Here is a 56,182-nt window from a genome sequence, read left to right as displayed (position 1 = left end):
GACCCGAATAGCCGTTTTCTGCACCGCACGGATCTTCTGCGTACGCCAGCACGTCGTGCTGATCGCGGCACAGACGCACGGCCTCGGCCAGCGACCATGCGCCATTCGGATCGAGCGTCACGCGTGCCTGCGGGAAGCGCTTTGCAAGGGCGGTGACAGCTTCGATTTCCGCGTCGCCCTCCAGCACGCCGCCTTTGAGCTTGAAGTCCTGAAAGCCGTAACGCGCATGTGCTGCCTCGGCCAGCTTGACGACGGCATCGGGTGTCATGGCGACTTCCGTACGCACGCGCTCCCAGTTGTCGCGTGCGCCGCGATTGTCGGCATAGGCCAGATCGGTGGCATTGCGGTCGCCGATGAAGAACAGATACCCGAGCATCGCGACTTCACTGCGCTGCTGTCCCTCGCCTAGCAGGGCGGCGACGGGCACCTCCAGGTGCTGACCGAGTAAGTCCAGCAGTGCGGCTTCGAGTGCGGTCACGGCGTGGATCGTCGTGCGCAGATCGAAGGTTTGCAGGCCACGTCCACCCGCATCGCGGTCGGCGAAGACACGACGCGTCTGGCCGAGAATTGCCTGAACGTTGGCGACGGATTGTCCGACGACGTAGGGGCGGGCGTCCTCCAGCGTCTTGCGAATCGACTCACCGCCGGGCACTTCGCCAACGCCGGTATGCCCGGCGCTGTCCGTCAGGATGACAAGGTTGCGGGTGAAGAACGGCCCGTGTGCGCCGCTGAGATTCAGCAGCATGCTGTCGCGGCCGGCGACGGGAACAACGCGCAATTCGGTGACGATGGGGGTTCGGCTCATGGCAGGGAACGTTGATCAGACCAAAGGGAACGAAGAGGATGACATATTGTTGTATGTCGTCAGACAACATTCTATGGAAAGTTCCGGAGATTGCCTTTGCGGGTATACCCGTTTTCTTGAAGTATCGGCCGAGTGAAGCTGTCAGTCGACGAAGTTGGGAGGGAGGGGGCGTGCGTGCGTAGTGCTTTTTGTTGTCGTACAACTTGGCCTGAATTCAGTCCGTCGCCGTGCCTTTGACATGCACGACCCAGCGCAGATACATCAGCAATCCGATGGCGGCGACCGCAACGCTCGCGCTGTTGGCGGCCCAGAATCCGGTGGCCCCGTGAAGCCAGGCGGGCGAGAGGCCGCCGACGTCGAAGCCGAGCACGTATCCGCCGCCCAATCCCACGCCCCATAGCGACAGGGCGTAGATGACGGTCGGTACGACCGCAACTTTCCATGCGCGCAAGACGAAGACGGCGTTCACCTGAAGGGCGTCGAAGATGTGATAGAAGGCGACGATGGTCAGCAGCGGCGCGGTGACGGCGGCGACCAGCGGGTCCGATGTGTAGGCGGCGAGCACCAGCGGTCGGCCGAGCCACATCAGCAAGGCCACGAGCAATCCCAACGTCCCGGCCAGCTCGACGCCACGCCGTCCGACCAGTTGCGCCGCCTTGTAGTCGCGTGAGCCGATGGCCTGCGCGGTGAGCGTTGCCGTTGCGATGCCGATCGACATCGGCAGCATGTACATGAGCGCTCCGAGGTTTGCGGCGATCTGATGGCCCGCAAGCGTGACGTCGCCCAGTCGGGCGATGAAGATCGCCATGAACGAGTAGGCCGTAACTTCGATGAGGTAACTCAAGCCCATCGGCACGCCGAGTTTGAGCAGTGCGCGAATCGCTTGCCACTGCGGCCAGCAGAACTTCGTGAAGACGCCGAATTCGCGCAGCTTCGGATGCCGCGCCATCAGCAGCAGTCCGAGGCCGCAGGAGACCCAGTTGATGGCGGTCGTGGCGATGGCGCACCCGGTACTGCCCAGCGCCGGGATGCCCAGTCGATCCACGCCGTAGATCAGCGCGAGATTCAGCGGCACCTTCAGCGCCAGTCCCGTCACCTGAATCATCATGACGATGCGCGGTTGCGCCACGGCGGTCGAGAGCGACGAGTACACGCGAAACAGCATGGCCGCCGGCAAGCCGTAAGCGAGGATATGCAGATAGGCGGTCGCGCGCGCCTCGAGTTCGGGCGTCGCTTCGGAGAGTCGCAGGATGAATTGCGGATGCGATAGCACGAGGAAGCCGGGCACCGCGAGGAACAGGGCGAGCCAGAACGTCTGACGCACTTCCTCGCCGATGGCGATGCGCTCACCCGCGCCGTAAAGCTGCGCGGCGATGGGGGAGAGGGCAACGAGAATGCCCATCAGGCCGACGTACACGGTGATGTAGATCGAGCCGCCGAGTGCGAGCGACGCGAGGTCGAAGGCCGAGGCACGGCCGACCATGGCGGTGTCCATCACCCCGAAGGCGATGACCGCCAACTGGCCGACCAGCACTGGCCATGCCAGCGCGGCAATGCGTTTGATGTCTTGCCACATGGTGTCGGACGATCAGCGCGGACGCGCCGCGCGACGCCACGGGCGCTCTTGCAGGACGTAAAGGCGGAAGCGTTCGTCACGGTCGGCTGCGCGACGGCCTTCCCACAGTTGACGCCACTCATAAGGCGCGAGCGAGAGCGGTTCGCTATAGTCCTGCGAATCCTGGCGCAGCAGCACGTCGCAGTCGTCATCGGCCGAACCGAAGCGCATCTTGCCGAAGTAAGCGAACGACGCGAGCTGGGCATCGCCCACCCGTGCCGTGCGAATGCAGGTGTAGTCCGCAGGCAAATGGGACGCAATCTGCGCGGCCACGTCGCGATACGTTCTGCCGTAGTTGACGACCGGCAGCCAGAGCGTCATGAGCAACACCCACATCAGCGTCGTGCCGCCGGAGGACAGCACCACGCTGCGCCACAGCACCTTCGGGCTACGCGACACGCGCCATGCCACCAGCGCCACCCAGGCGCCCGTGACGATCAGCGCGCTGATCAGCGTGATCCAGCTGAATTCCGGGTTGAAACCGGGCACCAGGCGTCGCAGGTTACGTGCCGTCGATGCAGGAAAGCCCGTAATGCCTGCAAGCCAGACGATCCATACGAAGCCGGCCAGCACGGTAAACGACAGCACGGCGAACCAGTCGATGGCGTTGACGGTGCCGCGCTTGAGCGTCGGCAGACCGAAGGCGGCGATGATCGAGAGTGCAGGCAGGGCCAGCATGAAGAGCTGGTTGCCCTGATGCGCTTGCAGCACGATCAGCACGAGGATCGTGATGGCGAAGACGAGAGAGATCGCAATGTGCGGGGCGCGTCGCATGCCGCGCCAGGAGTACAGCGACCACGCCGCGAGCGGCCACGCAGGCCACGCGAACAGCGCCAGGTTCTTGGCGATGTAGCTCAGCGAGGCGATCGTGGGGCCGCTGAAAGCATCCATCCCGATATCGGCCCACTCGCCGAGCCAGCGGCGCGCACCTTCGGCAAATTTGAGGGCTGCGAGGGGCCACGTGCAGGCGATGAGCAGAGTGATCGGGGTGGAGACGAGCAACAGCATGCGCAGCGGAAGCGCACGACACACCACGGCCGCGATCATGCCTGCGAGCCACAGCGAGAGTGTCATGAGCGGGGACGACGCCAGCGCCATCCCGCCGAGTGCCAGACCAAACCACACGGCACCCTGACGCGGCTTATCCAGACTGCGTACCAGGCCGTAGATCGCCATCGAGATCAGCGTGAGCTGCCCGACGGTGGCGGTCGTTTCATGGCCGCGCTCGGCCAGACCGAAGCACGCCAGCAGAATCAGCAACGCGCCATCGGCGAGGGTGCGACCGTAGTCACGCGGTTCCGGCTCACCGCCGAAAGCGTATTTGAATGGTTGCACTTCCGGGCGGCGGCCCAGCAGATAGGTGCCGTACCAGATGAACGTGCAGGTGACGTAGAAGCAAAGGCCCGTGACGATGCGGGCGGCGTCGGGTGCATCGAGCCACGAGAAGGCGCGGATGGAGAGTGCGCCGAGCCACGAGACGAGCGGGCCGTTGTCGTAAATCGGTTTGCCAGCGATGTTCGGCAACAACCAGTCGGACAGATGGCCGTGCGCCATCGTCCACATGATGCCGAAGCCTGCGGCGTCTTCGTTTTTCCACGGATCGCGACCGAACAACCCCGCCAGCACATAGATGACGCAAATGGCGATCAACAGCGAACGCGGTAGCGCGCTGGTGGCGGAGGCGGTGATGCGAACTCGTTTCATAGGCGATACGACAGGATCGGCAGGGCAGCCGGATCGGAAAGACTGAGGGGCTGAGCCGGAACTGGCTCGGGGGCGATGCTCGGGGTGAAACCGTGACCAACGCTCAGGGCAGACCTAAGGGGAAACGCGTGGCACCCTGAAAAGCCGACAGTATGACAGTAACCGACGACTTGGCGCAGCGCAGGCCCAAGAAAAAAGGGCAGCCTGAGCTGCCCCTTTCCAATGCTTTTCACAACGTCGGGATCTTGTCCCTGATGCGCTGACCGGCAAACGCCTGTCCGGTCCCGCATCGCGTTGTACGGCGCGTAGCCGATGAAGCTTACGCTGCCTTGCCGCCGGCGCGCGTGCCGAACTTCTTGCGGAACTTGTCCACGCGACCTTCAGCATCCATGATGCGCGTTTCGCCGGTGTAGAAGTTGTGCGATGCCGACGAGGTATCCAGCTTCACGAGCGGGTACTCTTTGCCGTTGAACTCGGCCGTTTCCTTCGTGTTGATCGTCGAACGCGAGACGAACTGGAAGTCGACGCCCGGCGTCATGTCGCGAAACAGGACTTCGCGGTAATTCGGGTGAATGCCTTCTTTCATGGTGCACCTTGAGTTAAGTCGGTAGCCAGTCTGCGCGAGCCCCTTGCCCGCTAACGCTATCGCCGTCGCTGTATTGACGGGAAACGCGCCAACCACTTTCCGGATTTGGAAAACGCGCATTATGCCATGAAAACAACAACTTTCGCAAAGTTTTCATGGGGTTGCGGCGGGCCCGTCCGGCGGGGCGGCGGCGGTGTCCGGCGCAGATGCCGCCTGGGCGGCGGGATCTTGCAGAAAATAGCGCGAAAAGAGCATGTACAGGGCCGGATACTCGCGCTGGAAGGCCTCGGGGGCGACGAAGAATGCCTCAGCGCAGACGGCGAAGAATTCTGACTCGTGTTCCGTCGCGTAGGGATCGAGCAGGGACGTCGAGGCGAAGGCGTCCCAATGCTCGTCGGGCACGTTCGCCACATGGTGGCAGAACTCCTCGTACGCCGGGTCGAACACATCGCACCATGCTTCAGACGTCAGGTCGCCATGAAGACGGCGCAGCATGGGCGGCACGCCGTCCGCTTCCCCGCCTTCCATATCGATCTTGTGGACGAACTCGTGGATCACGACGTTGTACGCCAGCACGTCGCTTGCCTGAACGTCCTGCCACGACAGCACCACCGGGCCGCCTTCCCACGCTTCGCCGCTGGCTTCCTGTTCGACGTCGTGCACGATGCCCGCTTCATCCTGAACCGTCTTGCGAATCAGGAATTCGCCGGGATAGAGCACGATGCCGGTCCATCCGCGATACAGCGCTGGTGGCAGATGCAGAATCGGAAGGCAGGCCTGCGCGGCGACCGAGACGCACATGGCTTGCGTCAGCGGCAGGTCGTGAGTCGTCGAGAAATGCTTGCCCGCCAGAAAGTCGGCCGCCAGTGCGCGGAGCTTTTCCAGATCGGCGGTGCTGCGTCGGGAAAGAAACGGCAAGGCGTTGACGACCTCGCGCCAGACGTCGTCTTCAATGGACGTGGCTTGTTGGGAAAGTCCCAGGCGGGCGAACAGAGTCTTGAGCATAACGGGCGTGGCCGGGCGCGGGTGCCGCCGCGACCTCTTCATACGATGGATCGCAGTGTGCAACGCAGCCGCGCGAAGAGCAATGACGTAACGATTCTAATTTAGCTGCTTCTGAATTGCCGCAAAAATCGCACCGCACAACGCCACGATGGCAATGAAATGAAAGCCGTCGATGAACGAGAGAAACGACGCCTGCCGCTCGATCATCCGGGCAATCTGTGCGAGCGCCGCACCCTGCGCCTGCGAAGCGGCAACGCCCGCATGCGTGAGCGCATTCGCGAGCGACTCCAGCGTCTGCGTGAAGATCGGATTGTAAGGATTGGCCACTTCCGTGAGCCGGGTGCGATGCAGGGCTTCCCGGTGCTGCTCGAACGCGACGATGGTGGAGACGGCGAACGAGCCGGAGAGCTGCCGGAGAATGTTCTTGAGGCGATATCCGTGCACGAAACTCTCGTGATCGAAGGTGCGGAACGTGAGGTTCGCCACCGGCAAGACGGTGAAAATGCCGAACACCGCCTTGAGCGCGAGAACGCCGTAAAGCTGCGACTGCCCGGCGTCCGGTGGCATGGCGCCGAGCCACATGCTGGTGGCGATCGTCATCAGAAAACCGCTCACGATCAGCAGCTTCTTGTTCGTGATGAACTTCGCCACACGGAAGTAGGCGAGTAGCAGGATGACGGTGAGTAGCGCGGAGTAGCCAAGCAGTTGTCCGGTGCGCTCGACCGTGAAGCCGAACCCCTGTTCCAGCAACCGCGGCATCAGATAGCTCTGCGTGTTCGCCAGATAGTAGTAAGCCGCGTAGAGCAGGAGTCCGACCTGGAACTCGCGTCGACGTAACGGCTGCAAGCGGATGAACGGCGCAGGATGCTGCCATTGGTGATAGCCGAACCACACCAGCGCGCCCACGCCCACGACGGTGAGCAATGGCAACACGGGCGTTTGCAGCCACAGCGTGTAACGCATCTCCTGGAGCACGACCTGAAATGCACCCATCGCAAGAGCAAAGGCCATGAATGGTGCGAACGGATAACTGCCGCCGGTGGCGCGGTCGCGCAGGCGGCCGACATCCGGTATGGCGAACCATGCAAGGCCTGCGAGCAGCACGGCCGGCGGCGCGGTGCACAGAAAAAGCGTGCGCCAGGTGTATTCGGAGACGAGCAGGCCGCCGATGAGCGGTGCCGCTGCTGAGCCGGTGAATAGCAGCAGGGCGAAGGTCTGGACCGTTTTGCCGCGACGCTCGGCAGGCACGCTCACCTGCGCGAGGATCCGGCACGAGCTCATCCAACTGCCAGCGCAGAAGCCCTGACACGCGCGTGCGATCACGAGTTGCGTCACGCTTTCGCTGGTGCCGGCAAGCACGGCGCCGCACGCGTAAAGCAGCAGCGACGCCGTCAGATAACGGCGGTAGCCGATGCGCTCGACGAACCACTGTTGTTTAAGAATGGCGAGCACCGAGGCGATGCCATACGCCGTGGTCATCCATACGAATTCTTTGGGGGACGCATCGACGCCGCCGGAAACATAGACGGCGAAATACACGAGGAGCGCGTTCTCGAAGAACTCCAGCCCGGGGATCAGGCCGAGGGCGTAACGATAGGCCTCGACGCGCATGGGGCGCAGCGGGTCCGCGCCACCGGTGTTGCCCGGAGACGGCGGGCTTGGCGGCGCTGTGGACGAGGTCGGAGGCACGGCGGGAGGCACGGCGGGAGGCATGATCGGAGTTGGCGTGACTCAGTGCGACGGGGGCGTCTTGCGCGCTGTGGCGGCGCGCTCAGCCAGCAAGTCGTCGGCCGGTACACCCTGAAGGCGCTGTTCGATGTAGCGAAGGTCGTGACGGATCTGGGCTTCCAACGTCTCGGCGTCGCGCAATTCGCGACGCACCTGCGCGGTGCGCTCGCGCAGCGTGTCGAGCTGCGACGTGAGTGCGTCCCGCACGACTTGCAGGTCTTCCTCGTTCATGCGCGATTTGCCCGCTTCGACCATGCGACGCGGACGTTTGAGCATTTCGGTAATCGCGGCAATCGAGAAGCCGAGCGAGCGCATGCGAAGAATGCGCCCGAAGGTTTCGAGATCGGCGGACGTGTACATGCGGTAGCGTCCGCCACTGCGGGCGGGGACGACGAGGTTTAGCTCCTCGTAATACTTCAAGGTGCGCGCCGTGACACCGAGCGCGGCAGCTGCCTGACCGACGGTCAGCAGCGACGCATCGTCCGGTGTGGTGGCGCCGGGGACGGTCGATGAGAGATCTGCGGGCATGAACGTGCCTCCGATCGAATGATGGACGGAATCTTATCACAACCTATACGTGAACGTACAGGTTTGGGTGCGGCGCATCACTGAAGGCATTCGAGCGGAAATGCAATCGGCCCGGAGAGCGTGGACGTCTGAGACGTCGCTGCTCACCGGGCCGATGGGAGGAGGCTGGAGGGTAGGGGAAACTAGCGCGCCGCCAGATTCGGCGCCGTTTCCCAGCGAATCGCGCGGACGCCGGCGGTGTCGCCGAGCGTCGAGACAAGATGTACGAGCGCGGCGCGACCACTGCGGTCGCAGCGCAACACGTAGTCGAGCTCCAGCAGGTAGCCGCCGGAGCGGTCGATGCGGGTCGCCGTTTCCGGCGAAATCCGCTGCGAGCGAAGGGCGTTGCGCACCGTGGCGTCGATGGTGTCTGCCCGGGACGCCAGCGTCAGCACGACGAGGCGGTACTGGGGCGACGAGTGCGACGCAGTGGTGTGGGGCGTCGGCGTGACATTCGATGTGGCAGACGCCGGTGCGAGGCGAGTGCGAGCGCGATCGAACAGCGACGGGATAAGCATTTGCAGCGTCATGGTGTCCTCCTGATTCAAGGGCCTGAGACGGCGGATGCCGGGGCTTGGCGATGCATCGTGTGCAGTCCGCTTCCGGGCCACGGATGGCGCGGGAGGCATACGTATAACGTCACGCGATACATGAATTCGACGCAAGCGTCGGCAGGCTTGATTGCGCCTCGGGCGACCGACGATGTCATGTCGGTTGCGTGGCGGCGCTAAAAAGCGTGCCTTGTTCCGGATGACGCGACGTCATCCGTCAAACAAACGCTGAACTGCGGAGATAGGTGCGGGAAATCTGAATCGCTTGCCGAAGTCTCGGATGACGCTGACGTCATGGGGATTCGGTGCGATCGGTGCACTACCGCTGCGGCATTGAGACCGGCAGCGGCAGTCGGGGACGACTGCGGGTTACCGGGCCAACGCCTCGCCGGTCATTGCCGACGCTTGCGTGCTACTAGAGCAACTGCCCACGGAAAACTCCGTCGTAATTGGAAAGAACCCATTCTAGGGATTTGGTGCGCGTCTGTAAAGAAAATGGCGGGATTTCGCGGCGTTTTGTCGCGAAATTGACGACATTTCTTCAAAAATTGGCGATTTCTTAATGCGTAGCCGTCGAGTGCTTCGATTGCCTGTCGCGGTGTCCTGATCGGCTCAGTCGGGCAGCACTTTGCCGGGATTCATCAGCCCGAGCGGATCGAACGCTGACTTGAGTGCGCGCATCAGCGCGATTTCCACGGGCGATTTGTAATGGGCGGACGCGTCACGCTTGAACTGCCCTAGGCCATGCTCGGCGCTGATCGTGCCGCGATGCGCATGCACGCTGTCGTGGACGGCGGCGGTGACGGGGCTCTGATATTGCTTGAGGAAGGCGGCCGGGTCGATGCCGTCGGGCGCCATCACGTTGTAGTGCAGATTCCCGTCGCCGAGATGGCCGAACGTCACCATTCGCGCACCGGGCGCAATGCGCTGCACGATGGGGTCGGTTGCTGCGATGAACGCGGGCACCTGCGAGACGGGCACAGCGATGTCGTGCTTGATGTTGAGACCCTTAGCCGATTGCGCCAGCGGAATGCTCTCGCGCAGATGCCAGAGCGCATTCGACTGCGTGAGGCTGCTGGCGACAATGGCGTCGCGCACGATGCCCCGCTCGATGGCCGCATTCAGCACCCGTTCCAACAGGTCGCGCGCGTGTGCCTCGCTCTCGTTGTCGGAGAGTTCAAGCAGTACCGATTGCGCATAGGGTTGGGCGAACGGATAGCGCTGCGACGTGAAGACCTGCGCGACCAGTTGCAGACAGAAATCCGACATCAGTTCGAAGCCCGTGAGCAACGGCCCAGCCATACGCTGTGCAAGATTCAGCAAAGCGAGGGCGTCGGCAGGGCTGTCGAGCGCGGCGAGCGCCGTCATGCGCGCGGCGGGTTGCGCGAAGAGCTTGAGCGTCGCCGCAGTGATCAGGCCGAGCGTGCCTTCCGCACCGATGAACAGATCGCGCAGATCGTACCCGGTGTTGTCCTTGCGCAGGCCGCGCAAGCCGTCCCACAACTCGCCCTGCGGCGTGACGACTTCGAGACCCAAACACAACTCACGTGCGTTGCCGTATCGCAGCACCGCCGTGCCGCCTGCGTTCGTCGCCAGATTGCCGCCGATAGTGCAGCTACCTTCTGCCGCGAGGCTCAGCGGAAACAGACGCTCAACTGCGGCCGCAGCGGCCTGCACATTGGCGAGGAGGCACCCGGCTTCGGCAGTGAGCGTCAGGTTATCGGCATCTACCTGACGGATGCGATCGAGGCGTCGCAGACTGATCACGACCTGACGCCCGCTGGTGTCGGGCGTCGCGCCGCCGGCAAGGCCGGTGTTTCCCCCTTGCGGCACCATCGGTACGCCATGTGCGACGCACAGACGCACAAGCGCGGCGGTCTGGGCGGCGTCGGCGGGACGTAGGACTGCGAGCGCGTTGCCAACGTACCGTTTGCGCTGATCGGTGAGGTAAGTGCCGGTGTCGGCGCACTCGGTCAGCACATGATCGCGGCCCAGCAGGTCGCGGCACGCAGTGAGGAATTCGGCTTGATTCATGGGGTGAAGGCGGGCGAAGGCGCGAGGCTGAGACGGGAAGCAGGGAGGGCGTCGCCTGACGGGGAATTGCAGCGCGCTAGCGCGCTGCTGCCGCCCGGGCCTTCGCCGCGCGCTTGAAAGGCCGCAGATAAAAGACGGTCGCGAGGAAAAAGACCAGCGACAGCGCTGTCTCGATCCAGGCAAGCGTGGCAGATGGGCCGGTATCGCTCATGCCACGCACCACGCCTTCTGCGAGGAATAGCAGGATGAACATGCTCGACCACTGGAGCGTATACAGATTGCCGCGCAATACGCCGCGCAGTGGCAGGAGCAAAAGCAACGCCTTGAGCACCAGCCACGAACCGCCCGGACGCAGCGGCGCCAGCCACAGTTCCCAAGCTACCGACAACGCGATCAGCGCCAGCAAGCTGGCAATGCTTACTCGTCGCAACCCCTGAGCGTCGCTCGGCGCGGGTGCCCGACGGGCATCGACATGCGGGTCATCGTCACGCGGGAGGTCGTGTTGACGGTCGGGCGGTGTGGCAGTCATGGGCTTGTCTCGTGGCCTGTACTACTGCGGGAAATGATCATTCTGCCAGCTTGCAGGCTGCGCGTGCGAGTCTTGCGCCGAGTGCCGAAGCCAACTGACGTTCGTCCGCCGAGAGCGGGTTGCCGTCGTGTGCGAAGTGCGTCGCGCCGTAAGGTGAGCCGCCGGTGCGCGTGCTCGAGAGCGCAGGCTCGGTGTACGGGAGCCCCATGAGCAGCATGCCGTGGTGCAGCAGTGGAATCATCATCGACAACAACGTGCTTTCCTGACCGCCGTGAAGGCTCGCGCTGGACGTGAACACGCATGCGGGTTTGCCAGCGAGCGCGCCGGACAACCATTGGGGCGTGGTGCCGTCGAGAAAGTACTTCAGCGCAGCGGCCATGTTGCCGAAGCGGGTCGGCGAGCCGAGCGCGAGACCCGCGCACTCTTCCAGATCGCGCAATTCGACGTACGGCGGGCCGCTGTCCGGGATGTCCGGTGCGCTGGCCTCGCATACCGTCGACACGGCGGGCACGGTGCGCACGCGCGCCTGTGCGCCGGGTACGCTGTCGATCCCGGCAGCAATGCATTGGGCGAGTTGTGCGGTCGTGCCGTGACGGCTGTAGTACAAAACGAGGATTTCAGTCATTGATGCGAGTGAGCGAAGGATCGAATGCGAGCCGGTTGACCGGAGTCGCGGGCTTTCCATCTTCCGGAGCACGCTGGCAACGCTGCCAAAGCCCTGAGTGCAGAGTGAAAAGCCTGCGAAAAGTGCGGGTATTATAGGGCGTTCCTGGTGGCGTGATTGTTGGGGGGAGGGGCGGCGGCGGATGGCGTTCGACCTGCCGCCGTCGCCGGATTTTTGTCACGCTGCCGTACCTGCGTCGTGTGTGTAGTGATTTCGTTGTGCCTGTGGATTACCTCGTAAGGAGCCCGATTTGTTCAAACTGTCCCGCATCAACTGGAATAACGTTCGCCAATTGCTGAGGTACGCGCTTGCGCGGGCACAGGACGACCGGATTCCCCAAGTGGCGGGCAGTCTGACGTTCACCTCGATTCTGTCGATCGTGCCGTTGTTCGCCGTGACCTTCGCCTTGTTCACGGCCTTTCCGATCTTCAATTCGTTTCGCGACGCGCTTCAGGGCTTTCTGCTCGAACACCTGATGCCGGAGAGCGTGAACGCACAGATATTCAATTACCTCAATCAGTTCGCCTCGAAAGCGAAGAGCCTGACGGCGTTCGGTCTGATCGGCTTGCTCTTCACCTCCGTGCTGACGTTGATGACGATCGAGTCGGCGTTCAACGTCATCTGGCGTGTGCCGCGTCCGCGCCCACTGGCCCAGCGTCTGCTCATTTACTGGAGCCTGCTCACGCTCGGGCCGTTGCTGTTCGGTGTGAGTCTGTCGATCAGCTCCTATGTTTTTACGCAATCGATGTCGCTGGTGAGCACTTTGCCACCCGCCGTGGCGTCGCTGCTCAGCCTGATTCCGCTGGCACTCACGAGCGTGGCGTTCATGCTGATGTACGTCTACATGCCGAACTGCAAGGTCGACTGGCGCGACGCGTTGGTGGGTGGCGTGGTGGCGGCGCTGGCGTTCGATCTGACCAAGCGCGGCTTCGGCATGTACATCCGGCAGTTCCCGACCTATACGGCGGTGTACGGTGCCTTCGCGGCCGTGCCGATCTTCCTGCTCTGGATCTACCTGTCGTGGCTCGTCGCACTGGCGGGCGCCACGATCACATCGGTCCTTCCCGCGTTGCGCCTTGGACATTTCCAGTATCCGCGCTTCCCCGGCAGCGATTTGCTCGATGGACTGACACTCATCCATCTGCTCAATCAGGATCGTGAAGCCGGTGGCGGGGGGTACACGACGCAGCAACTGGCGCGCACCATGCGCACGGGTCTTGAACACGCTAACGAGCTGCTGTGCCGCCTCGAACGCATGGGGTGGGTCGGACGCATGACCATGCAACCCCCCGCCGAGCGCTGGCTGCTGCTCGCGAATCCTCGGACGACGACGCTGTCACCACTCGTCGCCCAACTGGCGCTCAATGTTGACGAACTGGCCCGGCAGATGGAGCGTCATGCGCTGGACGGCGCGCACGTGGCCGACATCCTGCGCGAGGGGAAGTGGGACGTGCCGCTTGTCGACGCGCTGCCGCGCGATCCGTCGCTACCCGATGCGAACGCGTCGGACGAGGACATACAGGACGTAGCGGACGTAGAGGACGTAGAGGACGAAGGCGATGCGCATGCCGGCCCCCGCCGTGGGACCGAAGCGTCTTCGACGCAGGATGTCCGGCACTGGACCCCCGCGCCGGGCAAGCGCTAAAGCTTGATACGGCCGACGCAGATGTCGCGAAACATCACCCAGTCGCCCATCAGGCTGTAGACGGGGTGCCGAAACGTGGCGGGCCGGTTCTTCTCGAAGAAGAAATGCCCGACCCACGCGAATGCATAACCGCAAACGACTGCCGCAAGCAGCCACCACGCGTTGCCCGTCGCAGCGAACGTCACCAAAAAAGCGATCACACCCCACGAGCCGACGAAGTGCAGTCGGCGGCACGTGGCATTCCTGTGTTCGCCGAGATAGAACGGGTAAAAGTCCGCGAACCGGTCGAACGTTCGTGATGCCGGTGCGGGGTCATGGCCCTCGGTCATGGCAAGTCTCCTTGTCCTGGATGGCGAAAGCGACGTCTTCGCCTTACATCTTGGTCACACATCCCGATCATGCTGTGTCGAACCTGCATGCCTGCGTGCTGACCGGGTCAATCCCGCAAGAATCGTTTGAGCGCATCGAGCAGCGCATCCGGTTGTTCCGTCATGATGGCATGGCCAGCATTGACGAGTTCCACCTTGACCGGCGCGCCGTTGTCTCGCAAGGCATCGAGCAGGGCGTGCGCGGCGCGCGGTGGTGTCATCTGGTCGCGCTGTCCCAGCACGGCCAGCACCGGACATTTAATTCGGGCGGCGGCGTCCATGCCCTGATCGTAGCCGTTGCAGGCCTCGAAATCCGTAAGAAACACTTTGGCCGGATTCCGTTGCGCGACACGCTCCATCAACCGCTGGTTGCCGCCCCATGTCCAGAACCCGGGGCCCGGCGCGGACGGTTTGGCCGCGAGCGTGCTATGCGACCACGCATTGACCAGTGCGATAGCCTCGGACTCGCGCTCGGCGGCGGCGCTGAGCAATGTGTCTGCGACTTTCATCGGGTAGGCCGTGCCCACCAGCGCGATGCGCGAGACACGTGCCGGATGGCGTGCCGCCGCGTCTAGTGCGATCAGGGACCCCATGCTGTGGCCCACCCATGTTGCGCGCTCGACACCCGCCGCGTCGAGCACTGCGACTACCCAATCCGCCATCGCGCCGATAGTCTTTAACGGTGCACCGGTGCTGCGATGATGCCCCGGCAGATCGAGCGCGAGCACGTTCATGCCGTGATGCGCCAGATATCGACTCTGCAGTCCCCAGACACTGTGATCGTGCTGGGCGCCATGCAGGAAGACTACGGTCGGCTGCGTCGGTTGGATCGGTTTGCCTGCGGTGTAGGCGTAGACGTTATTGTCGGCAATGTCGAAATTCATCGTGCCTGCCCCTTCGAAGACGATTTCACCGCTGCCTTGAGGCCTCGCTTGAGGTCTTGAATCAGATCGTCGGCGTCTTCCAGGCCGATGGACAGGCGTACCGTGCCTTCCCCGATGCCGGCAGCGGCGAGGGCGGCGGCGTCCATACGGAAGTGCGTGGTGGACGCGGGATGAATGACCAGTGAGCGTGCGTCGCCGACGTTCGCGAGGTGCGAGAACAGCTGCAAGGCTTCAATGAATCGCCGACCGGCTTCGCGATCTCCCTTCAGGTTGAAACTGAACACTGCACCGGCCCCGCGCGGGAGTAACCGTTTCGCCAGTGCGTAATCGGGGTGCGATGCCAACTCGGGGTAGGCGACGCTCTCGACCGCTTCGTGACCCGCGAGGAACTCGACAACTTTGCGCGCATTCTCGACGTGGCGCGCCATGCGCAACGGAAGCGTTTCGATCCCCTGAAGCAGTTGCCAGGCGGCCTGTGGGTGAAGGCATGCGCCGAAATCGCGCAACCCTTCGCGCCGTGCACGCAGCAGGAACGGCGCGACCGAGCTTTCTTCCGCGAAGACCATGCCGTGGAAGCCGTCATAGGGCTCGGTGAGCTCGGGAAATTTGCCGCTTTTCTCGAAATCGAACGTGCCGCCGTCGATCAGCACGCCACCGATGGTCGTGCCGTGACCGCCGAGGAATTTGGTCGCCGAGTGATAAACGAGGTCCGCACCGTGCTCGAAGGGCTGGATGAGCCACGGCGTCGTGAACGTGCTGTCGACGAGCAGGGGAACGCCCGCGTCGTGTGCGACGTCCGCGACCTGTGCGATGTCGAGCACATCGAGGCCGGGATTCCCCAGCGTCTCGCCGAAAAACAGGCGCGTCTCGGGGCGAACGGCCGCCCGCCAGCCCGCCAGATCGCCGGGGCGAACGAACGTCGTTTCGATGCCGAACCGGCGCAACGTGTAATGCAGCAGATTGTGCGAACCGCCGTAGAGCGCGCTTGACGCCACGATATGCGAACCCGACCCCATCAGTGTCGCGATGGCCAGATGCAGCGCGGCTTGTCCGCTCGCCGTTGCAATCGCGCCGACGCCGTTCTCCAGCGCTGCCATGCGTTCTTCGAAGACCGCGTTCGTCGGATTCGAAATCCGGGAATACACGTGCCCGGCACGCTCCATATTGAACAGGGCGGCCGCCTGATCGGCATCTGAAAACACAAAGGAGGTGGTCTGGTAGATCGGTGTGGCGCGCGCTCCCGTGGTGGGATCGGGGGCCGCCCCGGCGTGCAGGGCAAGCGTATCGAAGTGCGGGACTGACATGTCGTGGATGGCCTCGCAGGTGGTGTGACGTGAACTTTACGTATACGGCAATCCTAGCACCACCTTCGTGCGCTCCGGCGGGCATTACGGGGGTGATCAGGGAAATTGCGGTGTTGTCTCATGTCAGGGGTAAGGTGTTGTCCGAGAGAGGGGCAGAATCGGCTGAAAACCCGCGTGGTACGGCGATGACGGCGTTCTTCGCCTTTCCTTTTGGGACGCTTTCCGATAGCATCCACCGAACAGGTTCTAATCACTATTTGACACGGAGACAGCGGGCGTACGCGCCGGCCATCCGTCTCGCAAGCCGAGTCCGGCAACGTCGGCGGCAGCGTTCCGCCACGATTGCCGGAGCAACACAATGAGGAGTGTGTGCCATGCGTGTGTCTGACATCCTGAAAGTAAAGGGCAACACCCTTTTCACCGTGACCCCGGAGACGTCGCTGGCGGATGCCGTCGATACGATGGCGGAACACGACATCGGTTCGCTCGTCGTAATGGAGTACGGCGATCTTGTGGGTATGCTCACGTTTCGCGAGATCATCAACACGATCAGCAAGAACGGCGGCACGGTCGGCGGCTCCACGATTCGCAAGATCATGGATGACCATCCGCTGACCTGCACGCCGGAGACAGACGTCAACGAAGTGCGTCGCATGATGCTCGAGCGCCACGCCCGCTATCTGCCGGTCATGGAAAGCCGCACGCTCATGGGCGTAATTTCCTTCTACGATGTGGCCCGTGCGGTCGTCGAGGAGCAATCCTTCGAGAACCGTATGCTCAAGGCCTACATTCGCGACTGGCCGGCCGAGGAAGCGGAAAACGCAAAGTGAGTGAGGCCAGTCAGCGCGAGGCTCGCGGCGACGGCCACCAATCACGACTGCTGAAGGAACGCCGTTTCGCGCCGTTCTTCTGGACGCAGTTCCTCGGCGCGATGAACGACAACGTGTTCAAGATCGCGTTCACGTCGCTCGTCACGTATCACGCATCGCTTTTTCAGGACGTCGATGGCAAGACCGCGGCGTTCCTGATATCGGCCATTTTCATCGCGCCGTTTCTCCTGTTCTCCGCGACCAGCGGGCAGATTGCCGACAAGTGGGACAAGGCCCGGCTGATCCGCTTCGTCAAGACGCTGGAGATCGCCATCATGGTCGTGGGCGCCGCCGGGTTCGTGTGGACGAGCGCGCCGTTGCTGTATGTCTGCACGTTCCTGATGGGCTTGCACTCGACGCTGTTCGGGCCGGTGAAGTACGCCTATCTCCCGCAGCACCTCGCCAATCATGAGTTGGTGGGGGGCAATGGGCTCGTCGAAATGGGCACGTTCGTAGCGATTCTTGTCGGCACGATTATCGGCGGCGAGTTGGCGGGCGCGGGCGCAGGGGCACTGCCGTGGATCGGCGGCGTGTGTATCGGTCTCGCGATGCTGGGGCGTCTGGTCTCCACCTGGGTGCCGCAAACACCTGCTGCACAGCCGGACCTGCGCATCAACTGGAATCCGTTCACTGAGACGTGGCGAAATCTGAGCATCGCGCGCAAGGATCGCGCCGTGTTTCAGAGCCTGCTCGGTATTTCGTGGTTGTGGTTTCTTGGGGCCACTTTCCTCGCATCGTTCTTCAATTTCTCGCGCGACGTGCTGGGGGCGAACCCCGACGTCGTGACATTGCTGCTGGCGATGTTCTCCGTCGGCATCGGCATGGGGTCGCTGCTCTGTGAGCGGCTCTCGGGAGGCAAGGTGGAAATCGGGTTGGTGCCGTTCGGGTCGATCGGCATGACGGTATTCGCTGTCGATTTGTACTTCGCGAGTCGGGGCGGCGCGCCCGGCGGGGCGTTGCAGACGGTCGGACAGTTCGTTTCGCAACCGGCACACTGGCGCATCCTGGCCGATCTGTTCCTGCTGGCGATGTTCGGTGGCTTCTACAGCGTCCCGTTGTATGCCCTCATTCAGAGCCGGAGTGCGCCGTCGCATCGCGCGCGCATCATTGCCGCGAACAACATTCTCAACGCGCTGTTCATGGTCGTGTCTGCGGTGATGGCCATGATGCTCACGAAAGCCGGGCTGACCATCGATCAGTTGTATCTCGTCACCGGCATTCTTAACGCGCTCGTCGCCGTCTATCTCTACTCCTTGCTACCCGAGTTCCTGATTCGTTTCGTGATGTGGTTAATGCTTCACACCATCTATCGGATCGAGGTGAAAGGGGCGGATCAGATTCCGGACGAGGGGCCTTGCGTGCTGGTGTGCAATCACGTGAGCTTTGCCGATGCCGTGGTGATCGGCGCGTCGATCCGTCGCCCGGTGCGTTTCGTGATGGATCATCGAATTTTCAAAATTCCCGTGCTGTCCTGGTTCTTCCGCACCGTGGGCGCCATTCCGATTGCGCCGGCGCACGAAGATGCGGCGGGTCTGGAGCGCGCCTACGCGCAGATTGCCAAGGCGCTCGACGCGGGGGATGTGGTTTGCATCTTCCCGGAGGGCAAGCTCACGGCGTCGGGCGACCTGCAAGTGTTTCGGCAGGGCGTGCAACGCATCATCGAGCGCTCGCCTGTGCCGGTGGTGCCGATGGCGCTGCGCGGACTCTGGGGAAGTTTCTTTTCGCGGCACGGCGGGGCAGCGATGACGCGTCCGTTCAAGCGGGGCATTCTGAACCGGTTGGAACTGGTGGTCGGCGAGCCGGTCGCACCGGCGCAGGCGACGCCCGAATCGTTGCGCGACAAGGTACTCAAGCTTCGCGGCCCCTGGCCGGTATAATAGACAATTCCCGTCACACCCCAATCTGATCCCCGTATGTCTGGCAATACGCTTGGAACCCTGTTTACCGTTACCACTTTCGGCGAATCGCATGGCCCGGCCATCGGCTGTGTGATCGATGGATGTCCGCCGGGAATGGCGCTGACGGAAGCCGACATTCAGGTGGAACTGGATCGTCGCCGTCCGGGTACGTCGCGTCACGTGACGCAGCGTAACGAGCCGGATGCCGTCGAGATTCTCTCGGGCGTATTCGAGGGTGTGACGACGGGCACCCCCATCGCCTTGCTCATCCGCAACACCGATCAGCGCAGCAAGGATTACGGCAACATCGTGCAGACGTTCCGTCCCGGGCACGCCGATTACACCTATTTGCAGAAATACGGCGTGCGCGACTATCGCGGCGGCGGACGTTCGTCGGCGCGTTTGACGGCGCCGGTCGTGGCGGCGGGGGCTGTGGCGAAGAAGTGGCTGGCGGAGCGCTTTGGCGTGCAGGTGCGCGGCTGTATGACGCAGCTCGGCGATATCGAAATTCCGCAGACCGATTGGTCGCAAGTGCCCCAGAATCCGTTTTTCGCAGCAAACGCAGAGGTCGTCCCGCAGCTGGAAGCGTACATGGACGATCTGCGTAAGGCCGGGGATTCGGTCGGCGCGAAGTTGCGTGTGATCGCGACGGGTGTGCCGGTCGGTCTCGGGGAGCCACTGTTCGATCGCCTGGATGCCGATATCGCTCACGCCATGATGGGGTTGAATGCTGTCAAGGGCGTCGAGATCGGTGCGGGGTTCCGCAGTGTGACGCAGAAGGGGTCCGAGCACGGCGACGAACTGACGCCGGAAGGCTTTGTCGGCAACAACGCAGGTGGGATTCTGGGCGGCATTTCGACGGGGCAGGACATCGACGTCTCGATTGCCATCAAGCCGACGTCGAGCATTCGCACGCCGCGCCAGTCGATCGACGTCAATGGACAACCGTCAACGGTAGAGACGTTTGGCCGTCACGATCCCTGCGTTGGCATTCGCGCGACGCCGATTGCCGAAGCGTTGCTGGCGCTCGTGTTGATCGACCATGCGCTGCGTCATCGTGCGCAGTGCGGCGATGTCCACGTGAACACGCCAATCATCCCGGCGCGCGCACCGGAGTGAGCGGAGTAGGGCGAAGTAACGCGGCGCGAGCCGACATGCTGAACCCATAAAAAACGCCAGACGATGAGTCTGGCGTTTTTCACATCTGGGGCCTCATCTTTCCGTTGGCACGATCACTCGCGACATTGCGTGATGGGCTGCTCGCCCTTGGCGGTGTACAGCGTGCCTTCGGGACCCTTGCTCCACCAGATGAGTGTGCGTCCGACGTGCTTTTCCCCACTCGCGGCGCGCGTCGGCTTGAGGACCTCTCGTTTGCCCATCCAGTACAGCGTGACGTCGCCTCCGAGGTTGTGATCGTCGTAGACGAGCACGGCGACGTGCTGGTTGTCGCACAGGTAGCTGACCGTCTTGGCCTGGACGGCGCCGCCGGTCAGTGCGAGGGCGCTTGCCAACATCGCGCCCGACATCCATACGGAAATTCTCGACATCATGCCTCCTGTGTGCAAATAAAAACCGCCGGGCGAACCGGCGGCAATACAACATCACATATTCGGGTAGTTCGGACCACCACCGCCTTCCGGCGTGACCCACACGATGTTCTGCGTGGGGTCCTTGATGTCGCACGTTTTGCAGTGCACGCAGTTCTGGGCGTTGATCTGCAAACGCTCGGAATCGTCGTCGTTCTTCACGAACTCATACACACCGGCCGGGCAGTAGCGTTGTTCCGGTCCGGCGTATTCATTCAGATTGATACCGACCGGCACGCTTGCGTCTTTGAGCGTCAGGTGAGCAGGCTGGTTCTCTTCGTGATTGGTGTTCGAGATGAACACCGACGACAGGCGGTCGAACGTGAGCTTGCCGTCCGGCTTCGGGTAGACGATCGGCTGGCATTGCGCGGCCGGCAGCAGGCATTCGTGGTCGGCCTTCTTGCGATGAATCGTCCAGGGCATTTTGCCGCCGAGCAGCTTTTGCTCGATGCCGGTCATGAGCGTCGCGACCGTCAACCCCTTCTTGAACCACTGCTTGAAGTTGCGCGCCTTGTTCAGTTCCTCGTGCAACCACGATTGCTCGAACGCAGCCGGGTAGGTCGTCAGCTCATCGCGCTGGCGATCTGCTGTGACGGCATCGAACGCAGCATCGGCGGCCATCATGCCGCTCTTGATCGCGGCGTGACTGCCCTTGATGCGGCTGACGTTGAGGAAGCCGGCTTCGCAACCGACCAACGCACCGCCCTTGAACACCAGTTTCGGCAGCGCGAGCAATCCACCTGCCGTGATGGCGCGAGCTCCGTACGAAATGCGCTTGCCGCCTTCGAGGAAGTGACGAATCGACGGATGCGTCTTGTAGCGTTGGAACTCTTCGAACGGCGACAGATACGGATTGCTGTAGTCCAGCCCGACGATGAAGCCGACGGCCACCTGATTGTTCGGCAGATGGTAGAGGAACGAGCCGCCGTAGGTGCTCGAATTGAGCGGCCAGCCCGCCGTGTGAATCACCAGCCCTTCCTTATGCTTGGACGGATCGATTTCCCACAATTCCTTGATGCCCAGACCGTACGCCTGAGGGTCGCGCCCCTCATCGAGGTTGAATTTGCGCATCAGTTGGCGGCCGAGACTGCCGCGCGCACCTTCCGAGAAGATTGTGTACTTGGCGTGCAGCTCCATGCCGAGCTGGAAGTTCTCGGTCGGCTCGCCGTCCTTGCCGACACCCATATTGCCGGTCGCCACGCCCATGACCGCGCCGTTTTCGTCATAAAGCACTTCGGCGGCAGGAAAGCCCGGGAAGATCTCGACGCCCAGCGCTTCGGCCTGCTGACCGAGCCAGCGCACGACATTGCCCAGGCTGATGACGTAATTTCCGTGATTCTGGAAGCAGGCAGGCAGCAGCCACGAAGGCGTGGAGGTTGCGCCGGTTTCGCTCAGGAACAGAAAGCGGTCTTCGACGACGGGGGTGTCGAGCGGTGCGCCGAGTTCCTTCCAGTTGGGGATGAGCTCGGTCAGGGCTTGCGGATCCATGACCGCGCCGGACAGGATGTGGGCCCCGATTTCCGAGCCTTTTTCCAGGACGCAGACGGAAATTTCCTTGCCCGCTTCCTGTGCGCGTTGCTTCAAACGGATAGCCGTGGACAGGCCGGCCGGACCGCCGCCAACAATGACGACGTCATACTCCATCGACTCCCTCGGGCCGTACTGCTCAAGCAGCTTGGGATCCATTGATGCTCCTGTTATAAACGTTAGAATTCGTGGGTGCGGCCATTTTCCGGGAATGGGGAACACCTCGCAACCGCATATTAATAGTACGGTCGTTCGATTTGGTAGGTAGGAAGCTCTAGCGGCGAGCCGGTTGGCGACGCCGTTGCTCAACGGGTGTCGAGGCACGAGGGAGAAGACGATGGGGCGTTCGCTGAATCTGGAAGGCAAAGTCGCAATGGTCACGGGGGCGTCGAGCGGGCTTGGCATGCAGTTCGCCAAAGTGCTCGCGCAGGCGGGGGCGAAGGTTGTGCTGGCCAGCCGTCGCGTGGAGCGACTCAAGGAATTGCGGGCGGAAATCGAGTCTCAGGGCGGCGCCGCGCACGTTGTGCCGCTCGACGTCACCGACTACGACAGTATTCGTGCCGGGGTCGCGCATGCCGAGACCGAAGCGGGTGCTATCGACATTCTGATTAACAACTCAGGGGTGTCGACCCAGCAAAAGCTGGTCGATGTGACGCCGCAAGATTTCGATTACGTCGTCGATACGAACACGCGCGGTGCGTTTTTCGTGGCGCAGGAAGTGGCCAAGCGCATGATCCGTCGCAGCAAGGGCGACCCGCAACGGCAACACCGGATCATCAATGTGGCCTCGGTCGCCGGGCAACGGGCGATTTCCATGCTCGGTGTCTATTGCATGAGCAAGGCCGCCGTGATTCATATGACCCGTTCGATGGCGCTCGAATGGGGACGCTACAACATCAATGTGAATGCGCTCTGTCCGGGATATATCGATACGGAAATCAACCACGATCATTGGCAGACCGAAGCCGGCCGCAAGCTGATCCAGATGTTGCCGCGCCAGCGCGTTGGCGAGCCCGGCGACCTTGATGGGTTGATTCTGCTTCTGGCCTCAGACGATTCCCGTTTCATTAACGGCTCGATCATGACCATCGACGATGGTCTGGCGGTAGGCTAAGCGCGACGGCCGTCCGATGGCCGCCTGGCAAGGCCATCGCAGGCGGTCGGCCGATTGCGCAGGCTCGCTGCAATGCGGCAATCGGGGATTGTCCGAGGCAGTCAGCGCAGTGACGACGGGCGCATAATTTCCCGGCACTCCAGAACGCTTATTGACGTTCATGGACGCGCAGCGGATCACGAAGGGCGTCGTGTTGACGTCGGATCCCGAATCATCTCGAGGACAACATGCGTAATCAAGGCTGGCGGGGGCTCGTCGGAGTCGCGCTTGCCCTCGCCGCAATCGCGCTGCCAGTGGCCGCGCAACCTTACAAGGCCGAATACACGCTGTCGATCGTGCCCGATGGCGGCACACCGTGGGGCAAGGGCACGCAGCTCTGGGCGGACATGGTGCGTGAGCGCACGCAAGGGCGCATCAACATCCGGCTTCACCCCAACGCCACGCTCATGGGCGGAGATCAGACGCGCGAATTCACGGCGCTGCGTCAGGGCGTCATCGACATGGCTGTCGGTTCGACGATCAACTGGTCGTCGGCGATTCCCGAATTCAACGTTTTCTCGCTGCCATTCCTGCTGCGCGGGTATCGCTCGCTCGATGCGCTCACACAGGGTGAGGTCGGCCGTGAACTCTTCCGTCGTGTGGAGGAGCAGGGGGTCGTGCCGCTGGCGTGGGGGGAGAACGGTTTTCGCCAGGTGACCAATTCGCGTCGCGCGATTCGCTCGCCGGAAGACATGAGAGGGCTGCGCTTTCGCGTTGTCGGCTCGCTCTTGTTCAACGATATCTTCACAGCGCTCGGCGCGGTGCCCACTCAGATGACGTGGGGCGAGGCCATTCGCGCGTTGCGAGCCCGCAAGATCGACGGCCAGGAAAATCCGGTCACGATATTCAACAATACGCGGCTCGATACCGTCGGGCAGCGCTACCTGACGGTATGGGACTACGTGGCCGACCCCATCGTCTTCGTCGTCAATCGCCAGGTCTGGGATAGCTGGTCGCCGCAGGATCGCGACATCGTGCGCGACGCTGCGGTGGAGGCGGCTCGCTTCGAAGTCACGCTGGCCCGTGAGGATCTGCTCAGCAGTGGGCAGGGGATGTGGGAAAGCCTGGAGTCCCGGGGGGTGAAGGTCACACGACTGACCCCTGAGCAGCGCCAGCGCTTTGTCGATGCGACGCGGCCGGTCTACGTGAAGTGGAAGGCGCTTGTCGGGCGCGATCTGGTCGAAAAGGCCGAAGCGGCCGTCAGGGATGAGTCGATCAGCAGCAAGTCGCCGTCCCTCGGGACTCGCAAGTAAGACGCGGGTCCGTCGCATTGCCGGGGTGGCGAGGTGCTTCGGGTACTTTGGACGCTTCGGAAACTTCCGATACACGGCCCTCTCGCCACTCCTAAATGACGGCTCGTCGAGGCGAATCTCGGCAGTCTGACGCGCGCCACACCAGCCGAAGCGCTACACTTCATCTCCATGACGCCCTGTCAGTTCAAGGCAGGGCGTCGATTTTCATCATGGGGAATTGCAGTGTCGTCAGAGTACAAAGAAGTCTTTCGTATGAGCATGCCCATTCGCTGGGGCGATATGGACGCCTTCGGGCATGTCAATAACACCGTGTACTTTCGTTACATGGAGCAGGTGCGTATTTCGTGGCTGGAAACGCTGGACATCGCGTCGGAAGAGCGCGATACGGGCGAGGGCCCCGTCATCGTCAATGCCAACATGACGTTCCTGCGTCAATTGCGCTATCCCGGCGATATCGATTGCCGCATGTTTATCGGCGCACCGGGACGCAGTAGCATCGACACGCGCTTCGAACTGCGACGCGCCGATACGCCGGACATTCTCGTGGCCGAAGGCGGCGCGAAAATCGTCTGGGTGAACTATCAGGCTGAGAAGTCGGTGCCGCTACCTGAGGCCGTGCGTACGTTGGTCACCGAGGGCTGAGACGTTCAATTGCCGAGCAGACGTTGCACCAGTTCCGTTGCCGTGCCGGCGCCGTATTTCTGCATGAGACGGGCGCGGTAGATATCGACGGTTCGCGGGCTGATCTCGAGAATCTTGCCGATCTGTTTGCTCGTTTTGCCTTGCACGAGTTGGGCAGCAATTTCGCGTTCACGGGCGGTCAGCGCGACGGCGACGCGGCGTGTGGCGGAGATGTCTTCAAAGGTCCAGAGGCCTGCGGCGTGCGGATCCTTGACGTCGAGCGAACGGCCTGTAACGTGGCACCAGAACAATTCGCCGTTGGCACGTCGCATGATGCGTTCGTCCGAATAGACGCCTTGCGTACTCATGATGGGCGGAATGCGTTCACCGATGCGCTCGAATTCCTTCGGTGACGGATACAGTACCTGGAAAGACTGGCCGATGAGCGTTTCGTGCGCGTAGCCGAAGATCTTGCCGAGTTGGCGGTTGCAGTCCTCGATGATGCGCTGGCGCGAAATGACCAGACCGACGGGGGCGATGTGAAAAGCTGTCTGGTAATCGAACGTCGGCATTGGGGGAGATACGGATCCGGTCGGGTCTCCCGCGTGGGAGCTGCGTGTGGCGGCCCGGTACGCGGGAAGATATGTAATTTCACGTATTGTGCCCCATTTGCGTGCCACCGTAAGCTCTGAGATTGCATGAGGTGCGTAGTCCGCAGCGTTGGCGGGCTGTCGCAAGCCTCGCAACGCGCGGGTGCGCGGCATAATTTCAATTCTCAACCGAGGGAAAGGGACAAACGATGAACAAGGTATACGCCAGCGCCAAGGAGGCGCTCGCCGGTGTCGTCGCAGACGGGCAAACGCTCGCCGTCGGTGGCTTCGGCCTGTGTGGCATTCCGGAGGCCCTGATCGCCGCATTGCGCGACTCGGGCGTCAAGGGGCTCACCTGCATCAGCAACAACGCCGGCGTCGACGGTTTCGGCCTCGGTCTGCTGCTGGAGACGCGTCAGATCAAGAAAATGATCTCGTCGTATGTGGGCGAGAACAAGGAATTCGAGCGTCAGTATCTGGCGGGCGAGCTCGAACTTGAGTTTACGCCGCAAGGCACGCTGGCCGAGAAGCTGCGCGCCGGCGGCGCCGGCATTCCGGCATTCTTTACGAAGACGGGCGTGGGCACTGTGGTTGCCGAAGGTAAGGACACGCGCGAGTTCGACGGCGAGACGTACGTCATGGAGCGCTCGCTGCGCGCCGACGTGGCGCTGGTCAAGGCTGCCAAGGCTGACCGTGCAGGCAACCTCGTCTTCAATCGCACCGCCCGCAACTTCAATCCGATGGCTGCCATGGCCGGTAAGATCACCATCGTCGAAGTCGAAGAACTGGTCGAAACCGGTTCGATCGATCCGGACGACGTGCATCTGCCGGGGATCTTCGTTCAGCGCATTGTGCTGAATGCACATCCGGAGAAACGCATCGAACAACGCACGGTACGTGCCAAGTAAGCGCCGAGATCAAGGAGATAACCATGGCATGGAATCGTGACGAAATGGCTGCGCGCGCGGCGCGAGAGCTCGAAGACGGCTTTTACGTGAACCTCGGCATCGGTTTGCCCACGCTGGTGGCGAACCATGTGCCGGACGGCATGGAAGTTTGGCTGCAATCGGAAAACGGCCTGCTCGGCATCGGTCCGTTCCCGACCGAAGACGAAGTCGACGCCGACATGATCAACGCCGGCAAGCAGACGGTGACGACGCTCCCGGGCTCGTCGATCTTTTCGTCGGCCGATTCGTTCGCGATGATTCGCGGCGGTCACATCAATCTGGCGATTCTCGGGGCGATGCAGGTCAGCGAAAAGGGCGACCTCGCGAACTGGATGATCCCGGGCAAGATGATCAAGGGCATGGGCGGTGCGATGGACCTCGTTGCTGGCGTCGGTCGCGTGGTGGTGCTCATGGAGCATGTGGCCAAGGGCGATGCGCACAAGATCCTCAAGGCCTGCGATCTGCCGCTCACCGGTGTGGGCGTGGTCAATCGCATCATTACCGACCTCGGTGTGATCGACATCACGCCGGATGGACTGAAGGTCATCGAACTGGCGCCGGGCGTGACGAAGGAAGAAATCTCGCAGAAGACCGGGGCACAGCTCGATACGAGCGCCGTCTGAGGTCGATGCGATTGTCGCTGGATTGCCCGGTAGGTTGCCGGGCAATGCGCGGTACCGAATTGCTGAGGATGACTCGGGCCGTTGAACCCGGTCATCGGTGATGTAGGAAGTTGGACTGTGCAAGGCAAAACGGGCGGAGACCTTCTCCGCCCGTTTTGTTTTGATGATCGGCATTGTTGGCCAGCGGATGAAACGCCGCATCAATGCCGTGACTGCCTTTGGTGCTGCCTTCGTTGCTGCCTTTGTCGCTGCCTTTGTAGCCTTACTGCGCCGTCCAGCCACCGTCCATGTTCCATGCAGCCCCGCGGACTTGCGCGGCGGCGTCGCTGCACAGGAAGACGGCGAGCGCACCGAGCTGCTCGGGCGTGACGAACTCTCCGGAAGGTTGCTTCTCGCCGAGCAGCGAACGCTTGGCTTCGTCCCCTGACAGCTTGTCACGGGCTGCTCGGTCGTCTACCTGCTTTTGCACGAGCGGCGTGAGCACGAAACCTGGGCAGATCGCGTTGGCCGTCACCCCGGTCTGCGCATTTTCCAAAGCCGTGACCTTCGTCAGGCCGACGATCCCGTGTTTGGCTGCCACATACGCCGACTTGCCCGCTGAACCGACGAGTCCATGGACCGACGCGATGTTGATGATGCGTCCCCAGTTGCGCGTGCGCATGCCGGGCAAGGCAAGTCGCGTGGTGTGGAAAGCGGACGTCAGGTTGATGGCGATGATCGCGTCCCATTTGTCCGTCGGAAAATCCTGAATTTCCGCGACGTGCTGAATGCCTGCGTTGTTGACCAGAATGTCCACGCCGCCGAACGCCGATTCGGCATATTGCATCATCGCCTCGATCTCGCTTGCGCGGCTCATGTCGGCACCGTGATAGCCGACTTGTGTGCCCGTATGGCCCGCCTTCGCTGCGGCATCGGCAATGGCCTTGCGTGCCGTATCTGCGTCTCCGAAGCCATTCGTGATGAGGGTGGCGCCTTGTGCCGCAAGCGCTTGTGCCATGCCCAGACCGATGCCGCTGGTCGAGCCGGTCACGAGGGCGATTTTTCCTTTCAGCATTGCATCGTCTCCGTGCGGGAGGAAGGTGGGGGAGGAATACGATGTCGACGAGCGTGGACCGCGAACTGCGGTTTGATGCGGCTCATGAGTGACCTCATTCTAGCTTACGGTTTGCGGCAAGCGCGGTAGAATTCGAGTCTGGAAACCGATCCGATGAGTCTGCCATGCCGAGTCACGCGCCGCGTCTGTCGAACGTTCAGTGTCTGAGTCCATCCGGGTTGCATCGAATGGCCTATGCAGAGTGGGGCGATCCCGAGAACCCTCGTGTGCTGGTCTGTGTTCACGGGCTCACGCGCAGCGGTCGCGATTTTGACGCGCTGGCGAACGCGCTCGCAAACGACTACCGTGTGGTGTGCCCCGACGTGGTGGGGCGTGGCCAGTCGTCCTGGCTGTTGAACCCTGCAGGTTACGTTGTGCCGCAGTATGTTGCGGACATGGTGACGCTTATCGCCCGTCTCGGCGTTGCGACCGTCGACTGGTTCGGTACGTCGATGGGGGGACTCATCGGCATGGGACTCGCGGGTTTGCCGGATACGCCGATTCGTAACCTGCTGCTCAACGACGTGGGGCCGCATATCGATGCACCAGCCCTCGCGCGCATCGGGCAGTATGTTGGTATCCCGAAGCGATTTGCATCGATCGACGAAGGCGCAGATTACATCTGGTCGATCTCGTCGGCGTTCGGGCCGCATACCCGTCAGGAGTGGCTTGCGCTGAGCGAGCCGCTGCTCAAGGCGGATGGCGATGGCTATGTGCTGCGTTACGATCCGTCGATCGGAGCGGCCTTCTCGGCGGTGACGCCTGAGGCCATCGCGGCGGGAGAAGCCATGCTCTGGGCGTCGCTTGCCGCGTTCCCGGGGCGAACATTGATCGTGCGGGGCGAGCAGTCGGACCTGCTTTCGCGCACGACGCTCGACCAGATGCTGGCGCACGCGCAACACGCGCGCGCTGTTGAAATTCCCGGCGTGGGACACGCGCCGACCTTTGTGCATGCGGATCAGATCGAGATCGCACGCCGATTTTATGAGGGATATGCCGACTGAGACGCGTCCGTGCGACGCGGGGTGGCGGTAGGTCCAGAGTCAGAAGAACACGAGGAGTTTTACATCATGGCAGTACAACGTTTCTACGTCGAAAAGCGCTGGTCGGATATGGCTGTGCACAATGGCACCGTCTATCTGGCCGGTCAGACCCCCGACGACCGTTCACAGGATATGGCGGGTCAGACGCGTCAGGTGCTCGCTCACATCGACCGCCTGCTCGGCGAAGCGAACAGCGACAAGTCGCTCATTCTGTCCTGTCAGATCTTCATCTCGGACATGAAGTACTTCGGTGAAATGAATCAGGTGTGGGACGAGTGGGTGCCGGCAGGCAATGCGCCCCCGCGTGCTACGGTGCAGGCGTTGCTCGCCGACCCTGCCATGCTTGTTGAAATCGTGGTCGTGGCAGCTCAGCGCGAAAGCTGAGTGCACGACCCGCAACATCCGGGGCGCTGGTCGCCCCGTGTTCCGACATGAACCAACACCAAGCACCGACATCCACTGAGTCGCGTTCGACGCCGGGTGTGGGTGATGCATCATTGCCCGCTACTCTGGACGACGCACTCGCGTTCGCCGCGACACTGTGCGGCGAGCACGTTCTCTCTTCCGGTGAACCGATCATGGCGCACGCGCGCGGCATGATCGCGATTCTCGACACGCTGCGCGTGGACGAGGCGACGCACCAGGCGGCGGCGCTCTTTTCTGCCGTCGAATTCCTCCCCGATCCACAAGCGACGCTGACACAGAAGTTCGGCGCCGAAGTCGCCGCGCTCGTGATTGACGTACGCAAGCTGCAACGGCTCTCGGGCGCTGGCGCGCGTGCCGCGCAAGCGATGCCGGTCGATGGCCGCGATCGCGACGCCATCGCGGAGCGAAAGTCGCAGGTCGAAGGGCTGCGCAAGATGCTGCTCGCATTTGCGCAGGACATTCGCGTCGTGATGATCCGGCTGGCGTCGCGTCTGCAATCGCTGCGCTGGTATGCGGCCGAGAAAAAGGCGCCGCCCGAAGATATGCCGCACGAGGTGCTGGAAATTTATGCGCCGCTGGCCAATCGGCTCGGTATCTGGCAACTGAAGTGGGAGCTTGAAGATCTCGCGTTCCGTTTCCTGGAGCCGGTCACATACAAGCAGATCGCCAAGCTGCTGGAAGAAAAACGCGTCGAGCGTCAGACGTTCATTGAAGGGGCGATCGAGCGGCTTCAGGACGAGCTCTCGCGTGCGGGCGTCAAGGCCGAAGTGTCCGGGCGTCCGAAGCACATCTACAGCATCTGGAAGAAGATGCGCGGCAAGGCGGTCGATTTTGCCGAGCTTTACGATGTGCGGGCGTTTCGCGTGATCGTCGACGACATCAAGGATTGCTACACGGTGCTGGGCATTGTCCATAACCTGTGGCAACCGATTCCGAAAGAATTCGACGACTACATTTCGCGTCCGAAACCGAACGGCTACAAGTCGCTGCATACGGTCGTCATCGGCGACGACGGGCGAGCATTCGAAGTGCAGATTCGTACGAACGAAATGCATCACTTCGCCGAGTACGGCATTGCGGCGCACTGGCGCTACAAGGAGGCCGGACAGCGGGGTTACGGCGGTGCGTTTTCGGCGAACGAAGCTTACGACGAGAAGATCGCGTGGCTGCGTCAGCTTCTCGCGTGGAAGGACGATGTCGCCGATACCGTGGGGGCCGAGGCTGCGGTGCAGCCGTGGGAGCAGCTCAAGCGCGCGACGATCGACGATCACATCTACGTGCTTACGCCGCAGGCGCGTGTGATTGCGCTGCCGCAAGGGGCGACGCCGGTCGACTTTGCTTATCACCTGCATTCGGAGCTGGGGCATCGGTGCCGCGGCGCACGTGTCGATGGTGCGATGGTGCCGCTCAATACGCCGTTGCAGAACGGGCAGACGGTCGAGATCGTCACGGTCAAGCAGGGTGGTCCGTCGCGGGACTGGCTCAATTCGCAACTCGGGTATTTGCAGAGCCATCGGGCGCGTCAGAAGGTGCGTCAGTGGTTCAACACCATCGACCTCGAAGAGACGATTGCGCACGGCCGCACGATCATCGACAAGACGTTGCAACGCGAGGGCAAGACGTCCGTCAACCTTGAGGAGTTGGCGGCGCGTCTGGGTTTTCGCGCGCCGGACGATCTCTACGCGTCGATTGCCAAAGACGAATTTAGCCTGCGGCACGTCGAGCAGACGCTCTCGGGCAATCTGCCGGGGCCCGAGCCGAAGGACGACGACACGGTCGTCGCCAAGAAGAGTCTCGATACGAGTGTTGCGCAGGGGGCGAAGAGCGGTGTGCTGGTGGTGGGCGTCGGCGCCTTGCTGACGCAATTGGCCAAGTGCTGCCGGCCGGCGCCGCCGGATCCGATTGTGGGTTTCGTCACCCGGGGTAAGGGCGTGTCGATCCACCGCCAGGACTGCAGTAGTTTCCAGTCGATGAAGGCGCGCGCGCCCGAGCGGGTGATTCAGACGGCGTGGTCGTCCGACGTGCTCGAAGGGCGTGGCGTTGCGGCTTATCCGGTCAATATCCAGATCGAGGCGACGGATCGTCAGGGTCTGCTGCGCGACATCTCCGAAGTGTTTTCGCGGGAGAAGCTCAATGTAACGGGCGTCAGCACGCAATCGCGCGGTGCACAGGCGTTTATGCAGTTCACGGTCGAGGTGCGCGACGGTGGGCAGTTGCAGCGCGCCCTGGCGCAATTGAATGGCGTGACGGGCGTGGTGTCGTCGCGCAGGCGTTGAAATGGCTGTTGGCGGCGAGCGCTGTCGGGCGAGTTGCCCGGAGCTCGCCGCAGACAGTGCGATGCGGCAATGGACGTCGCGACCCCGCGCGAAAGCCTTGATTGATGCGGTTTTTCGTCGGCAGGCACAATAATCGCTTGGCGATGTGACGAAACCTTGCTAGAATCTCGTTCTCTTGCAGTAGGCTCGTAGCTCAGCTGGTTAGAGCACCACCTTGACATGGTGGGGGTCGTTGGTTCGAGTCCAATCGAGCCTACCAACGAAATTTAATGCATTACAGTCCGCGAAGCCCCGCAGACACAGGCGCTGGAAAACACTCATGTTGAAGACTGCCCGAACTTTCACAGTGGTGAAGGTGCGACGTTAAGTCGAGGGTGTTTTTCGTCTGGATGCAAGGAATGAAGAGACGGCCTCGACGACAGTCGAGGCCGTTTTTTTTCGTGGTTTTCCGCGTGGCGTGGGCCGCGCGTGACGTTTTTGCGCATGGGAGTGCGACATGATTTCGGTACGTTTGCCTGACGGTTCGCAACGCCAGTACGAAGCGCCGCTGACGGTGGCGCAAGTCGCCGGTTCGATCGGTACGGGTCTGGCCAAGGCTGCCCTGGCGGGCCGCGTCGACGGCAAGCTGGTCGATACGTCCTATCTGATCGATCGCGACGTGAGTCTCGCCATCGTCACGGACAAGGACGCCGACGGCCTTGACGTCATTCGTCACTCGACGGCTCACTTGCTGGCCTATGCGGTCAAGGAGCTGTTCCCCGAGGCGCAGGTCACGATCGGCCCTGTCATCGAAAACGGCTTCTACTACGACTTCTCCTTCCATCGCGCTTTCACGCCGGAAGATCTCGAAGCCATCGAGAAGAAGATGCACGAGCTCGCCAAGAAGGACGAGCCGGTGACGCGCGAAGTGCTGTCGCGCGACGACGCCGTGCGTCTGTTCCTGTCGATGGGCGAGAAGTACAAGGCCGAAATCATTGAATCGATCCCGGCCACGGACGAAATCGGTCTGTACCGCGAAGGCAAGTTCGTCGATCTGTGCCGTGGTCCGCACGTCCCCTCGACGGGCAAGCTCAAAGTCTTCAAGCTGATGAAGGTGGCCGGCGCCTATTGGCGCGGCGACGCGAAGAACGAGCAACTTCAGCGCATTTACGGCACGGCCTGGACGAAGAAGGAAGACCAGGACGCGTATCTGCACATGCTCGAAGAGGCCGAAAAGCGCGATCACCGCAAGCTCGGCCGCGCGCTCGACTTCTTCCACATGCAAGAGGAAGCGCCGGGCCTCATCTTCTGGCACCCGAAGGGCTGGACGCTCTGGCAGCAGGTCGAGCAATATATGCGCCGCGTCTACCGTAACAACGGCTACCAGGAAGTGAAGGGTCCGCAGATTCTCGACCGCTCGCTGTGGGAAAAGTCGGGGCACTGGGAGAACTACAAGGACAACATGTTCACGACGGAATCGGAGAACCGCGCCTACGCGCTCAAGCCGATGAACTGTCCGGGACACGTCCTGATTTTCAACTCGGCGCTGCACAGCTACCGCGATCTGCCGCTGCGTTACGGCGAGTTCGGTCAATGCCATCGCAACGAGCCGTCGGGCGGTCTGCACGGCCTGATGCGTGTGCGTGGCTTCACGCAGGACGACGGTCATATCTTCTGTACGGAAGACCAGATCCTCGACGAGTGCGTGAACTACACGGCGCTGCTGCATGCGGTCTATAAGGATTTCGGCTTCACGGACATGATTTACAAGGTCGCAACGCGCCCTGAGCATCGTGTCGGTTCGGACGAAAATTGGGATAAAGCCGAATTCGCGCTGATGGAATCGCTGCGCCGTTCGGGCTGCGAATTCGAGATCGCCGAGGGCGACGGCGCATTCTACGGTCCGAAGATCGAGTACACGCTCAAGGATGCGCTTGGCCGTCAGTGGCAATGTGGCACGATGCAGGTCGATTTCTCGATGCCGGAGCGCCTGGACGCCGAATACGTGGCCGAAGACAACAGCCGCAAGCGTCCGGTCATGCTTCACCGCGCAATCCTTGGCTCGCTTGAGCGTTTCATCGGGATTCTGATCGAGCACCATGCTGGTGCATTGCCTGTCTGGCTGGCGCCGGAGCAGGTGATCGTGATGAATGTCTCGGAAAAAACGGCCGATTACGCCCAGGAAGTGACGAAAAAGTTGAAAGAACAAGGGCTTAGGGCTCGGAGCGATTTGCGCAACGAGAAAATTAGCTATAAAATACGCGAGCACTCTCTGCAGAAAGTTCCCTATCTCGTGGTAGTGGGGGACAAAGAGCAGGAGGGAAATACGGTAGCCGTGCGTGCCCGTGGCGGCGTGGATCTGGGTGTGATGCCCGTTGACGCGCTCATCGAACGTCTTGCGCAAGAATGCGCATCGTTCCAATAACGCCTGTCGGACAGCGCGGCTAAATTTTTGACTTTTTTCGAGGATAAGCAACATCGCTACCGAAAAGTCGCATCGCATAAATGGCGAAATTACTGCGCCTGAAGTGCGTCTAAATGGCGTCGACAACGAGCCGCTTGGTATTGTGAAGCTGGCAGAGGCGTTCCGTCTGTCCGAAGAGGCTGATGTCGATCTGGTGGAAATTGCACCGACCGCGAATCCGCCGGTTTGCAAGTTGATGGACTACGGCAAATTCAAGTATTCGGAACAGAAGAAGGCGCACGAGAACAAGCTGAAGCAGAAGATTGTTCAGATCAAGGAAGTCAAATTCCGACCTGGCACGGACGACGGTGACTACAACGTCAAGTTGCGCAATCTGAAGCGTTTCCTCGAAGACGGCGATAAGACCAAGATCACGCTGCGTTTCCGCGGTCGTGAGATGGCTCACCAGGAAATCGGTGCTCGTATGCTGGAACGTCTGAAGTCCGATCTCGAAGAGGTCGGCCAGCCGGAACAGATGCCGAAGATGGAAGGCCGTCAGATGATCATGGTCATCGCGCCGAAGAAGAAATAATGCCGTGGCGGTGTCGAACGACGCCGCCGGGCAGCAAAGAATTGCCGCCGTTGTCTGTTAAGGGCGCGGCAGCGATGCAGGGTGCAGTCCGGCCCTGAAAATAAGTGGTCTCAGGTTCTAAAAGGGGCGCGATTTTGGCGTCACACCTGTGATCATGTTAAAAACCCTGGAGTTTTTCATGCCTAAGATGAAAACCAAGAGCGGTGCCAAGAAGCGCTTTCGCGTGCGTCCTGGCGGTACCGTCAAGCGTGGTCAGGCCTTCAAGCGTCACATTTTGACGAAGAAGACCACCAAGAATAAGCGTCACCTGCGCGGTGCCGTCGGCGTTCATGAGTCTGATCTGAACTCCGTACGCGCAATGCTGCCCTTCGCTTAAACCCCGACTTAGATAGGAGAGAAACATGCCTCGAGTCAAACGTGGGGTCACCGCACGGGCCCGCCATAAGAAAGTCATCGCAGCAGCCAAGGGTTTCCGCGGCCGCCGCAATAACGTCTTCCGCATCGCTAAGCAAGCGGTCATGCGCGCTGGGCAATACGCCTACCGCGATCGCCGTAACAAGAAGCGCGTGTTCCGCGCCTTGTGGATTGCGCGTATCAATGCAGGTGTGCGTCAGCACGGTATGACCTACAGCGTGTTCATCGCTGGTCTGAAGAAGGCCTCGATCGAACTCGACCGCAAGGTGCTGTCCGACATGGCCATCAACGACAAGCCGGCATTTGCCGCGATTGTCGCTCAGGTGAAAGCCGCCGTCGCAGCCTAAGCTGTAGTTAGCGTATAGCGCGTTTGATAGCGCGCCGTTCGCCAAGAGGGGGCTCTCATCGGAGCCCCCTTTTGTTTTTTGCTTGCCTTTCCGCTTGTTTTCGCTGGTACACGCGGCCATTCCGACCGCCTAACTTGAGTCTGTAGCATATGGATCTGGAACTTATCGTCAGCGAAGCGCAGCGTGCGTTCGCCGCCGCTCCCGACGCCGCCGCGCTGGAAAACGAGAAAGCCCGCTTTCTCGGCAAGACCGGCCAACTGACCGAGTTGCTCAAGGGCCTCGGCAAGCTTGATCCTGAAACGCGCAAGACCGAAGGCGCACGGATCAACGCGGCCAAGCAACAGATCGAAGGCGCCCTGCAGGCGCGCCGCCAGGCCATGGCCGACGCGCTGCTCGATGCGCGCCTGTCCGCTGAGGCTATCGACGTCACGCTGCCCGGCCGAGGCCTGGGCGCTGGCAGTCTGCACCCCGTGCTCACCACCTGGGAGCGCGTTGAACAGATTTTCCGTTCCATCGGATTCGACGTGGCCGACGGCCCCGAGATCGAAACCGACTGGTTCAACTTCACTGCCCTGAACAGCCCCGAGAATCATCCGGCGCGCTCGATGCAGGACACCTTCTACGTCGAAGGCAATGACGATGCGGGCAAGCCGCTGCTGCTGCGCACGCACACGAGCCCGATGCAGGTGCGCTATGCGCGCATGAACAAGCCGCCGATCAAGGTGATCGCGCCGGGACGTACGTATCGTGTCGACTCCGATGCCACGCACTCGCCGATGTTCCATCAGGTCGAAGGTCTGTGGATTGCCGAAGACATCAGCTTCGCCGACCTGAAGGGTGTGTACACCGACTTCTTGCGCAAGTTTTTCGAGCGTGACGACATTCAGGTGCGTTTCCGCCCGTCGTACTTCCCGTTCACGGAGCCGTCCGCCGAAATCGATATGCAGTTCGAGACCGGCAAGAACGCCGGCAAGTGGCTGGAGATTTCGGGATCGGGGCAGGTGCACCCGTCAGTGGTCCGTAATATGGGTCTCGACCCCGAGCGTTACATCGGTTTCGCGTTTGGCTCGGGCCTGGAGCGTCTGACGATGCTGCGCTACGGCGTGCAGGATCTGCGTCTGTTCTATGAGAACGATCTGCGCTTCCTGCGCCAATTCATGTAATCAATGCCGTAGCCCCTGGCTGGCGCGCAAAGCCGCTGCCGCCGGGCTTTCGGAAGTGAAGAATTAACTGCGAGCGAACTGATCCATGCAATTCTCTGAATCGTGGCTGCGTACCCTGGTCGACCCGGATTTGTCGACGGACGCGTTGGCGCATGCCCTGACGATGTCCGGGCTCGAAGTCGAGGAAACCGATCCCGTCGCCCCGCCGTTCACCGGCGTGGTCGTGGCCAAGGTGCTCGAAGTCGCCCGTCACCCGGATGCTGACCGTCTGAACGTGTGTCAGGTCGATGCCGGCACCGGCGAGACGCTCACCATCGTATGTGGCGCACCGAACGTGGCGCCGGGTATCAAGGTGCCGTGCGCTACCGTCGGTGCGGCTTTGCCGCCGTCCGAAGCAGGCGGTGCACCGTTCCTGATCAAGATCGGCAAGCTGCGTGGCGTGCAAAGCTTCGGCATGCTGTGCTCGGCCCGTGAACTGAAGCTCTCGGAAGATCACGCCGGTCTGATGATCCTGCCGGAAGACGCACCGGTCGGCATGAATATCCGCGAGTATCTCGATCTCGACGACACGGTCTTCGTCGTCAAGCTCACCCCGAACAAGGCTGACTGCCTATCGCTGCTCGGCGTTGCCCGCGAAGTCGCGGCGATTACCGGCGCACCGCTCAAGGATCTTCCGGGGCAGGGCGCACAGGCGTCGACCATCGCGGACACGCTGCCGGTGCGCATCAGCTCGCCGGACGGTTGCGGACGCTTCGGCGGCCGCATCATCCGCAACGTGAACGCTGCGGCACCGTCGCCGCGCTGGATGGTGGAACGCCTGGAGCGCGCCGGACAGCGCAGCATCTCGGCGCTCGTCGACATCACCAACTATGTGATGCTCGAACTGGGCCAGCCGCTGCACGTCTACGATCTGAATCGTCTGCAAGGCGGGATCGACGTGCGCTTCGGCCGCGCGGGCGAGACGCTCAAGCTGCTCAACGAGCAGACGGTCGCGCTCGACGAGACGACCCTCGCCATCACCGATGCCAGCGGCCCGATCGGCCTCGCCGGCATCATGGGTGGCGATTCGACGAAGGCAGGTCTCGAGACGCAGAACATCTTCCTGGAAGGCGCGTTCTTCTTCCCGCAAGCCATTCAGGGGCGTGCTCGTAAGTACAACTTCACCAGCGATGCGTCGCACCGCTTCGAGCGTGGTGTCGACTTCGCTGGCAACGTGCGCGCGCTCGAGCGTGCCACGCAACTGGTCCTCGACATCTGTGGTGGTCAGGCCGGTCCGCTGGAAGACCAGGTCGCGAAGCTACCCGAGCGTCAACCGGTGAAGATGCGTGTGGCCCGTGCCGTCAAGATTCTCGGCGTGCCGGTCACCGAGCAGGAAATGAGCGCGATCTTCACGCGTCTCGGCCTGCCGTTCACGCTGACGGACGGTGTGTTCGAGGTCACGCCGCCGTCGTATCGTTTCGACATCGAGATCGAAGAAGATCTGATCGAAGAGATCGCACGCATTTACGGTTTCGACCGCATTCCGGCCAATCCGCCGGTGGCGGCGAGCGAAATGCGTCCGACGCAGGAAGGCCGTCGTTCGCAGCATGCGGTGCGTCACGCCGTGGCCGCGCGCGACTATCACGAGACGGTCGGTTTCAGTTTCGTCGATGTGGAATGGGAAGCCGACTTTGCCGGTAACGATAATCCGATAAAGTTGCTGAACCCGATTGCGAGTCACCTCGCCGTGATGCGCTCGACGCTTATCGGCAGCCTGATCGCGACGGCGCGTTACAACCTGAATCGCAAGGCATCGCGCGTTCGTGTGTTTGAAATCGGTCGCACCTATCACCGTGACAACACGGTGGCGTCCGGTGAACTGAGCGTGGGTGGGTATCGTCAGCCGCTGACCGTCGCGGCGCTGGCTTACGGTCCCGTGTTCGAAGAGCAGTGGGGCGCAGCGGCGCGTCAGGTCGATTTCTTCGACGTGAAGGGCGATCTCGAAGCCTTGCTGGCACCGCGCGCGGCGCGATTTGTAAAGGCTGAGCACCCGGCGTTGCATCCGGGACGCAGTGCTGCGATCGAAGTGGACGGCAAGCGCGTCGGTTTCATCGGCGAGCTGCATCCGCGCTGGCAGCAGAAGTACGACCTGCCGCAGGCGCCGGTGCTGTTCGAGATCGAGGCAGAGGCACTGTTCGGTCGTGACGTCGCGAGCTACGAGGACATCTCGAAGTTCCCGCCGGTCACGCGTGACCTCGCATTGGTGGTCGATCAGGCACAGCCGGTTCAGGTGCTGCTCGATGCGATGCTGGCTGCGCGTCATGACGATCCGGCATGCAGCGTGGTGCAGTCGGTGCGCCTGTTCGACGAGTTCCGGCCCAAGGCGGGCGCGGCTTCGGGCTCTCTGGGAGCCCAGGACAAAAGCGTGGCGTTTCGTGTTACTCTGCAAGACCCCTCGGGTACGTTGCAGGACGAGACGGTCCAGGGCGCCATTAACGCACTGGTACAACGGGTAGAAGGGTTCGGCGCACGTTTGCGCGCTTAAAACTCAGTAAAAGAATCCGGGTGCGAGTGGGTTATCGCACTGTCATCGCCATCGCGTGGGACGTATGAACGAAATGAATCCTGGTGAATTTGAAGCCATGCTCGCGGCGCAGCGCATTGCGCTGGGTCGCGGCGAAGTGAACGAGGTCTCGACCGAGGCGCCGACGCTGACCAAGGCCGAACTGGCCGAGTTGCTGTTCGAGCATGTCGGCCTGAACAAGCGCGAAGCGAAGGATATGGTCGAGGCGTTCTTCGAGTCGATCCGCGACGCGCTCGAATCGGGCGACAGCGTCAAGCTCTCCGGCTTCGGTAACTTCCAGTTGCGCGACAAGCCGCAGCGCCCGGGTCGGAATCCGAAGACGGGCGAAGCGATTCCGATTGCCGCGCGCCGTGTCGTGACTTTCCACGCCAGCCAGAAGCTCAAGACGATGGTCGAGTCCGGCGTACTGAGCAAGTAATTCCCCCGGCCGCCGCGTTCTGTGGCGGCCGTTGGTTTTTCGTCCGCAATTTAACCGTCGTCCCATTCCGCTAACGCTGCGATGGATCACGTTGCCTTGCCGCCGATTCCCGCCAAGCGTTACTTCACCATCGGTGAGGTGAGCGAGCTATGTGGTGTCAAACCGCATGTGCTGCGCTATTGGGAGCAAGAGTTTACGCAACTGCGTCCGGTCAAGCGACGCGGCAACCGGCGATACTACCAACACCACGAAGTCCTGCTGATCCGGCGTATCCGGGAGCTGCTCTATGAGCAGGGCTTCACGATCAACGGTGCACGCAATCGGCTCGAAGCCGACACGCCGCGTGGTGCGCGCGCTTCGGGGGCGGCGGGTGCTCCGGTGGATGCGCCAACCTCTGGCGAGGCGGGCGATGCTACGCTCGATGTCGGCGATCTGCGTCGCCGTCTCGAATCCGTCATCGATCTGCTGAAGTCCTGAGCGGTCCCCGCACTTTCGATCCCCCTCTTCACCACCGCCCGCCCGACTTCGGGATTCTCCTAATACGGCGGTGGCCGAAACTTCCGTAATCCGAGATATGGCACGCTGCAAGGCGGGGGCGCGCTCGTCTGGCCGGATGAGCTCCATACATCCCCGGATTGAGACGATGCGGAACGACTTCCGGGGGCGCTGGGATTGCCTTACACTTGCCGGAAACGATGACGCCCGACAGCGGCGTCCCAGGATCCTCTTGAAAACCGGGCCAACACCGACCTTTTCGCGCGGGGGCGCGAAGGCTGAAAGGATCTCGACCTATGGCGGAACCGAGCATGACGGGAGCGCGACGCGGGCGTTGGGCGACTTCCTATCGCTCTATCGTCGCAATCCTGATTTTCGGTTTTCTGATCCTTGTCCTTCTATGGACAGCGGTGCTCTGGCGCATCTCCATCGAGCACAAAGCCATCCTGCGCGACACGGCGGCTTCCGCCTCGACCGTCTCGACCGCCCTCGAACAGCAGACGCTGCGTGCGATTCGCCAGGTCGACCAGATCACCCGCTTCGTCAAGTACGAGTACGAGCGCCGTCACGGCGACTTCGATTTGAAGCAAACGCTGACAGAAGGGATTGTTGCCGAGCGCTTCATGGTGCTTGTGAGCCTCACGGACGCGAACGGCAACGTGGTCGCTGCCACGATGCCGGGCGGTGCGGGCGTGAGCATCGCAGATCGCGAGCATTTTCGTGTGCACCTAGACGATGAGAGCGACGGCCTCTACATCAGCCATCCGGTATTCGGACGTGTGTCTCGCAAGTGGGTGCTCCAGTTCAGCCGACGCCTGAATCATCCTGACGGGTCCTTCGCGGGCGTCGTGGTGGTCTCGCAGGAGCCGAGCTACTTTACTTCCGATTTCTATACGAATGCCGTGCTCGGGCAGTACGGCCAGATCGCCGTGATTGCCGACGACGGGGCACTGCTCGCGCGCAGTACCGGGGCAAGCGTTGCCATCACCGGCACCGGCGAGTTGCCGCCGTTCGCGGCAGAGCAACGCAGTTCCGGTGTGCAGCGCGACCCGATCGACGGTGTCGAGCGCGTTGTCGCGTATCGGCATTTGCGTGACTATCCGCTGGCCGTGCAGGTCGGGTTGTCGCTCGACGAGGAATTGTCCGAATATCGTCACGTGGAACGCGTCTATCTGACGATGGCGACGTTTATCTCGGTGGCCCTTGTCGTCTTCTTCGCGCTCATTGCGTATCTGATGCAGCGTCTGATCGGCCGTGACCAGCAGCTCACGCGCCTGATCTCATACGACGCGCTGACGGGTCTGCCAAATCGTTACGCGCTGATGGAGTCGTTGCGCCGGGCATTGTCCGTACCGGATCAACTCGGCAAGGTCGCGCTGCTGCACATCGATCTCGATAACTTCAAGAGCGTGAACGACACGCTCGGCCACTCGCAGGGCGACGAAATCATCCGACAGGTCTCTGAGCGGTTCATTCCGCGCATGCCTGCCGGGGCGATGCTCGCGCGCTTCGCGGGCGACGAGTTCATGGTGTTGCTCGAGGGCGATGGTGCGCCCGATCAGGCCGAACCGCTGGGAGAGACGCTGCTGGCCGCGCTCAAGTCGCCGATGGTGGCCGACGGCACGTCGTTCGCGTTGCACGCCAGCATCGGCGTGACGTTCTGGTCGAAGCCGGAAGAGACCGAGGCGGATCTCATCAAGAAGGCGGATCTGGCCATGTATGCCGCGAAAGAGGCGGGCAAGAGTGTCGTGAGGGTCTATTCGCAGCAAATGACGCATCAGGCGCACCAGCTTGTCGTGTGGGAGCGTCAGATGGAGCAGGCGCTGGCCAATGGCGAGTTCTTCCTCGCCTATCAGCCGATCATCTCGCTGGGAAGCGATTGCATCTGCGGCATGGAAGCGCTGATTCGCTGGCGTCATCCGGAGCGTGGCATTCTCAGCGCGGGCGAGTTCATCCCGCTGGCAGAGACGACCGGGCAGATCGTGGCCATCGGCGAATTCGCGCTCACGCAGGCCTGTCGCCAACTCGTGGCATGGCGGGGCACGCCGATGGCGTCGCTGCGACTGGCCGTGAATGTCTCGTCCGTGCAGTTCTGGCGAGGCGACATTGGCGAGCTCGTTGAGCGTCTGGTAAAGGAGTACGCGATCGAGCCCCATCGCCTGGAACTGGAAATCACCGAGTCGGTGATGGTGAAGAACCCGGCGCTTGTGGAAATGAAGATCGAACAGTTCAAACGCGCGGGCTTGCGCATCGCGCTGGACGATTTCGGTACGGGTTACTCGTCGTTGTCCTATCTGACGCGCTTCCCTGTCGACACACTCAAGGTCGATCGGTCGTTTGTCGAATCGATTCCCGATTCGTCACGGTCGTGTCTCATGATTTCGAACATCGTCAATATTGCGCGCTCGCTGGGCATCGATCTGATTGTCGAAGGTGTCGAAAACGAACGCCAGCTCGATTGGCTTCGCCATTTTGTGCCGCTCAGTGCGCAGGGCTATTTGTTTTCCCGGCCGGTGGAAATCGAACAGCTGGATTTGCTAATTGCCCGATTCGGTATTTGCCAATAAAGACGTAGTAAATGAGAAACACAAAAACGAGCTAGTTAATAGGTTAAATAGCTATACATAATAAATCGACGATTAGACGGTTTTCGTACGGCAGGATCGTCGGAGTACTATAGAATCATCGGGTTCTCGCGGTGATTCCGAAACGCATGAACGGACGGCTGTGCGCCCCAACCGGCAGTAGACCGGGGCAGGGAGCGTGGGCTGTCAACGGCCTGCCATTGTTGGCGTAGACAATGGCGAGGCGGCAGGGATCCGAAGGCGCGGGGCGCGACAAGCCGAGGGTCGGGAACGAGGGAAAGAGTTTGACGCGCAGACCAGAATTGGCGGGAATTCGCTGGCACAACGAATGCCGGTCGTGACCAGAAGTTCTGTCCGGGGAAGTGACAGAAGCGCGATTTCGATTGAAGCGAGTACTTTGCCAACGTAACAAGTGAAAAATATTAGAACGAGCGTTTGATTTTCGGATGAGGATAAGGCATTGGCTTTATGCCGCCTGTGTCTCGGTCGGCGTGCTGGTCGCCTGCTGGGTTGCGGCGGATCGCACTGCCACGTCGCTGGTGGGCGATAAGCTTGCGCAAAGCGTCGACGCCGGGCAAATCGTTGCCGACCGCGTCGCCGACGGCATGGTGCACGCCATCAACACGGATCTGTCGATGGTGCGCGCGATTCCCTCGACGTTGGCCGATGTCGACTTGCTGCGCGATGTCGTGCCCGCAGCGGGCGGCAAACCGGCGGCGGACGTCGTCGAGCGTGCGAACGAATTCCTGCGCGGCGCACAAAGCTACTTTGGCGTCGACCGCGTGTGGGTGATCGACGCGAGCGGCGTGTGTGTCGCCGCCAGCAACTACCGGGACGTTCCGTCACCGCTCGGCGAATCCGTGGCCGACATGCCCTATGTCACGAATGCGCTGCTCGGCGATCGTTTCGAGCGTTACGCGTCGGGCTGGGAACATCAGGCGCCGGGGCTTTATTTCAGCGCGCCGATGTACCGCGAGGGCTTGCTGATCGGCGTGATCATGACCAAGATCGGGCTGACCCGTCTGCGCCACTGGGTCGGCAGCGGCGAGTCGTTCGTGACCGACGGCAACGGCGTCGTCATCATGGCCAACGACCCGCGCTTCGAAAACAGCTTCATGATCGACGGCAAGATCGGCTCGCTCTCCGACACCGAGCGGCAGACGCTTTATCAGCGCAACGATTTTGTACGCATGCCGATTTCGCAATTCAAACGTGCGCCGGGCCGCTCGAACGCCTGGGTGCCGCAAGAATTGCTTGACCGGATGTCGGAGTTCAACGATCTGCGCAAGCCGTTCGTAATTTCGTCGCGCCCGAGCGCGAGCAACGATCTGATCGTCTACGCGGTGGAAGGCGTCGAGGCCTGGGACGCCCTCACGCGTCAGCACGCCAAGGATCTGGCACTGTGCTTCTTGTTGTATCTGGGAGGCGCGATCATTGTGGCGCTGGTCGCCTGGACGTATTGGCGCGAGCGGACGCAGCACCATGAGATGCGGCAGTCGAACGAGGAGTTGCGCGCGGCGAACAACCAGCTGGCGTTCGAAGCCAGCTACGACGAACTCACGGGCAGCCTGACCCGCCGTTACTTCTTCCATCGCTTCGAGCAACTACTGGAGGCCGCACAACGCAAGAACGAGCCGATGAGCCTGATCGTCGCCGACCTCGACCACTTCAAGACGATCAACGACACCTATGGACATGCCATTGGCGACCAGGTGCTGTGCCGTTTCGTGCTGGTGTGCTCGTCGACGTTGCGTGGCGACGATCTGATCGGACGCATCGGCGGCGAGGAGTTCGCCATTCTGCTGCCGGGCGCGAGTGAAAGCGATGCGCTGCGTGTGGCCGATCGGATTCGCGAGCGTTGCAAGCGTGAATCGGTCGAAGGGAGCGAGCCGCCGCTGCAATTCTCCGCGAGCTTCGGTATTACGGAGTGGCAGGATTCGGATTCGCCGATGAACATGGTCGAGCGCGCAGATATGGCGTTGTACCGCGCCAAGCGCGCCGGGCGCGACCGGTGCTGGGTGTTCTGATCCGGGTTGCGATTCGAGTGCCGGTCATTCAATCGGGATGTTGCGACGACGGCATCCCGACACGCATCGCATCCACTGGATTTCACCGGCGTTACCAATGTCACGTTTGGTAACCAAAGAGCGTGCACGCATTCCGCATTTCGCGGGAACTCCCCTGTCTAACGAATCAAGCAGGTGCGGTCGGGATCGACCGGAATCGACGACTTGGGTCGCCGTCGCACCGGATTCCATCGATTCGTGCGGGAGAGATCATCGTGAAACGCAGACTGATGTTGGCAGGCGGCGCTGCCGTGGCCATGTTGCTGGGAGGTTGCGTGGCGGTGCCGTATGGCGCGCCTGCATATGGCGGCGCATATGACAACGGATACGCTTATGCCCCGGGCTACTACGCGCCGGGTTACGCGGTTGCACCGGCGCCGGTCGTGACGGTGGGCGTGGGCGGGTATTACGGCGGGGGCTACTACCGTGGCTGGCGTGGCCGCGGTTGGGGCCGTGGATGGGGATGGCACCACTAATGCCGTTGCAGTGCGCTGAAACGGCGGGTGTTGCACCGTCTCCCCAGTCGAACGACCCGGTTGCGGCCTGGCGCCGCGACCGGGCTTTCGGCTTCAGAACTCCGACAGCGCGAAGTCTTCTTTGGACACGTCACATTCCGGGCAACGCCAATCGGCGGGCACATCAGCCCAGCGCGTGCCAGGAGCGAGGCCGTCGTCCGGTGCGCCTTCGGCTTCGTTGTAGATCCAGCCGCAAATCAGGCAGATCCAGCTCTTGAATTCAGTCGGGGTGTCCAGCGTGGTGGTCATGATCTTGTGTCAACAGGGAAAACTTGCGCGACCCGCATTGTAAGGCACGGGCACGACAACGTCCCGCTCGGGCGCGCGCGTCTGCGCACGAACTTAATCCAGATCAATCGGAAAGCACCGGGATAGCCGACGCGTTGGCCGTCGACAGAGGCTGGGCAAGCGATACAGAAGGGACTTGCGCCGGCGGGTGCCGGCGCAGCAGGCGTTACCAGTGAATCTGGTTGAGGAAGATGGGGGCCATCTGCGCCAGCGAGTTCAGCAGCGACATGGCGGTGTCGCGGTGCGACACTTCCTTCCACAGGCGGCTTTCCTTGACCACGCGGTCACGGTCTTCGGATGTTTGGACGTCCGGTTCGCGCAGACGGTTGATCAGATCGATGACGGAGGCCCGGTCGACGGTTTCGGTGACCGAGTGGCGTGCTAGCAGCTCATCCAGATGCACGCGCTCGGCTTCGGTCACGGGGCCCCTGGCGGGTTCGGATTGCCCGGGCTGGCGGGCGTTGGCATCGGCAGACGTAGCGTTCACGGACGGCTTGTCGGATTGGGTCATACGAGACGTTCTCCCCAAAAGTCACTGAAAAGATGCATTGCGACGCGTCGCACGACTCCATCATAGGCCGATTCACCGGGGCTGCGAACCCTCTGTGACCTCTGCGGGCGCTCTCGCTGCTCACTCCGCGACTCGGGGGGGCGACGCCGTCCGATCGCATGTCAAACCCGTGACGTTTCGGCACAGAAGCGGCGCAAAACGTCAAGCGCAATAAATTTATCCAATGCTGACGCCGAAACGGGCAATCCTCTTGACAGCGTGTAACGGCGAGCGTTTCGAGAGGGCGGTGTCAGGTTATCCAGTGGGTTATCCACAGAAGTTGTGGGTAACTTAAGGGGGACGATACGGGTCTCGGCAGGTGTCATTGCCGTGACCCGCACGTGAACTGTCATCGCAGCAGCGGACGAAGCATGAGCAGGGCGAAGAACAGCGCGACGCCGACCGGGAGCAATCCCGTAAAGAACGCGGGCCACGGTGCGCGTCCACGGCGACGAGCGCCGAACGAGGAGATCAGTCCGGCGCAAAGGCACAGCACGCCGACGCCCCAGGTGGGATTCGGGCTCTTGAGCACCCAGGCCGCCGCCGCGAGCAGGCCGACCCAGGCCAGCGGAATGGCGCCCGGCGGGGGCGGCGACACGTCGGCTGCCGGTTTGTTGCGGGCGTTACCCGTGGCGTTGGGGGAGGTCTTCTGGGGCTCGGGAATCTTGGCGGACATTGCGTTCTGGGAGAATCGGGAAGCGCGACGGCGACATGCGTAAACACATGCACAACCGGTGCGCGAAAGTCGCAGCATAACAAACGCGGCGGCCCGTCGCTCAGGACGTCACGCCGTGCAAGGTCAGTGCCCCCGGATGACGCGACGGTGCGTGCACACCGGCGGCGGGTGCGTCGACATACCAGACGGAGGTTGAGTCGACATCGCGCGTCGGTGCGAACGCTGGCGGGGTCGCGCACCGATCATCCAGATCGACGTACTGTTTATGCGGTTTGCGCACACGCGAGATGAAGACGAAGGCCCTCGCCGCGCCCGAAACGTCACGTGCTGCCTCGTCCGGCAACGCGCGGACGGCCACGCAAGGCTGATGAAATGCATCGACGGGTTTCGCCGTGGATGGAGGCATCGATTGCGCATGCACGTGCGGGGCAGCCATCGTGGCCAGCAAGCCGATCGCCAGCAGCGCGAACCATCGGAGGATGTCCGGACGGCGCCGTCTTTCGTGATCCATGGGGCAAACGCACGTGCAGGGTGTGACGTGTCTCGGCGGCATGATGGGCTCCGTCGGGGCAATCGTGAGGGGGCGCTTTGCGAACGGAGGGGACGTCGCGCGGCGTTTCCTCTGCCTTAAGCCAATATCGTGCCGGAGTTGCTAAGTGGATGATTTTGCGTGGATTGTTGGCGTGCGTCGGCGGAGCGGCATCCGATGTCGAGCATCAAGTGTTGCAGTTCCGAAACGTGCGCCTGAGAATTGACGTCAATGGGTCCGGGATGGGGCCATTCTCCGACTCCCCGAATACTGTATATAATTACAGTATTCCACTCCACGGCGAGACACGACATCTCATGAAAGCCAACTATTCCATCGCCGACATCGAGCAAGCGATCAACTACTGGACCAGTCATCAGGCCGCAGACAGCAACCTGTCGTTGTGTCCGGCAGCGCGCGTGTTGGCGAACATCTATGGCGAGATGATCTATCGCCGCGAGACGAGTGTGGCGGCCGATGCCCTCAACGGCGAGCAGAGCCAGGCCATCGAGACGGCCCTGCATCAGATGGAATTGGGGCTGGCGCCCTGATTCAGGATTGAACAGGATCGGGCGAGCGTCGCTGTGCGGACCAGCGTTCGAGCCAGTGTTCCAGATCGTCGGCGCTCAAAGCGGGGGAGAACAGATACCCCTGCGCCACGCGATAGCCTTGTGCGACCAGCAAGTCGCGCTGGGCTTCGTCTTCCACTCCTTCGGCGACCACAGTCAGATGCAGGTTGCGGCCAATGCTGATGATCGCGTTGGTTAGCGCACGCACCGTTTCGTCGCGCGCAATGTCGTGCACGAAGCTGCGGTCGAGTTTCAGTTCCGAAACCGGCAGTCGGCGCAGATAGCCGAGACTCGAATACCCGGTGCCGAAGTCGTCCATCGACAGTCGCACGCCCAGATTGTGGACTTCCTCGATGATGCGCAGCGTGCTGGGGTTGTGATCCATCAGCACGCTTTCCGTGATCTCGATGGCCAGGCACGACGGCGGTAGCGCGTGATCGGCCAGCACTTCGGCAATCGTGTGCGGCAGATCGTGATCGTGGAAATTGGTCGGCGACAGATTGACCGACACGTTGCCGATGCCGACACCGCGCCGACGCCAGTCGGCCAGTTGACGGCACGATTCGCGCAGCGTCCACGTGCCCAGCTCGCCGATCAGGCCGCATTCCTCGGCCAGTGCGATGAAGCGCGATGGCGGCACCTCGCCGTACTGCGGGTGCGTCCAACGCGTGAGCGCTTCTGCACCGTACACCGATTCGTCGAGCAGATTGATCTGCGGCTGATAGAACAACTGCAGCTTGCCCAGACGCAGCGCGTCGCGCATGGCGGTCTCCAGCTCCAGCCGTTCCTGCGCGTGGACATTCATGTCCTCGTGGTAAAAGCGCACGCTCCCCGGGCTCGTCATTTTCGCCTGATACATCGCCATGTCGGCGCGTTGCAGCAGGATGTCGAATTCCCGTCCGTGGTTCGGATACAGGCTGATGCCGAAGCTGCCCGACGGCACGAGCGTCACCCCGTCGACCTGACACGGGGCGGCGAGTGCCGTGCGCATGCGCTCGATCGCGATGTCGAGCCGTTCCGGATCGCATTCGGTGAGCACGGCGACGAACTCGTCGCCTGAGAGTCGCGCCACGATATCCGCGCCGCGCAGCGAACGGCGCAGGCGCTGGGCAATCGTGCGCAGCAGTGCGTCGCCTGCCTGATGGCCGAGCGAATCGTTAACCTGCTTGAAGCGATCCAGATCGATGAAGATGACCGCCATGCGGGTGTTCAGCTCCGCCGCACTCGCAATGGCCTGTGCGGCGAGCACGCCGAGCATGCTGCGATTGGGCAGCCCCGTCAGGCTGTCGGAGAATGCCAGTTGACGGATGCGCGTGCGCGATTCGTCGCGCTCGAAGGCGAGTTTGCAAAGATGCACGCAGACGTCGACCAGCCGCTCGTGCAGGGCATCCGGGCCACGCGCGGTGCGATAGTAAAACGCGAGCACGCCGAGCACCCGGCCGTCGTTTGCGATGATCGGCATCGCCCACGACGCCGCCAGCCCGTACTCGGTCGCCATCTCGCGATAATCGGCCCAGCGCGGATCGTTGGCGATGTCGGTCACGGTCACCGGCCGCGCCAGAAATGCCGCTGTCCCGCACGTGCCCACGTTCGGGCCGATGGCGATGCCATCGATGGTCTGGTGATATTGCGCGGGCAGACTGGGCCCGGCTTGCGGCCGGAGCTTGCCTTCGGCATCCACGCGCACGACGGAGGCCATGACTTCGGGCGCGATCTGCTCCAGTTCGCGGCATACGAGCGTGAGCACTTCCACGAGCGGCGCATCGCGCACCATCGCGGCCAGCGCTTTGTGTTGCAACACTTCCTGAATCTTCGATTGTGTGATGTCCGTGAACAGCACTACCGCGTTCACGAGTTTGCTCTGTGCGTCGAGAATCGGGTTCGTCACGACGGAGACCCACAGCGGTTGACGCTGCGCGGTGCGCACCAGCACTTCGCAATGGCAACTGCGGCCGTCACGGGCGGGGACGAGGCACCCGGAGATGGCTTGCTTGACTTCAACCGCTGCCGCGCCGCTCGCGAATTCGTCCATCGGGCTGTTGTCGCCGGACGAGGCGTGCACCGACTGGCCGACGACCTCGCTCGCCGCGTAACCGAGCATGCGGGTAAAACCGGCGTTCACGTAACAGACGCGGCTCTGGGCGTCGGTGATGAGGACAGCATTGTCCGTCTCGTCGACGCCGAGCGACAGCAGATGTAGACGCGCGTCGTCGGCGGCCTGACGCGCCACGCGGGCCGTCACATCGACGGCCAGCTTGATCACGAAGGCGAGCTTGCCGTCGTCGAAGATAGGGTTGTAGGTGGCCTCGAGCCAGACGGTGCTGCCGTCGTGGCGAAGGCGGCGGACCTGATCGGTATGCGAGCACCGCGTGGTGAGCACTTGCGCGAGGGCGTCGCCGCAGGTCGGGTCGGCCGGGTCGCACAGCATGGCGTGCGGCTTGCCGATCAGTTGATCGCGTGTGTACCCGAAGACGCCGAGGAATTTGTCGTTGACGTCGGCGATGAGGCCGTCCGGCGTGAGCGTAAGCGTGCCCAGCGACCGGTCGAGAGCTTCGAGCAGCGCTTCGCGTCCCGGTGCCGGTGTGGCGCCTGTGGCGGACGGTGAACCGGGCACGACCATCGCAAGGGCCTCCTCGGACGTCCTGCAATCATTGTCGGGGGTGACTGGGGCTGACACGCCAAAATCGCTTTCAAGTATAGCGACCTGCGGAGGCAGGCTCACGTGGGAGAAACCGGGAGGGCGTCACGCGACGGCGCCGTGCCGGGAAGTAGGAGATTCGAGGGTAAAACCGTCGATGTGTCGAGAATGAAGGGGGCGCGGACAACGAAGGGGGACGACCGGCGCGGTCGGACGAATCGGCCAGACCGCCGCCTTCAGTCCGCCTTAAGCGGCCTTCACCCGGATACGCACGCCGTCGACAGCGACCGTCTGGCCTGCACGGATCTTGCAGGTCTTGCGGGTCTCGATCTGGCCGTCGACACTGACCGCGCCGTTGGCCACCATGACTTTGCCCGCGCCGCCGGAATCGACGACGCCGGTGAGTTTGAGCAGGTCGTTCAGGGCGACGAATTCGCCCGTCAGTTCAAAAGTTACGTTTTGCATAGTGGTGCGGATACTACGGAAAAACCCGGTGCGCGTCGACTGCCGCCGCGCACCGTGCCAAAGAGGTCACTTCTCGATTACATGTTCGATGCGGCGGTCCGGGATCAGCCACACGGCGGCCATGAGCGCGTACAGCGCCAGCGAGACCGCCGGCACCACGAACGCCAGCCCGATCGCCAGGGCGTAGACCACCACCGACAACTTGCCCTTGTAGTCGCGCCCGAGGGCGTCGGCCAGCTTCTTGTTGCCGCCGTCGTGTACGGCCAGAAGGGTTCGCGACAGAATGTAGTGGGCAATGGCCGCCATGCACAGGACTACACCGTAGAGCGCCGTCGGCCACGCGGTGAAGTGATTTTCACCGAGCCAGTGCGTGACGAACGGGATCAGAGACAGCCAGAACAGTAGGTGCAGGTTGGCCCACAGAACGCCACCGGACACCTTCTGGACTACCTGGAAAAGATGATGGTGGTTGTTCCAGTACAGGCCGACATAGACGTAACTGAGGATGTAAGTGAGAAACGTCGGCGCGACTGGCAGCAGGTCTGCCAGTTCGCTGCCGTGCGGCGCTTTCATCTCCAGCACCATGATCGTGATAATGATGGCGATCACGCCATCGCTGAATGCTTCTAGTCGGCTCTTACCCATTGCGGTGGTGGTGTATGTCTTCAGTCGGGATCAGTCGAAATCGGTCGAAATCGATCGAGGAGGGATGGAAATCACAGCACGGCCACGCGATTGCGGCCGCCTTGCTTGGCCGCATAAAGCGCGCGGTCGGCACGTTGCAGCAGGGTACTGAAATCGGTGTCGTCCGGGCCGAGGCTGGCGACACCGATGCTGGCGGAAAAGCGCACCGGAGCGTTCCCGTTCGTTCCGTTCGCCGGTACGCTCGCGCCGTTGATTGCGACGAGCATGCGCTCCGCTGCCTGTAAGGCACGTTGCGCATCGGCCTCGGGCAGCAGCACGGCGAACTCTTCGCCGCCCAGACGGCCGATCACAGTACTCTTGCGCAGCGCAGCCCGCAACACCAGCGTCAACTCGACGATTACCCGGTCGCCGATGGCATGCCCCCAGGTGTCGTTGATCCCCTTGAAGTGATCGATGTCGAGCATCAGGACGGCCAGGCGGCGCTGCTGCGCACGCGCGAGCCCGAACAGCCGGTCGGCCTGCATGAGAAAGGCCCGGCGGTTGAGCAGGCCGGTCAGGCCGTCGCGCATCGCCATGTCGCCGAGCACCCGATTCACACGGCGCAGTTCGAGTTCATCCACCACAAGGGAGGAGAGATCCGCCAGCAAGCCGCGTTTCTCGTCGTCAAGATCGCGGGGACGGCGGTCGATCACGCACAGCGTGCCCAGCCGGTGCCCCTCGGGGGTGCGCAGCGGCGCGCCTGCGTAGAAACGGATGTTCGGGTCACCCGTCACGAGCGGATTATCGGCGAAGCGCCGGTCGGCACGCGCGTCGGGCACGACGAGCACGTCATCGCTGAGAATGGCGTGGGCACAGAAAGCCATCGAGCGTGGCGTTTGCGAGGCGTCGATGCCTCGCCGCGCCTTGAACCACTGGCGCGATTCGTCGATCAGGGAGACGAGCGAGATCGGTGCGCCCAACACGTGCGAGGCAAGTCGCACGATACGGTCGAAGGCGGGTTCGGGCGGTGTGTCGAGAATCTCGTAACGACGCAGCGCGGCGAGGCGTTCTGCCTCGTCGAGGCCCACACCGGTGGTGCGTCCAAGTGGCGAGCCCGCAGAGCGCAGGAGACGGGCGCGGGCGTCGTTAAGATCGTTGGCGTCGGAGGAATCGTGGCCGGATGCAGTCATGTCGCGACGGGTGGGCAGGGCCCAGCGGGTGGACGACAGCAGTGCCGTTGACGGAGATGGTTCGGGCCGCGAATTCGGCAACTGCACGAAAGGTTCGAACGACTCGTGATGCTCGAAGCGCACAGCAGATGCGAGCGATGCGCCGGGCGCGGCGGCCATGAAAGGCGATGCGCTCGGCACAGACTTCGCAGACGGTTCAACTGCTACGGTGGAGCGGGCGTGGAGCCACGTGGACTCACGATCGAAGACATCCGTAACGCTGTCAATTCTGCCCCGCCCGGGGCTACTTGGCAAATAGGGTGACGCGATGGTGCCCGCAGCCACGGCGTCGACCCTGTCCGCCCCGAGGCCCACGCCACCCGAGCCACTCGTACGCCACAAGGCGTGCGCGGTCTGTGCGGGACGGTCGCTGCTGTAGAGGCTATCGGTTCTGTCGGTCGCGCGGCGTGGCGGCAAGGTGTGGCTCATGGTGGGTTGTCGCAGAGAAGTATCGTATCGGGCTAGTTGCCGGGTTTGACTTCGAAGGCTTCGCCGGTCTCGAAGAAGTTGCCACCGGCGATGTAATGCAGACTGCGCGATGTGCCGGGTTCGAACTGCCAGTGTCCGTCGCGAAACGCATGCGGATCGGCCCACGCCGCTACGACTTCACCGAGGAACAGGTCGTAACGATCCTGGTTGTGCGGTTCGGGAATCACCCGGCATTCGAGCCATGCGAGGCAGCCGTCGATGAGCGGCGCGGCGATGTGCGAGCCGGTGAAGGCTGTCATGCCGGTGCCTTCGGCGAATTTGTCGGTGTCACGTCCGGACACCGAGCCGACCGCCAGCGTTTCACGCGCGATCAGGCGCGCGGGCACATTCAGCGAGAACTCGCCCGAGGCTTCGACCAGCTCGCGCGTGAGTGTATTGCGGTCGATGACGACGGCGACCTTTGGTGGCGAGAAGTCGAGCGGCATCGACCACGCGGCGGCCATGACGTTGCGACGCCCGTCGTGCGCGCTTCCCACGAGAACGGTCGGGCCGTGGTTGAGCAGACGGTAGGCTTTGGGAAGTTCGACGGGCAGACGTTCGGTCATGGCAAGAGGTCCGTGCAGGCGGCGATCCGTTGTCGGGCCGCATGTTGATGGCGGACCATGATAGCGCGCGGCATGCCATCCGAAAAAGGCGGCCCGCAGGGTCAGCTGCGGGCCGTATAAACGGCACGCCGCGGGGAGCGCGTGCCGGATCAGATGTGCATGCAGTATTTCATGCGTTCGTCCCATTCCAGTCCCCGTCCTCCGGGCGTTGTGTCACCGAGCAATTTACGTCGAACGCAGTGCCGCCGTGAGGCTTTGGCGCGCGCCTATACTTGTGCGAAAGCTGCCGGAATATCGGGATGGCGAACCGGCCGATGTGCGGCCGATGCGCGGCCGACGCGTGGTCGACATCGCGCCAATGGGAGGCTCCGGAATGGGCAAGGTCTATGTCGGTACGGCGTCGTGGACAGACAAATCGCTGATCGCCTGCAAGCGGTTTTATCCACCGGGGCATACGTCTGCCGAAGCGCGTCTGCGCTTCTACGCCAGCCAGTTTCCGATGGTCGAGGTCGACAGCAGTTACTACGCGATGCCCTCGGGATCCAATGCGAGGCTGTGGGTCGAGCGCACCCCGGACGCGTTCGTCTTCAATATCAAGGCCTTCCGTCTGCTCACGGGCCACCAGACCCCGCGCATCGCTTTCCCCAAGGATCTCCAGCCGGCGTTGCCGCCGGGGGCGCGCGCGAACGTCTACTACAAAGACCTGCCGAACGAGCTGATCGACGAGATCTGGCGGCGCTATCTGGAGGCCATCGAGCCGTTACGCGAGGCAGGAAAGCTCGGTCTGGTGCACTTCCAGTTTCCACCGTGGCTGACGGGCGACAAGTCCAGCCGCGAGCACGTCGAAGCCTGCGCGCAGCGCATGACCGGTTACGGCATCGCCGCCGAGTTCCGGCATCGCGGATGGTTCGATGGCGAGCGTTGCGACAAGACACTGGCGTGGTTGCGCGAGATGGGCTGGGTCAACACGACGGTCGACGAGCCGCAGGGTTTCACGAACAGCATCCCGCAAGTCTGGGAGGCGACGTCGCCACTCGCGGCGGTCTTGCGTCTGCACGGACGCAATCAGCAGACGTGGAACGTGCGCGACAGCACGGCGGCGTCCGAGCGTTTCAACTACGACTATCGCGAAGCGGAACTGGCGGCGCTGGTCGATCCGATTCGTGTGATCGCGAAAGTCGTTGCACGCGTGTACGTCGTGTTCAACAACAACTACGAGGATCAGGGCCAACGCAACGCCATGACCCTCATGCAGTTGCTGGGTGACGATGCCTTCGGCATACCACGGTCATCGACCGATCTTCTGACGTCATGACGTCATGACGTCATGAAGGCACCGTACCATCGGGCCAGCGCATATCCATTCCCGGGCCTTACGAGTTGCTCCCTTCGGGATGTTGTCGCATTACCATGCGCCAACATCAGAATGGGAGGCGTTATGCGCCGGCTAATTGTTACTGCCTTGTTGGTTGGAGCAACGGGGTTGCAGGGCTGCGCGAGTTCGGCGCAAACGTTCTTGCTCGGCACCGCCGTGGGTGCCGTTGCCGTGATCGGTGCGGCAGGGTGTTCGCTCGCCTGCCGCTGACTCAACAACGATTACGAGGCGCTATGCGTGAGGAACGCCTCGATCACTGACGCGAAATACGGCGGACATGCCTGCATAGGGTAGTGCCCGCAGTTCGGCATGACTTCCAGCGCCGCGTTGGGATGCCAGGCGAGAAAGGTCCGCTCCATTGCGGCCGCGTCGAGCCCGGGATCCTTGTCGCCGACGATGACCAGAAACGGGGTGTCCCCCCCTTCAGCCCCCTGAACTTCTGCGGCGAAATCCGTTGTCACCAGCATATCGAGGTACCGCGCCCGGCAGGCGGGTGAGACCGTGGTGCGGTTCTGCCTGACCTTGCGATCCACCCAAACGTCGGATAGTCCGCCGCTGACGTACTTGAACAATCGTCGCAGGGCTTCGTCGTCTTTGGTCGTGCTGGAGAAGAAGGCGAGGGCCTCGGGGTTCAACCGGTTTCCGGCCGCCGACACGGGACATACGCCGATGGCGCTTGCAATGCGCGACGGCGCATCGACCGCCAGACGTTGCGTCACCATCCCCGTCATCGAATGACCGATCACGTGAAAGCGCGACCAGCCGAGATG

Annotated in this window: 53 protein-coding genes and 1 tRNA gene (2 of these 54 cut by a window edge); 26 read left to right on the top strand and 28 right to left on the bottom strand. The window is 62.3% G+C overall.

Going from position 1 to position 56,182, the window contains the following annotated elements; translation table 11 throughout:
• The 11 genes from gudD to wrbA all read right to left on the bottom strand — a co-directional run.
• Positions 1 to 805, bottom strand: the 5' portion of a protein-coding gene (gene gudD / locus NTU39_RS16480; protein ID WP_257958081.1) for a glucarate dehydratase. The gene continues 524 nt to the left of window position 1, outside the view; 805 of the gene's 1,329 nt are visible here — the first part of the coding sequence; it begins with the start codon at positions 803 to 805; its stop codon lies beyond the left edge, outside the window.
• A gap of 214 nt (positions 806 to 1,019) precedes the next feature.
• The gene (locus NTU39_RS16475) at positions 1,020 to 2,381 is read right to left on the bottom strand and encodes an MATE family efflux transporter (RefSeq protein ID WP_150663148.1); all 1,362 of its coding nucleotides are present in this window, start codon (positions 2,379 to 2,381) and stop codon (positions 1,020 to 1,022) included.
• Between the two features lie 12 nt (positions 2,382 to 2,393).
• Positions 2,394 to 4,124, bottom strand: coding sequence for an ArnT family glycosyltransferase (locus tag NTU39_RS16470; RefSeq protein ID WP_150663147.1), 1,731 nt, complete (start codon positions 4,122 to 4,124; stop codon positions 2,394 to 2,396).
• 319 nt (positions 4,125 to 4,443) lie between these two features.
• Entirely contained in the window at positions 4,444 to 4,710 is a 267-nt protein-coding gene (locus tag NTU39_RS16465; RefSeq protein ID WP_150663146.1) for a type B 50S ribosomal protein L31, read from the bottom strand.
• A 153-nt stretch (positions 4,711 to 4,863) separates the two neighbouring features.
• The gene (locus NTU39_RS16460) at positions 4,864 to 5,715 is read right to left on the bottom strand and encodes a M90 family metallopeptidase (protein ID WP_257958080.1); all 852 of its coding nucleotides are present in this window, start codon (positions 5,713 to 5,715) and stop codon (positions 4,864 to 4,866) included.
• A gap of 96 nt (positions 5,716 to 5,811) precedes the next feature.
• Complete coding sequence (locus tag NTU39_RS16455; protein ID WP_257958079.1) at positions 5,812 to 7,428, bottom strand: MFS transporter; 1,617 nt, start codon at positions 7,426 to 7,428, stop codon at positions 5,812 to 5,814.
• An 18-nt stretch (positions 7,429 to 7,446) separates the two neighbouring features.
• Positions 7,447 to 7,971, bottom strand: a complete 525-nt coding sequence (locus NTU39_RS16450) for a MerR family transcriptional regulator (RefSeq protein ID WP_257958077.1) — start codon at positions 7,969 to 7,971, stop codon at positions 7,447 to 7,449.
• Positions 7,972 to 8,153: 182 nt separating this feature from the next.
• A complete protein-coding gene (locus NTU39_RS16445; protein ID WP_150663142.1) occupies positions 8,154 to 8,540 on the bottom strand; it encodes a hypothetical protein in 387 nt (128 codons plus the stop codon).
• 633 nt (positions 8,541 to 9,173) lie between these two features.
• Positions 9,174 to 10,595: an FAD-binding oxidoreductase gene (locus NTU39_RS16440; RefSeq protein WP_257958076.1), complete on the bottom strand. Its 1,422-nt coding sequence runs from the start codon at positions 10,593 to 10,595 to the stop codon at positions 9,174 to 9,176.
• Positions 10,596 to 10,671: 76 nt separating this feature from the next.
• The gene (locus NTU39_RS16435) at positions 10,672 to 11,124 is read right to left on the bottom strand and encodes a DUF2069 domain-containing protein (RefSeq protein WP_150663140.1); all 453 of its coding nucleotides are present in this window, start codon (positions 11,122 to 11,124) and stop codon (positions 10,672 to 10,674) included.
• Between the two features lie 37 nt (positions 11,125 to 11,161).
• Complete coding sequence (wrbA, locus tag NTU39_RS16430; RefSeq protein ID WP_039397667.1) at positions 11,162 to 11,749, bottom strand: NAD(P)H:quinone oxidoreductase; 588 nt, start codon at positions 11,747 to 11,749, stop codon at positions 11,162 to 11,164.
• Between the two features lie 289 nt (positions 11,750 to 12,038).
• Between wrbA and NTU39_RS16425 the strand changes: the two genes are divergently transcribed.
• Positions 12,039 to 13,433 (top strand): YihY family inner membrane protein, encoded by a 1,395-nt coding sequence (locus NTU39_RS16425; protein ID WP_246184438.1) that lies wholly within the window; start codon positions 12,039 to 12,041, stop codon positions 13,431 to 13,433.
• Here the strand turns inward: NTU39_RS16425 and NTU39_RS16420 are convergent.
• The 3 genes from NTU39_RS16420 to NTU39_RS16410 form a co-directional block, all read right to left on the bottom strand.
• Entirely contained in the window at positions 13,430 to 13,762 is a 333-nt protein-coding gene (locus NTU39_RS16420; protein WP_150663139.1) for an Mpo1-like protein, read from the bottom strand. The two genes, NTU39_RS16425 and NTU39_RS16420, sit on opposite strands and share 4 nt — an antisense overlap.
• Before the next feature lie 107 nt (positions 13,763 to 13,869).
• The gene (locus tag NTU39_RS16415; RefSeq protein ID WP_150663138.1) at positions 13,870 to 14,685 is read right to left on the bottom strand and encodes an alpha/beta fold hydrolase; all 816 of its coding nucleotides are present in this window, start codon (positions 14,683 to 14,685) and stop codon (positions 13,870 to 13,872) included.
• Complete coding sequence (locus tag NTU39_RS16410) at positions 14,682 to 15,989, bottom strand: O-acetylhomoserine aminocarboxypropyltransferase (RefSeq protein ID WP_257958074.1); 1,308 nt, start codon at positions 15,987 to 15,989, stop codon at positions 14,682 to 14,684. The genes NTU39_RS16415 and NTU39_RS16410 overlap by 4 nt, the downstream gene beginning before the upstream one ends.
• 374 nt (positions 15,990 to 16,363) lie before the next feature.
• Here NTU39_RS16410 and NTU39_RS16405 point away from each other — a divergent pair, with 374 nt between their 5' ends.
• Genes NTU39_RS16405 through aroC form a run of 3 tightly spaced genes read left to right on the top strand, consistent with a single transcriptional unit; the run spans position 16,364 to position 19,875 of the window.
• Positions 16,364 to 16,819, top strand: coding sequence for a CBS domain-containing protein (locus NTU39_RS16405; protein ID WP_039397675.1), 456 nt, complete (start codon positions 16,364 to 16,366; stop codon positions 16,817 to 16,819).
• Positions 16,816 to 18,735 carry an MFS transporter gene (locus NTU39_RS16400; protein ID WP_257958073.1) on the top strand — a complete coding sequence of 640 codons (1,920 nt, stop codon included), beginning with the start codon at positions 16,816 to 16,818 and terminating at the stop codon, positions 18,733 to 18,735. The genes NTU39_RS16405 and NTU39_RS16400 overlap by 4 nt, the downstream gene beginning before the upstream one ends.
• Before the next feature lie 36 nt (positions 18,736 to 18,771).
• Positions 18,772 to 19,875: a chorismate synthase gene (aroC, locus tag NTU39_RS16395; RefSeq protein ID WP_150663135.1), complete on the top strand. Its 1,104-nt coding sequence runs from the start codon at positions 18,772 to 18,774 to the stop codon at positions 19,873 to 19,875.
• 113 nt (positions 19,876 to 19,988) lie between these two features.
• Here the strand turns inward: aroC and NTU39_RS16390 are convergent, their stop codons facing one another.
• Together NTU39_RS16390 and NTU39_RS16385 are read right to left on the bottom strand one after the other, a co-directional pair.
• Positions 19,989 to 20,306, bottom strand: coding sequence for an MliC family protein (locus NTU39_RS16390; RefSeq protein WP_150663134.1), 318 nt, complete (start codon positions 20,304 to 20,306; stop codon positions 19,989 to 19,991).
• 51 nt (positions 20,307 to 20,357) lie between these two features.
• Entirely contained in the window at positions 20,358 to 22,028 is a 1,671-nt protein-coding gene (locus tag NTU39_RS16385; RefSeq protein WP_046292319.1) for an electron transfer flavoprotein-ubiquinone oxidoreductase, read from the bottom strand.
• A gap of 178 nt (positions 22,029 to 22,206) precedes the next feature.
• Here NTU39_RS16385 and NTU39_RS16380 point away from each other — a divergent pair, with 178 nt between their 5' ends.
• From NTU39_RS16380 to NTU39_RS16370, 3 genes are all read left to right on the top strand, one after another.
• Positions 22,207 to 22,983, top strand: a complete 777-nt coding sequence (locus tag NTU39_RS16380; RefSeq protein WP_046292318.1) for an SDR family oxidoreductase — start codon at positions 22,207 to 22,209, stop codon at positions 22,981 to 22,983.
• Between the two features lie 227 nt (positions 22,984 to 23,210).
• A complete protein-coding gene (locus tag NTU39_RS16375) occupies positions 23,211 to 24,275 on the top strand; it encodes a DctP family TRAP transporter solute-binding subunit (RefSeq protein ID WP_150663132.1) in 1,065 nt (354 codons plus the stop codon).
• 252 nt (positions 24,276 to 24,527) lie between these two features.
• Positions 24,528 to 24,917 (top strand): acyl-CoA thioesterase, encoded by a 390-nt coding sequence (locus NTU39_RS16370; protein WP_246184437.1) that lies wholly within the window; start codon positions 24,528 to 24,530, stop codon positions 24,915 to 24,917.
• A gap of 5 nt (positions 24,918 to 24,922) precedes the next feature.
• Here NTU39_RS16370 and NTU39_RS16365 read toward each other — a convergent pair whose 3' ends face one another.
• Complete coding sequence (locus tag NTU39_RS16365; protein ID WP_039397689.1) at positions 24,923 to 25,468, bottom strand: PAS and helix-turn-helix domain-containing protein; 546 nt, start codon at positions 25,466 to 25,468, stop codon at positions 24,923 to 24,925.
• 227 nt (positions 25,469 to 25,695) lie between these two features.
• Between NTU39_RS16365 and NTU39_RS16360 the strand changes: the two genes are divergently transcribed.
• The gene (locus tag NTU39_RS16360; RefSeq protein WP_039397691.1) at positions 25,696 to 26,394 is read left to right on the top strand and encodes a CoA transferase subunit A; all 699 of its coding nucleotides are present in this window, start codon (positions 25,696 to 25,698) and stop codon (positions 26,392 to 26,394) included.
• Between the two features lie 23 nt (positions 26,395 to 26,417).
• On the top strand, positions 26,418 to 27,056 hold the full coding sequence (locus NTU39_RS16355; protein ID WP_039397694.1) for a CoA transferase subunit B: 639 nt from the start codon (positions 26,418 to 26,420) through the stop codon (positions 27,054 to 27,056).
• A 262-nt stretch (positions 27,057 to 27,318) separates the two neighbouring features.
• On the opposite strand, the gene NTU39_RS16350 is transcribed toward NTU39_RS16355, so the two are convergent.
• On the bottom strand, positions 27,319 to 28,110 hold the full coding sequence (locus tag NTU39_RS16350; RefSeq protein WP_150663130.1) for a 3-hydroxybutyrate dehydrogenase: 792 nt from the start codon (positions 28,108 to 28,110) through the stop codon (positions 27,319 to 27,321).
• Positions 28,111 to 28,274: 164 nt separating this feature from the next.
• Here NTU39_RS16350 and NTU39_RS16345 point away from each other — a divergent pair, with 164 nt between their 5' ends.
• The 15 genes from NTU39_RS16345 to NTU39_RS16275 all read left to right on the top strand — a co-directional run bounded on the left by NTU39_RS16345 (position 28,275) and on the right by NTU39_RS16275 (position 45,396).
• Entirely contained in the window at positions 28,275 to 29,153 is an 879-nt protein-coding gene (locus NTU39_RS16345) for an alpha/beta fold hydrolase (RefSeq protein ID WP_257958072.1), read from the top strand.
• Positions 29,154 to 29,219: 66 nt separating this feature from the next.
• Positions 29,220 to 29,576, top strand: coding sequence for a RidA family protein (locus tag NTU39_RS16340; RefSeq protein WP_039397700.1), 357 nt, complete (start codon positions 29,220 to 29,222; stop codon positions 29,574 to 29,576).
• A gap of 47 nt (positions 29,577 to 29,623) precedes the next feature.
• On the top strand, positions 29,624 to 31,894 hold the full coding sequence (locus NTU39_RS16335) for a RelA/SpoT family protein (protein WP_257958070.1): 2,271 nt from the start codon (positions 29,624 to 29,626) through the stop codon (positions 31,892 to 31,894).
• 182 nt (positions 31,895 to 32,076) lie between these two features.
• Positions 32,077 to 32,153, top strand: a tRNA-Val gene (locus NTU39_RS16330).
• 237 nt (positions 32,154 to 32,390) lie between these two features.
• Positions 32,391 to 34,298 carry a threonine--tRNA ligase gene (thrS, locus tag NTU39_RS16325; RefSeq protein WP_150663127.1) on the top strand — a complete coding sequence of 636 codons (1,908 nt, stop codon included), beginning with the start codon at positions 32,391 to 32,393 and terminating at the stop codon, positions 34,296 to 34,298.
• 52 nt (positions 34,299 to 34,350) lie between these two features.
• On the top strand, positions 34,351 to 34,869 hold the full coding sequence (gene infC, locus NTU39_RS16320; RefSeq protein ID WP_373275412.1) for a translation initiation factor IF-3: 519 nt from the start codon (positions 34,351 to 34,353) through the stop codon (positions 34,867 to 34,869).
• 178 nt (positions 34,870 to 35,047) lie between these two features.
• The gene (rpmI, locus tag NTU39_RS16315; protein ID WP_010806049.1) at positions 35,048 to 35,245 is read left to right on the top strand and encodes a 50S ribosomal protein L35; all 198 of its coding nucleotides are present in this window, start codon (positions 35,048 to 35,050) and stop codon (positions 35,243 to 35,245) included.
• 25 nt (positions 35,246 to 35,270) lie between these two features.
• Positions 35,271 to 35,630 (top strand): 50S ribosomal protein L20, encoded by a 360-nt coding sequence (gene rplT / locus NTU39_RS16310; protein ID WP_010806048.1) that lies wholly within the window; start codon positions 35,271 to 35,273, stop codon positions 35,628 to 35,630.
• 149 nt (positions 35,631 to 35,779) lie between these two features.
• Positions 35,780 to 36,793, top strand: coding sequence for a phenylalanine--tRNA ligase subunit alpha (gene pheS, locus NTU39_RS16305; protein ID WP_039397704.1), 1,014 nt, complete (start codon positions 35,780 to 35,782; stop codon positions 36,791 to 36,793).
• Between the two features lie 85 nt (positions 36,794 to 36,878).
• On the top strand, positions 36,879 to 39,317 hold the full coding sequence (pheT, locus tag NTU39_RS16300) for a phenylalanine--tRNA ligase subunit beta (RefSeq protein WP_150663125.1): 2,439 nt from the start codon (positions 36,879 to 36,881) through the stop codon (positions 39,315 to 39,317).
• Positions 39,318 to 39,381: 64 nt separating this feature from the next.
• A complete protein-coding gene (locus NTU39_RS16295) occupies positions 39,382 to 39,774 on the top strand; it encodes an integration host factor subunit alpha (RefSeq protein WP_039397708.1) in 393 nt (130 codons plus the stop codon).
• Positions 39,775 to 39,855: 81 nt separating this feature from the next.
• Positions 39,856 to 40,251 (top strand): MerR family transcriptional regulator, encoded by a 396-nt coding sequence (locus tag NTU39_RS16290; RefSeq protein ID WP_150663124.1) that lies wholly within the window; start codon positions 39,856 to 39,858, stop codon positions 40,249 to 40,251.
• Between the two features lie 314 nt (positions 40,252 to 40,565).
• On the top strand, positions 40,566 to 42,836 hold the full coding sequence (locus NTU39_RS16285) for a bifunctional diguanylate cyclase/phosphodiesterase (protein ID WP_246184436.1): 2,271 nt from the start codon (positions 40,566 to 40,568) through the stop codon (positions 42,834 to 42,836).
• A gap of 464 nt (positions 42,837 to 43,300) precedes the next feature.
• The gene (locus tag NTU39_RS16280; RefSeq protein ID WP_257958067.1) at positions 43,301 to 44,881 is read left to right on the top strand and encodes a sensor domain-containing diguanylate cyclase; all 1,581 of its coding nucleotides are present in this window, start codon (positions 43,301 to 43,303) and stop codon (positions 44,879 to 44,881) included.
• Positions 44,882 to 45,135: 254 nt separating this feature from the next.
• Positions 45,136 to 45,396, top strand: coding sequence for a hypothetical protein (locus tag NTU39_RS16275; protein ID WP_246179333.1), 261 nt, complete (start codon positions 45,136 to 45,138; stop codon positions 45,394 to 45,396).
• A gap of 93 nt (positions 45,397 to 45,489) precedes the next feature.
• On the opposite strand, the gene NTU39_RS16270 is transcribed toward NTU39_RS16275, so the two are convergent.
• The 4 genes from NTU39_RS16270 to NTU39_RS16255 all read right to left on the bottom strand — a co-directional run bounded on the left by NTU39_RS16270 (position 45,490) and on the right by NTU39_RS16255 (position 47,460).
• Positions 45,490 to 45,684: a rubredoxin gene (locus tag NTU39_RS16270; protein WP_039397716.1), complete on the bottom strand. Its 195-nt coding sequence runs from the start codon at positions 45,682 to 45,684 to the stop codon at positions 45,490 to 45,492.
• A gap of 205 nt (positions 45,685 to 45,889) precedes the next feature.
• The gene (locus tag NTU39_RS16265) at positions 45,890 to 46,234 is read right to left on the bottom strand and encodes a hypothetical protein (RefSeq protein WP_257958066.1); all 345 of its coding nucleotides are present in this window, start codon (positions 46,232 to 46,234) and stop codon (positions 45,890 to 45,892) included.
• A 388-nt stretch (positions 46,235 to 46,622) separates the two neighbouring features.
• Positions 46,623 to 46,949, bottom strand: coding sequence for a hypothetical protein (locus NTU39_RS16260; protein WP_257958065.1), 327 nt, complete (start codon positions 46,947 to 46,949; stop codon positions 46,623 to 46,625).
• A gap of 100 nt (positions 46,950 to 47,049) precedes the next feature.
• Positions 47,050 to 47,460 (bottom strand): hypothetical protein, encoded by a 411-nt coding sequence (locus NTU39_RS16255; protein WP_150663120.1) that lies wholly within the window; start codon positions 47,458 to 47,460, stop codon positions 47,050 to 47,052.
• A gap of 335 nt (positions 47,461 to 47,795) precedes the next feature.
• Between NTU39_RS16255 and NTU39_RS16250 the strand changes: the two genes are divergently transcribed.
• Positions 47,796 to 48,029, top strand: coding sequence for a DUF3717 domain-containing protein (locus NTU39_RS16250; protein WP_150663119.1), 234 nt, complete (start codon positions 47,796 to 47,798; stop codon positions 48,027 to 48,029).
• 1 nt (position 48,030) lies between these two features.
• Here the strand turns inward: NTU39_RS16250 and NTU39_RS16245 are convergent, their stop codons facing one another.
• From NTU39_RS16245 to NTU39_RS16225, 5 genes are all read right to left on the bottom strand, one after another.
• A complete protein-coding gene (locus tag NTU39_RS16245) occupies positions 48,031 to 50,667 on the bottom strand; it encodes a sensor domain-containing phosphodiesterase (RefSeq protein ID WP_257958064.1) in 2,637 nt (878 codons plus the stop codon).
• Positions 50,668 to 50,931: 264 nt separating this feature from the next.
• Positions 50,932 to 51,150 (bottom strand): RNA-binding S4 domain-containing protein, encoded by a 219-nt coding sequence (locus tag NTU39_RS16240; protein ID WP_046292298.1) that lies wholly within the window; start codon positions 51,148 to 51,150, stop codon positions 50,932 to 50,934.
• 66 nt (positions 51,151 to 51,216) lie between these two features.
• The gene (locus NTU39_RS16235) at positions 51,217 to 51,795 is read right to left on the bottom strand and encodes a TMEM175 family protein (RefSeq protein ID WP_150663117.1); all 579 of its coding nucleotides are present in this window, start codon (positions 51,793 to 51,795) and stop codon (positions 51,217 to 51,219) included.
• A 71-nt stretch (positions 51,796 to 51,866) separates the two neighbouring features.
• Positions 51,867 to 53,123, bottom strand: coding sequence for a GGDEF domain-containing protein (locus NTU39_RS16230; RefSeq protein WP_246184435.1), 1,257 nt, complete (start codon positions 53,121 to 53,123; stop codon positions 51,867 to 51,869).
• A gap of 341 nt (positions 53,124 to 53,464) precedes the next feature.
• A complete protein-coding gene (locus NTU39_RS16225; RefSeq protein WP_257958063.1) occupies positions 53,465 to 54,037 on the bottom strand; it encodes a flavin reductase family protein in 573 nt (190 codons plus the stop codon).
• 373 nt (positions 54,038 to 54,410) lie between these two features.
• Here NTU39_RS16225 and NTU39_RS16220 point away from each other — a divergent pair, with 373 nt between their 5' ends.
• Complete coding sequence (locus tag NTU39_RS16220; RefSeq protein WP_174984417.1) at positions 54,411 to 55,352, top strand: DUF72 domain-containing protein; 942 nt, start codon at positions 54,411 to 54,413, stop codon at positions 55,350 to 55,352.
• Between the two features lie 281 nt (positions 55,353 to 55,633).
• On the opposite strand, the gene NTU39_RS16215 is transcribed toward NTU39_RS16220, so the two are convergent.
• A protein-coding gene (locus tag NTU39_RS16215) for an alpha/beta fold hydrolase (RefSeq protein WP_257958062.1) crosses the window boundary here: on the bottom strand, positions 55,634 to 56,182 show its 3' portion. 258 nt of this gene lie beyond the right edge of the window; the window shows 549 of its 807 coding nt (coding positions 259-807); its start codon lies beyond the right edge, outside the window; it ends in the stop codon at positions 55,634 to 55,636.

It is taken from the genome of Pandoraea commovens (genome assembly GCF_024704525.1).
Classification (GTDB): Bacteria; Pseudomonadota; Gammaproteobacteria; order Burkholderiales; family Burkholderiaceae; genus Pandoraea; species Pandoraea commovens.
Note: the sequence above shows the minus strand (reverse complement) of the source record. Positions and strands in the feature narration are given on the sequence as shown.

Excerpts from the sequence above, each read along its gene's own strand:
- NTU39_RS16475 (WP_150663148.1), bottom strand. The coding sequence starts at position 2,381 with ATGTGGCAAGACATCAAACGCATTGCCGCGCTGGCATGGCCAGTGCTG.
- NTU39_RS16470 (WP_150663147.1), bottom strand. The coding sequence starts at position 4,124 with ATGAAACGAGTTCGCATCACCGCCTCCGCCACCAGCGCGCTACCGCGT.
- NTU39_RS16465 (WP_150663146.1), bottom strand. The coding sequence starts at position 4,710 with ATGAAAGAAGGCATTCACCCGAATTACCGCGAAGTCCTGTTTCGCGAC.
- NTU39_RS16460 (WP_257958080.1), bottom strand. The coding sequence starts at position 5,715 with ATGCTCAAGACTCTGTTCGCCCGCCTGGGACTTTCCCAACAAGCCACG.
- NTU39_RS16455 (WP_257958079.1), bottom strand. The coding sequence starts at position 7,428 with ATGCCTCCCGCCGTGCCTCCCGCCGTGCCTCCGACCTCGTCCACAGCG.
- NTU39_RS16450 (WP_257958077.1), bottom strand. The coding sequence starts at position 7,971 with ATGCCCGCAGATCTCTCATCGACCGTCCCCGGCGCCACCACACCGGAC.
- NTU39_RS16445 (WP_150663142.1), bottom strand. The coding sequence starts at position 8,540 with ATGACGCTGCAAATGCTTATCCCGTCGCTGTTCGATCGCGCTCGCACT.
- NTU39_RS16440 (WP_257958076.1), bottom strand. The coding sequence starts at position 10,595 with ATGAATCAAGCCGAATTCCTCACTGCGTGCCGCGACCTGCTGGGCCGC.
- NTU39_RS16435 (WP_150663140.1), bottom strand. The coding sequence starts at position 11,124 with ATGACTGCCACACCGCCCGACCGTCAACACGACCTCCCGCGTGACGAT.
- wrbA (WP_039397667.1), bottom strand. The coding sequence starts at position 11,749 with ATGACTGAAATCCTCGTTTTGTACTACAGCCGTCACGGCACGACCGCA.
- NTU39_RS16420 (WP_150663139.1), bottom strand. The coding sequence starts at position 13,762 with ATGACCGAGGGCCATGACCCCGCACCGGCATCACGAACGTTCGACCGG.
- NTU39_RS16415 (WP_150663138.1), bottom strand. The coding sequence starts at position 14,685 with ATGAATTTCGACATTGCCGACAATAACGTCTACGCCTACACCGCAGGC.
- NTU39_RS16410 (WP_257958074.1), bottom strand. The coding sequence starts at position 15,989 with ATGTCAGTCCCGCACTTCGATACGCTTGCCCTGCACGCCGGGGCGGCC.
- NTU39_RS16405 (WP_039397675.1), top strand. The coding sequence starts at position 16,364 with ATGCGTGTGTCTGACATCCTGAAAGTAAAGGGCAACACCCTTTTCACC.
- aroC (WP_150663135.1), top strand. The coding sequence starts at position 18,772 with ATGTCTGGCAATACGCTTGGAACCCTGTTTACCGTTACCACTTTCGGC.
- NTU39_RS16390 (WP_150663134.1), bottom strand. The coding sequence starts at position 20,306 with ATGATGTCGAGAATTTCCGTATGGATGTCGGGCGCGATGTTGGCAAGC.
- NTU39_RS16385 (WP_046292319.1), bottom strand. The coding sequence starts at position 22,028 with ATGGATCCCAAGCTGCTTGAGCAGTACGGCCCGAGGGAGTCGATGGAG.
- NTU39_RS16380 (WP_046292318.1), top strand. The coding sequence starts at position 22,207 with ATGGGGCGTTCGCTGAATCTGGAAGGCAAAGTCGCAATGGTCACGGGG.
- NTU39_RS16375 (WP_150663132.1), top strand. The coding sequence starts at position 23,211 with ATGCGTAATCAAGGCTGGCGGGGGCTCGTCGGAGTCGCGCTTGCCCTC.
- NTU39_RS16370 (WP_246184437.1), top strand. The coding sequence starts at position 24,528 with ATGAGCATGCCCATTCGCTGGGGCGATATGGACGCCTTCGGGCATGTC.
- NTU39_RS16365 (WP_039397689.1), bottom strand. The coding sequence starts at position 25,468 with ATGCCGACGTTCGATTACCAGACAGCTTTTCACATCGCCCCCGTCGGT.
- NTU39_RS16360 (WP_039397691.1), top strand. The coding sequence starts at position 25,696 with ATGAACAAGGTATACGCCAGCGCCAAGGAGGCGCTCGCCGGTGTCGTC.
- NTU39_RS16355 (WP_039397694.1), top strand. The coding sequence starts at position 26,418 with ATGGCATGGAATCGTGACGAAATGGCTGCGCGCGCGGCGCGAGAGCTC.
- NTU39_RS16350 (WP_150663130.1), bottom strand. The coding sequence starts at position 28,110 with ATGCTGAAAGGAAAAATCGCCCTCGTGACCGGCTCGACCAGCGGCATC.
- NTU39_RS16345 (WP_257958072.1), top strand. The coding sequence starts at position 28,275 with ATGCCGAGTCACGCGCCGCGTCTGTCGAACGTTCAGTGTCTGAGTCCA.
- NTU39_RS16340 (WP_039397700.1), top strand. The coding sequence starts at position 29,220 with ATGGCAGTACAACGTTTCTACGTCGAAAAGCGCTGGTCGGATATGGCT.
- NTU39_RS16335 (WP_257958070.1), top strand. The coding sequence starts at position 29,624 with ATGAACCAACACCAAGCACCGACATCCACTGAGTCGCGTTCGACGCCG.
- thrS (WP_150663127.1), top strand. The coding sequence starts at position 32,391 with ATGATTTCGGTACGTTTGCCTGACGGTTCGCAACGCCAGTACGAAGCG.
- rpmI (WP_010806049.1), top strand. The coding sequence starts at position 35,048 with ATGCCTAAGATGAAAACCAAGAGCGGTGCCAAGAAGCGCTTTCGCGTG.
- rplT (WP_010806048.1), top strand. The coding sequence starts at position 35,271 with ATGCCTCGAGTCAAACGTGGGGTCACCGCACGGGCCCGCCATAAGAAA.
- pheS (WP_039397704.1), top strand. The coding sequence starts at position 35,780 with ATGGATCTGGAACTTATCGTCAGCGAAGCGCAGCGTGCGTTCGCCGCC.
- pheT (WP_150663125.1), top strand. The coding sequence starts at position 36,879 with ATGCAATTCTCTGAATCGTGGCTGCGTACCCTGGTCGACCCGGATTTG.
- NTU39_RS16295 (WP_039397708.1), top strand. The coding sequence starts at position 39,382 with ATGAACGAAATGAATCCTGGTGAATTTGAAGCCATGCTCGCGGCGCAG.
- NTU39_RS16290 (WP_150663124.1), top strand. The coding sequence starts at position 39,856 with ATGGATCACGTTGCCTTGCCGCCGATTCCCGCCAAGCGTTACTTCACC.
- NTU39_RS16285 (WP_246184436.1), top strand. The coding sequence starts at position 40,566 with ATGGCGGAACCGAGCATGACGGGAGCGCGACGCGGGCGTTGGGCGACT.
- NTU39_RS16280 (WP_257958067.1), top strand. The coding sequence starts at position 43,301 with ATGAGGATAAGGCATTGGCTTTATGCCGCCTGTGTCTCGGTCGGCGTG.
- NTU39_RS16270 (WP_039397716.1), bottom strand. The coding sequence starts at position 45,684 with ATGACCACCACGCTGGACACCCCGACTGAATTCAAGAGCTGGATCTGC.
- NTU39_RS16265 (WP_257958066.1), bottom strand. The coding sequence starts at position 46,234 with ATGACCCAATCCGACAAGCCGTCCGTGAACGCTACGTCTGCCGATGCC.
- NTU39_RS16260 (WP_257958065.1), bottom strand. The coding sequence starts at position 46,949 with ATGTCCGCCAAGATTCCCGAGCCCCAGAAGACCTCCCCCAACGCCACG.
- NTU39_RS16255 (WP_150663120.1), bottom strand. The coding sequence starts at position 47,460 with ATGGATCACGAAAGACGGCGCCGTCCGGACATCCTCCGATGGTTCGCG.
- NTU39_RS16250 (WP_150663119.1), top strand. The coding sequence starts at position 47,796 with ATGAAAGCCAACTATTCCATCGCCGACATCGAGCAAGCGATCAACTAC.
- NTU39_RS16245 (WP_257958064.1), bottom strand. The coding sequence starts at position 50,667 with ATGGTCGTGCCCGGTTCACCGTCCGCCACAGGCGCCACACCGGCACCG.
- NTU39_RS16240 (WP_046292298.1), bottom strand. The coding sequence starts at position 51,150 with ATGCAAAACGTAACTTTTGAACTGACGGGCGAATTCGTCGCCCTGAAC.
- NTU39_RS16235 (WP_150663117.1), bottom strand. The coding sequence starts at position 51,795 with ATGGGTAAGAGCCGACTAGAAGCATTCAGCGATGGCGTGATCGCCATC.
- NTU39_RS16230 (WP_246184435.1), bottom strand. The coding sequence starts at position 53,123 with ATGGCCGCCGCGCCCGGCGCATCGCTCGCATCTGCTGTGCGCTTCGAG.
- NTU39_RS16225 (WP_257958063.1), bottom strand. The coding sequence starts at position 54,037 with ATGACCGAACGTCTGCCCGTCGAACTTCCCAAAGCCTACCGTCTGCTC.
- NTU39_RS16220 (WP_174984417.1), top strand. The coding sequence starts at position 54,411 with ATGGGCAAGGTCTATGTCGGTACGGCGTCGTGGACAGACAAATCGCTG.